We start from the raw sequence: 55,566 nt of genomic DNA on the forward strand, positions 1-55,566 counted from the left end.
TGCAGTACTTGCCTGGGCTGCACTGCCATATCGTGTTCGGCAGCGACCCACAGCGCTGCTTCGAAGAGCGCTGGCTGCTCGGTGTTCAGACAGGCAAGGCAGTGGTCGCGTGCGCTCATGGTCACCTCCTGTAGGTGACCCTGTTTTAACCGCGCGCGCGTGCGCCGTCCAGAACTGATAGCTGAGGATATGTTGCCGGCGATCTGTGCAGCGCCGGCCAGCCATCATTCTGCTTTCGGTTCGCTACTGAGCTCAGCGAGGGCATCGGGCTGATTCTTGAATGCCTTGGCGAACACATCGCGGTTTCTGGCCATGTAAATGCCCAGCTCCTCACCCTGTTCCTCGCTGAGGGACGGTACCGCCTTCTGCAGCACTTCGCTGAGCAGTTCTGCCAGCTCCAGCATCTTGTCGTGACGATCGGCTTCGGCTTTATCCATAAATAAATGCTCCGGATCGCGACTGCTGCGGTACACCACTTCGACGGCCATTCATCACCTCTACGCCTTCACGCTAATAGTTGAAAATATACTGTTCATGCATACAGTTTTAGCAAGCATAATGAACCGCACTGCGTTTGAACAGGGTAAACATGATTCTCTGTGTGCGCGGCATCTTGTCACGTGCCTCGCCTTGCCGCTTCCGTGCCTTTTCGGTGGCGGCAGGCTTCTCTGTGCCATGGCAGTCATTCTGGCCAGCTTCACTGGTCTTGTTCCTGCATGGGAATGTCACGCAGACGCGCCATGATGCTGCGTTTCGACTGCATCGATCGTTAAAGGGGAAGCATATGAAGTGGGTAGATAACAGCCGCAAGCAGATGCACAAGGGGGCGAATTCGATCGGCAACCTGTTCGTCGAGGGCTTTCACTACCTGGGTTTGTTCGTCATTGGCGGCGCTACTGCCTGGGCGTCGGTCGCGGCCTTTCTGGGCATGCTCGAGAAGGGCAGTGCCAGCGTGGACGACATTCTGCTGCTGTTCATATACCTGGAGCTGGGGGCGATGGTCGGCATTTACTTCAAGACCAATCATCTGCCGATCCGCTTTCTGCTGTACATCGCCATCACCGCGCTGACCCGCTACCTGATCGGCGATGTGTCCCATCACAAGGCACCGGATATCGGCCTGCTGTACCTGTGTGGCGGCATCTTCTTCCTGGCGCTGTCGGTGCTGGCGGTGCGCTTCGCCTCGTACAAGTTTCCGTCCAGCAAGGCCATCGACGCCACCGGCGAAGTGGTTGGCGACAACTATTCCGAGAAGTGACGGCGCTTTTCAGTCACTCAGCGGAGCGAACAGCGCCTGCAGATCGTCTTCGCTGAGCTGCCATTGCGCCTGGCTGCCGCCTTCTTCCAGCAGGCCGCGAGCCAGGCTGGCCTTGGCGTGCTGCAGCTGCTGGATCTTCTCTTCAACGCTGCCCCGGGCGATCAGCTTGTAGACGAACACCGGCTTGTCCTGGCCGATCCGGTAGGCGCGGTCGCTGGCCTGGGCTTCGGCAGCCGGGTTCCACCAGGGATCGAAGTGGATCACGGTGTCGGCGGCGGTGAGGTTGAGGCCTGAGCCACCGGCCTTGAGGCTGATCAGAAAGACCGGAAACTGTCCCGCCTGGAACTGTTGCACCGGCGTGCGCCGGTCACGGGTGCTACCGGTGAGTTTGGCATAGGCGATGCCGCGGGCCTGCAGCTCGGCCTCGATCAGCGCGAGCATCGAGGTGAACTGGGAGAATAGCAGTACCCGGCGGCCTTCACTGATCAGCGCTTCGAGCATCTCCAGCAGGCTGCCGAGTTTGCCCGAATCGCTGCTGCCCAGATCGTCAGGCGCCTCGTTCAGCAGGCGTAGGTCGCAGCACACTTGACGCAGACGCAACAGTGCCTCGAGGATCACGATCTGGCTGCGTGCCAGGCCCTGGCGGGTGATTTCTTCACGCACCTTGCGATCCATGGCCAGGCGCAGGATTTCGTAGCGGTCGCGCTGCGCCGGCGTCAGTTCCACCCATTGGGTGATCTCGGTCTTGGGCGGCAGCTCGCGCGCCACCTGTTCCTTCTTGCGCCGCAGCACGAAGGGTTTGATGCGCCCGCGCAGGTGCGCCAGGCGCTGTTCGTTGCCGTGCTTCTCGATGGGGGTGCGATAGTTGCGGGTGAAGCTCTTGCTGTCGCCAAGCCAGCCAGGCATCAGGAAGTTGAACAGCGACCACAGCTCGCCCAGGTGATTCTCCAGCGGCGTCCCGCTCAGGCACAGGCGCTGGCGGGCGATAATCTGGCCCGCGGCGAGGGCTGCCTTGCTGCGCGGGTTCTTGATGCTCTGGGCTTCGTCGAGGATCAGCAGATGAAAGCGCTGCGCGGTCAGCGCCTTGAGGTCGCGCGGCAGCAGTGCATAGGTGGTGAGCACGATGTCGTGTTCGCCGATCAGTTTGAACTGGCTGCGCCGCTTGCTGCCATGCAAGGCCAGCACCTTGAGTGTCGGCGCGAAACGGGCGGCCTCGTCCTGCCAGTTAGGGATCAGGCTGGTGGGCATGACGATCAGGGCTGGGTGCTGCAGGCGACCGAGCTGCTTCTCCAGAAGGATGTGCGCCAGGGTCTGCAGGGTTTTACCGAGACCCATGTCGTCGGCCAGTACGCCGCCGACCTCCAGCTCGGCCAAGGCCTGCATCCAGCCCAGCCCCTGCAACTGGTAGGGCCGCAGTTGTGCTGCCAGATCGTCCGGGGCGCTCACCGTTTGCTGGGTGGTGTGCTGCAGACGCTGGGCGAAGTCGCGAAGCTCGGTGCCGCCATGCCAGTTCAGCGCCGGGCCTTGCTGCAGGACATTGAGGCGCGTCGCATCGGCGCGTGGCAAGCGCACTCGGGTGCCGATGTCTTCGCCGTCACCGATGAACAGTTCACCCAGCGCCGCCAGCAAGGGCTTGAGCCGCGCGTAGGGCAGCGCCACGCGCCGCTGGCTATGGGGCAGGGTGACCAGCAGCAGTTCCTCGTCCTGGCGCTGGGCCAGGGCTTCGCCGGAGAGCAGCCAGGGCGTGCGACGAATGGCCTGGAGCAGGATGGGTAGCAGGCTGATGCGCTGCCCTTCGACCTCGATACCCAGCTCCAGGTCGAACCAGCCGTGCTCGGGAACCTCGTCGACATCGGCATACCAGTCGTCGATCTGCGCGAGGTTGTACTGAAAGTCGGGCTGGATCTCGACACGCCAGCCCTCTGCGCTCAGCACCGGTACCTGTTGCTGCATGAAGGCCAGCCAGGCCGCATCACCCTGCAGCTCGAAGTGCTCGCCGGGGTGCTGGGCCAGGGCCTCGCTCTGTCGCAGGGCCGTTCGTAAGCCGCTGTCTTCCAGGCGACGACGCAGTTCTGCTTCGCGCGCTGCATCGCGCACGATGCGTAGCTGGCGCGTGGGGCCTAGGCGAAACAGCAGATCCTTGACCGGTTTGCCCGCCGCGCTATGGCCCTGATAGTCGAAGGCCAGCGCCGCCCGGTGTTGAGTCTGCTCCAGCATGCGGCCCTTGCGCGCATCGAAGTGCACGCGCACGTGGCTGCCGAGGGTCAGCACCGGTTGTGGCTGCACATCGTCGAGGAGGATTTCCTCCATCGGTTTCTCGACGATGATCAGCGAGCCGAGATCCTCGCCGGAGCGCTGACGTGCCTCCAGGGTGAGCAGGGCCGCGGCTACGTGCTTGCAGTTGAATCCCACTGGGCAACTGCAATGACCGGTCACGCTCCAGCCCTGGCCGTAGGGATGCAGGGTGATGCGTTGCTGGTACGGCCACTCGCCGCTGCCCAGACAACTGGCGAGCAGGCTGTGATCCTTGAGGCTGACCAGGCGGCTCAGGCCGCGGGTGGCGTAATCCTGGCCACGACGCAGCGCGCCATCATCGAAATCGCCGCGCCAGTCGGCCTGCTGCAGGTGCAGGATGTTTGGCATCAGGCGAGCTCTCTGAAGTCAAAAGCAGGGTTCGGCATGGCGGGATGAATGCGATGGCAAGCCGCAGATGGTCTCACAGCCTGAGCTGGATTGGCAGCTCGGATACGGCTGATGCCCCCGCGTCAGGGGCACCGTTCATTTGTCTTCAGTCTTGATCGCGCCGCGAATATTCATGGCCGCCAGGCACAGTTGCAGCACGATCAGTGCATACGCTTGGCTGTAAAGGCCCCAGATGATCCACAGCACATTGCTGGCCATGAATACCCAGAACCCCAGATTGCGCCGCTGGCGCTGTTTGGAGGCGACCAGCCAGGCAGCGGCGACGGTGACCAGCATGGCCGGCCATTGCAGCCAATCGATGTACTCCATGAGTGCGCCCGTTTACCGAGAGTGATGTCAGGTGCGACCGGTCGAGTGAACGGGTGTTCGACCTTTCAGACGGGGTCGCTCTCGCGTTTGGCCTGTCGGCACACATCCCGGCGCTGCTGCGGTGGTGCGCATTGATCAGGTAGATGACCACCTGCATTGCCAGTAAAGCGATGCGCCGCTGGTACGGCCTGATCATGGCATGCGCTTGAAGATTCGCTCCGAAAACAGCATCTGCGCGAGCAGTGGATAACTCAGGTAATGCAGGGCGAAGATCACCACGCCCATCGGGCTGGGCGCGTCCTGCAGCGTCATCATGGTCAGCAGGCCGGCATACAGCAGCGCGAGCATGCCGCCATACAGCCACACCAGGCGACGGCGCTCACCTCGGGTTGGCGGGCGGCGCTGCTGCCAGGCGAACAACAAGGCCATCAGTGCCGCGACGCTGGCGGCTATCACCAGAGTGGCCAGCACGCCGCCGAGTTTCACGAAGCTGCGCAGCAGCAGGTTGAGCAGTATGGCGGCCACGACACCGACGCTGGCGTAGCGAGTCATGGCGACGGGCAGATGGGATGGAGGCATGGCGGCACGGCCCAGTGCGAAAGGTTGAAGGCTGAGTCTCGCCGCTGACGCGGGGTTCTACAAGGCGCGATCCAGGCCGAAGCGACGGCTCAGCACTCGATCCAGCAGTGCGCCAGGCAGCAGAGCGGCGAGCAGCGGCAGTGCGCGGCTGCCATTGCCGAGGCGCAGCACCCGCGGCCGCTTGCGGCTGGTGACGGCGGCGAACACATTGCGTGCGACATGGCTGGCCGGTGTCGGATTGTCCTGGGACGCCATGGCGCGCGCGCGGATGCCTTCACGCATGGGCCACCAGGGTGAGTGCTCGCCGATCAACTGCTCGGCCTGGCGACTGGCATGGGTACCGAAGCTCGATTCGATGGCGCCGGGTTGCACTTCCAGCACGCCGACCCCGAAGGGCGCCAGTTCGAGACGCAAGGCATCGCTGAGTGCGTGTACGGCGGCCTTGGAGGCGCAGTAGGCACCTGCGAATGGCGTGACCAGTACTGCGGAGACGCTGCCGATGTTCACCACCAGCCCTTTGCTCTGGCGCAGCAAGGGGAACAGCGCGCGGGTCACGCCGACGATGGAGAACACGTTGGTTTCGAATTGCCGGCGCAGCGCCGGAGCACCGCCATCGAGCAGTGGGCCCATGGCGCCATAGCCGGCGTTGTTGATCAGCACGTCCAGGCCGTCTATTCGTTCCTTGAGCGTCGCTGCCAGCCGCTCGACAGCGGCGGCGTCGTCCACGTCCAGCTGCACGGCGTTGAAACCGGCTTCGCTCAGGCGCGCCACGTCTTCCTCTTTGCGGGCACTGGCCCAGACCTGGTAGCCCTGCTGCAGAAAGGTATCGGCCAGCGCGCGGCCGATGCCACTGGAACAGCCGGTGATCAGAACCGTGGGATGGCTCATGGATGAATCCTTGTGCTTGTTATTGTCAGGATCATGGGGGATCAGGCTCAGCGGCTGAACGTGCCTTGCAGCTGTTCGGCACGGAATTCCAGAGTGCTGGCGCGGTAGCCGCTACGCAGAGTAGGCAGGGGCAGGCAGGTTTGCCAGTCGGCGCCTGGCAGCAATTCGCCGGGGCCGCTGTAGCGCGGGGTTTCGTAAAGCCGCTGCGCCAGGTTGACGCTGTCGCCGGGCCGGTAGGCGGTTATCTGCCAGCGCAGCTCCAGCAGTGCGGCTTCGCTGCCATTGTGCAGGTTCAGGCTCAATGGGCGATCCGCCGGGCAGCTTTCAGGCGCATGGGTCAGGCGCAGTTCGAGGTGAGCCAGGTGGCGATTTTCCCGGCTCTCCTGCCACAGCACCCAGCTCGCCACCAGGCCCAGACCGACCAGCGCGGCAAGGGAAATGGGCAGAGCTTTGGCTGGGTAGCGGATCAGCAGGATGAACCAGCTGAGCACCAGAATCGCGCCGAAAATCATCGCTAGACCTTGAACGTCGAATGTACCCCAATCCTACACAAGCCTGGCTGCCTCGGCACGCTTGCAGGGGTTGGCGAATGTTTCCGCCGGGCGATCACTGCGCAGCGTGATCGCGCAGGAACACCAGCTTGTCGGCGCTGGAGTCCTTGGCCGAGAAGCGGTAACCCTGAGCGTCGAAATCCTTGAGATCCTGCGGATCTTTCAGACGCTCCCTGATCACATGGCGGGCCATCAGGCCACGGGCCTTCTTGGCATAGAAGCTGATGATCTTGTACTGGCCGTTCTTCAGATCCTTAAATTCGGTGTCGATGATGCGCGCCTTGAGTAACTTGCGCTTGACCGCTCCGAAGTATTCGTTGGATGCCAGGTTGAGCAGCACATCGTCGCCTTGGGCTTCCAGTGCCTGGTTCAGCCACTCGCTGATGTGCTCGCCCCAGAATGCGTAGAGATCCTTGCCACGGGCGTTGGCCAGCTTGGTGCCCATCTCCAGGCGGTAGGGCATCATCAGATCCAGTGGGCGCAGCAGGCCATAGAGTCCGGAAAGCATGCGCAGGTGCTGTTGGGCGAAGTCGAAATCCGCCTCTTCGAAGCTTTGCGCATCCAGGCCGGTGTACACATCGCCCTTGAACGCCAGCAGCGCCTGCTTGGCGTTCTGCGTGTCGAAGGCTGGCGTCCAGCTGCCGAAACGCGCGGCATTGAGGCCGGCGAGCTTGTCCGACAGATGCATCAGTTCGGCAATCTGCGCCGGAGAGAATTCGCGCAGCTGGGTGATGAGCGCTTGGGAGTGGTCGAGGAACTCGGGTTGGGTGAAGCGGGACGTCACCGGCGCGGTGTCGTAATCCAGGGTCTTGGCGGGTGAAATCACCATCAGCATAGGTCGTCTCCTTCAGCGGAGCGCCGATTCTAGCCGATTGACCAGACAGAGGAGGAGGCGGAACGACTGGCGCCTGACGGCGCAGCTGGACTTGTGACTTTAGCGGCGCGCTGCGCTAGCGCCAAGAGGCATTCGTCTATCTGTAAAATAAAATTAAAAAAGCTGAAAAGATCATTTTCCTGTCACATTTTTTGGAGTATCAACGAGGTGTGGTCTACGGCGAACCGGTCATGATGATCGGTCGACGCAGGCCACGCCTTGAAAGACCGCCGAACCCTGCAGACAGGTGGCGGCCCTCGGCCCTCATCCGTGTGCAGCTCTCCGTTCAGTCGGGGAGTCGGTGGCCCTGTGTGGCGGAGCGCCGTCCTGGCATTCCGTCGCTGGATCCGACAAGAGGTGACGAGTATGGATGACCACGGACGCATCAAGCCCACCGCCCCAACCTTGTACGCCCTCGACACCAATGTCCTGATTCACGACCCCAACGCGCTACTCAATTTCCAGGAGCACCACGTCGCCATTCCCATGACGGTGCTGGAGGAGCTGGACAAGCTGAAGACCGGCAAGCAGGGTGTCGCTGCCGAGTGCCGCCAGGCCATTCGCCTGATCGACAAGATTCTCGATGGCGCCAGCCCCGAGGAAGTCGAACACGGTGTGCCGATCCAGCGCGAGAAGAGCGGCCCCAGCGGTTTTCTGTCGATCCTCATGAGCAAGAGTGCAGCGCCCGTCACCTGGCTGCCGGAAGACCTCAACGACAACAAGATCATCAACCAGCTGGTCGAGCTGAAATCACGCCGGCCGGGCACCTCCGTGGTGCTGGTGACCAAGGACATCAACATGCGCCTGAAGGCGCGTGGCTGCGGTCTGGATTCCGAGGATTACCACACCGATCAACTGGTCGACGATATCTCGCTGCTCTCCAAGGGCTACCACAATGTCAGCGGCGCCTTCTGGGATCGCGTCGCCAAGGTCGATACCCGTCAGGGCCATGGTCGTACCTGGCACCGCGTGCAGCTGAGCGAGGAGCTGCCGGGAGTGAATGTCAATGAATTCATCATCGACGAGCAGGGTTTCGTCGGCTGGGTCAAGGAGGTTGAAGGCGGCGAGCTGCTGATTCTCGATCTGCACCAGGAGCCGCTGCTGCATCAGGAGGCCTGGGGCCTCAAACCGCGAGACATCTATCAGGCGCTGGCGCTCTATGCACTGCTCGATCCGGATATCCATCTGGTCAATCTGACCGGTGCCGCCGGTTCGGGTAAAACCATTCTGGCGCTGGCTGCGGCCATCGAACAGACCATGGTCAGCAAGCGCTACCGGCGCATCATCGCCACCCGCTCGGTGCAGGGGCTGGATCAGGAAATCGGCTTCCTGCCCGGTACCGAGGCCGAGAAGATGGAACCCTGGCTGGGCGCCATCACCGACAACCTCGAAGCCCTGCACATGGATGACGAGAATACCCACGGCAGCGTGGACTACATCCTGCAAAAGGTGCCGTTGCAGTTCAAATCGCTGAACTACATTCGCGGGCGCAGCTTCCAGCAGAGCCTGATCCTGATCGACGAGTGCCAGAACCTCACGCCGCACCAGATGAAAACCATCATCACCCGCGCTGGCAGTGGCTCCAAAGTGATCTGCCTGGGCAACCTGGCGCAGATCGACACGCCCTATCTGTCGGCTCCCAGTTCAGGCTTGACCTACCTCACCGAACGCTTCAAAGGCTTCGAGCACGGCGTGCACATCACCCTGCAGGGCGTTCCGCGCTCGATACTGGCCGAGTACGCGGAAAGCCACATGTAACCCTGTGCCCGGAGCCGTCGAGCGGCTCCGGGGGCTTTCTGTGGTGCCCACGGTTTGCATGGGCCGGCGCGGGGCCTACAATCGCCAGGTTTCTACTTGGAGATTGCCTGTGCTGACCCATCTCGACTCCCAGGGGCGCGCCAATATGGTCGACGTCAGCGACAAGGCGCAGACCGTGCGCGAGGCCGTGGCCGAGGCGCGCGTACGCATGCGTACCGAGACCCTGCAGATGATCGTCGACGGCGAACATCCCAAGGGCGACGTATTCGCCGTGGCGCGCATCGCCGGCATCCAGGCTGCGAAGAAAACCTCGGATCTGATCCCGCTGTGCCACCCGCTGATGCTGACCAGCGTCAGGGTCGAGCTGCAGGCCGACGGTGGCGACGCGGTGCTGATTCGTGCGCGCTGCAAGCTCACCGGCCAGACCGGCGTGGAAATGGAAGCGCTGACCGCTGCCAGTGTCGCGGCGCTGACCATTTACGACATGTGCAAGGCCGTGGATCGTGGCATGGTTATCGAGCAGGTGCGCCTGCTGGAGAAGGTCGGTGGCATGAGTGGCCATTTTCTGGTGGGAGAGGGCGAACGATGATCCGCGTGCAGTACTTCGCTCGTTACCGCGAAACCCTGGGGCTGGATGCCGAAGAGTTGCAGCCGGACTTTGCCAACCTCGACGAACTGCGCCAGCATTTGCTGGCGCGAGGCGGCACCTGGGAGGTGCTGGCCGAGCGTGGGCTGATGTGTGCGCGTAACGAAGAACTCTGCGCGCTGACCGAGCCGCTGGTCGATGGCGATGCGGTGGCGTTCTTCCCCACGGTCACCGGAGGCTGAGATGAGCATTCGCGTGCAGCAGGCCGCTTTCGATCCCGGGCTGGAAACCAATGCCGTGCATGCGGCCAATACCGGTGTCGGGGCGGTGGCCTGTTTCGTCGGCTATGTGCGTGATTTCAACGACGGTCGGGACGTGGCGGGGATGTTTCTCGAGCATTTCCCCGGTATGACGGAAAAGGCCCTGGCAGGTATCGAGGCCCAGGCACGTGAGCGCTGGCCGCTGCTGGGCGTCGAGGTGATTCACCGCGTCGGGCGCCTGGAACCGGGCGAGCCGATCGTCTTCGTCGGCGTGGCCAGCGCCCATCGGCAGGCGGCGTTCCAGGCCTGTGAGTTCATCATGGACTACCTGAAAACCCAGGCACCGTTCTGGAAGAAAGAAGACACCGCCGACGGCTCGCGCTGGGTCGAAGGGCGGGATAGCGATCAGGCGTCCTTGCAGCGCTGGCAAGCCGGCAGCTAGCGACCTGCCAAGGCTCAGCCGAACTCGATGAATACCTTGAAGAGCAGCGGCGCGAACATCGACAACACGCCCAGGCCGGTCAGCCAGATGCCCCATTCCTGATCGCGGTTGTTGAAGCCGATTCCCAGCAGCAGAAAGCCACTGACCAAAAGCACGATCATGATGTGGAAAGCGTCCATGGCGATGCCTCCTCGGAAAGTGTACGTGCCAGGAGCCACGCCGCTGCCTTTGTCGATGATGCAGCGACGGCATCCACTTTGAGCATAGACGAGGCCTGACCTGGTCACACTGATCCAGGACAATTCGCGGGATCAATAAAGAGCCGTGAGCTCCATCGATTGGAGGAAGCGCTGCGCCGCCGCCTAGGGTCTGTTGACGTTTCACGCACGGCCGCGCCGGAGCCCGTTTTGCCGCGAGGCAAGGCACGAGCCGCGAAGTTTAGCTGGCTAAATGAGCCGGCGAGAAACGCAGCATCGCGGCAAAACAGGCCCGGCCCTTCGGGTTGCGCGGGAAATCTCGCCATGCGTTGTTGGAGGACTTGGCAAGGGAACAACCATTCCCTGCGTCCTCCGCCTAGCCTGGCGAGATTTCTCGCAGCAACGCGGCTCGCGCTGAAACGTCAACAGACCCTAGAGCCTTGCGTTGGCCGGGCGATTGACGGCTCAGCGATTTTGTTCGCGGTCTACGCCTCCCATGATTAAAATCGTCGTCTGAATTCTCCTGCTACCCAAGGATCCTGTTATGCCCCGTATCGGAACCCCTCTGTCGCCCAGCGCGACCCGTGTGTTGCTGTGTGGCTCGGGCGAGCTCGGCAAGGAAGTGGTGATCGAGCTGCAGCGCCTCGGCGTCGAAGTGATCGCCGTCGATCGTTATGCCAACGCACCGGCCATGCAGGTGGCGCACCGCAGTCACGTGATCAGCATGCTCGATGGTGCGGCGTTGCGCGCGGTGATCGAGCTGGAGAAGCCGCATTACATCGTGCCGGAGATCGAAGCGATTGCCACCGCCACGCTGGTCGAGCTGGAGAACGAAGGCTATACGGTGATCCCCAGCGCCCGTGCCGCGCAACTGACCATGAACCGTGAGGGCATCCGTCGCCTGGCCGCCGAAGAACTGGGCGTGCCGACGTCGCCATATCAGTTCGCCGACTCCCTCGAAGAGTTTCAGGCTGCCGTCAGCGCCATCGGTTTCCCCTGCGTGGTCAAACCGATCATGAGTTCGTCGGGCAAGGGCCAGTCGGTGCTCAAAGGTGCCGATGACGTGCAGAAGGCCTGGGATTACGCCCAGGCCGGCGGCCGTGCCGGCAAGGGCCGGGTGATCGTCGAGGGCTTTATCGACTTCGATTACGAAATCACCCTGCTGACCGTGCGCCACGTTGGCGGTACCACTTTCTGTGCGCCGGTTGGTCACCGCCAGGAGAAGGGCGACTATCAGGAATCCTGGCAGCCCCAGGCGATGAGCCCGGCCGCGCGTGCCGAGGCCGAACGTATCGCCCTGGCCGTCACCGGCTCCCTTGGTGGTCGCGGTCTGTTCGGCGTCGAGCTGTTCGTCAAGGGCGACCAGGTGTGGTTCTGCGAAATCTCCCCGCGTCCTCATGACACCGGCCTGGTGACCCTGATCTCTCAGGATCTGTCCGAGTTCGCCCTGCATGCACGGGCCATCCTCGGTCTGCCGATTCCGGCGATCCGCCAGTTCGGCCCATCGGCATCGGCGGTGATCCTGGTGGAAGGCGAGTCGACACAGGTCAGCTTCGGCAACCTGGGGGCGGCACTCACCGAGCCGGATACCGCACTGCGCCTGTTCGGCAAACCGGAAGTCAGTGGCCAGCGTCGCATGGGCGTGGCCCTGGCACGTGACGAGTCGCTGGAAGCCGCACGCGCCAAGGCGCTGCGTTCGGCGCAGGCGGTCAAGGTCGAACTGTAAGAACCTCTCCCGGATCTGCAGGTACGATCGTAAAAGGGGAGAGCGGCCTGTCGTAGGGTGGATGACGCTCTTTTCATCCACCAATGCGATTGCAGAGTGGTGGACGGATCGGGCCGCGCAGGTGAAGCGTCGTCCACCCTACGCCCGCCCTCGCCTTGTTGCGTCTAATCGCTTAAGGGAAGGGTCTGACCACTGGTTTCACTGCGGCTGGCATTCCCAGGCCCGCACCTCGAGCACCCGGCTGTCGGTGGCTTTGAGGATTTCCAGACGGTAATGGCCAACTTGCAGGCATACGGCGCTGGCCGGGATGTTCTCCAGTACCTCGGTCACCAGGCCGTTGACGGTTTTCGGCCCGTCGACTGGCAGGTTCCAGCCCAATGCCCGGTTCACTTCGCGTAGATAAGCGCTGCCCTTGATCGCCCAGGTACCATCTCCCAGTGGGTGAAATTCACTCGGGTGAGCGGTTTCTACCGTGCTCAGGTCGCCGACGATCTCTTCCAGAATATCTTCCAGGGTGACGATACCCATGGCCTCGCCGTACTCGTCGACGACGATGCCGGTGCGGTACTTGTGCTGCTGGAAATTCACCAACTGGGTTGCCAGCGTCGTGACTTCCGGGACGAAGTAGGGCGCATCGCAGGCCTGCAGCAGGGTCGTTTCGTCCAGTTCACTGTGGCCCGCCAGGCGGCGCATATGCAGGATGCCTTCGATCTGGTTGAGGCTGTTGCGATATACCGGCAGGCGCGTGTGCGAGGCGTTGCGGATCTGTTCGATCAGCGGCACGCTGCCTTGCAGGTCGATGCCGACGACTTCGTGGCGGGGAATCATGATGTCGTTCACGTTGACCCGATCCAGTTCGAGCACGCCCAGCAACATGGTGCGTCTTTCTCTGGGGAGCGGCAGGTCATCGGCCTGTAGTGCACTGCGCAGCTCTTCCAGGCTGAGATTGTCGTTTTGCGCACCCTCCACGGGTTTGCCGATTCGGCTGCGCAGTGCCTGGCTGATGATCAGCAGCAGGCTGGTCAGGGGAGACAGCGCGACACTGACGAGCAGCAGTGGCCGGCTCGCCGGGTAGGCAAACAGGTGTGTCGGCAGGATCGCCAGCACGCGCCCGAGCGGATGCGCCAGTATCAGCACGGCCAGGGTGAGCACGAACGGTGAAATGACCTGGATGGCATTACCGCTTTGGCTCAGCGCCAGCAGCGTGGCGGCTACCGAAGCGGCCATGGTGCTGCAGATCGTGCCGATGCGCAGGGTGGCGGAGAGGCGTTGCGGTTGATCCATCAACTTGATCAGGCGTGCGGCGGCGCGATGGCCCTGGCGGGCGCGGTGGCGCAGCCGATAGCGATTGAGGCTGAACAGCACGGTGCGCGCGCAGATGAAGAATGCCGCGCAGCCCAGCAGCAGAAGCAGCAGGGCCAACTGAGGAATGAGGGAGGGCGTGTCCACGGTCAGATGTGGAGGATGAATTCGCGAACCAGCTTGCTGCCGAAGAATGCCAGCATCAGCAGGCAGAACCCCGCCAGCGTCCAGCGAATCGCCTTGTGCCCACGCCAGCCGAGCTGGTGGCGGCCCCACAGCAGCACGGCGAATACCACCCAGGCGAAGCAGGACAGGATGGTCTTGTGCACCAGGTGCTGGGTAAACAGGTTGTCGATGAAGATCGCCCCGGACAGCAGCGATAGCGACAGCAGCGCCCAGCCGCACCACAGGAAGCCGAACAGCAGGCTCTCCATGGTTTGCAGAGGCGGGAAGTTGCGAATCAGCCCGGATGGGTGCTTGTGCTTGAGCTGATGATCCTGCACCAGTAGCAGCAGCGACTGGAACATGGCGATGGTCAGCATGCCGTAAGCCATGATCGACAGCAGGATGTGGGCGAGGATGCCGGGCCCTTCTTCCAGCGGTTGGGTGGTGCCGCTGGGCATGAACTGGGCGAACAGTACCGTCAGGCCGCCGAGGGGAAAGAGGAACAGCAGCAGGTTCTCTACCGGCATACGCTGGCTGGCCAGCAGAATGAGCACGATTACGGTGTAGGCGATCAGGCTGGCGGTGTTGAAGAAGTCCAGAGTCAGGCCGACGCTGTTGTGCATCTGCATGAACAGACTGCCGCCGTGGAAGAACAGGGCGATGACGCCAAGAAGCGCCAGCAGGCGTTTGCTGGGTGTGCTGCGGCGGGTCAGGTGCAGGCCTTGATAGCTGGCGGCGCCAAAGTAGAAAATGGCCGCGGCGAGGCTGGGCAACAGAGGGTGCATAGATCCTGAATGACAAGGCCTGAAAGGCGCTGAGTGTGGCACACAACGGTTGCCGCCAAAAGACCGTAAACGGTATCCGCTCTCATATGTCGCAGGGGCTCCGATAAAGAAGCCTCAACAGCAGGGCAGTCTTGGTTATAATCCGCCGTTTGCTGCCAGCCCATCCCGGCCCGACGGCCTGAAAGGAACGCGCATGTTCGAAAATCTAACAGATCGCCTCTCGCAGACTCTGCGCAGCGTCACTGGCAAGGCCAAGCTGACCGAGGACAATATCAAGGACACCCTGCGTGAAGTGCGCATGGCGCTGCTCGAGGCCGACGTGGCGCTGCCCGTGGTCAAGGACTTCGTCGCCCGGGTCAGGGATCGTGCGGTCGGCACCGAAGTATCGAAGAGCCTGACGCCCGGCCAGGCATTCGTGAAAATCGTGCGCCTGGAGCTGGAAAGCCTCATGGGCGCGGCCAACGAAGACCTCGACCTGAGTACCACGCCGCCAGCGGTCGTGCTGATGGCCGGTCTGCAGGGCGCGGGCAAGACCACCACCGTGGGCAAGTTGGCGCGCTTCCTCAAGGAGCGCAAGAAGAAGAGCGTGATGGTGGTGTCGGCGGACGTCTATCGTCCGGCGGCGATCAAACAGCTGGAAACCCTGGCCAGCGACATCGGCGTGACCTTCTTTCCGTCCGATATCACCCAGAAGCCGGTAGCCATCGCCGAAGCGGCGATCCGCGAAGCCAAGCTCAAATACATCGATGTGGTGCTGGTGGATACCGCCGGTCGTCTGGCTATCGATGCCGAGATGATGGCCGAGATCCAGGCGCTGCACGCGGCGGTCAAGCCGGTGGAGACCCTGTTCGTGGTCGATGCCATGACCGGTCAGGACGCCGCCAACACTGCCAAGGCCTTCAATGACGCCCTGCCGCTCACCGGGGTGGTGCTGACCAAGGTCGACGGTGATGCCCGTGGCGGTGCCGCACTGTCGGTTCGCGCGATCACCGGCAAGCCGATCAAGTTCATCGGTATGGGCGAGAAGAGCGAAGCGCTCGAGCCGTTCCATCCCGAGCGGATCGCCTCGCGCATCCTCGGCATGGGCGATGTGCTCAGCCTGATCGAGCAGGCCGAGCAGACCCTCGACCGGGACAAGGCCGAGAAGCTCACCAAGAAGCTGAAGAAGGGCAAGGGCTTCGATCTCGAAGACTTCCGTGACCAGCTCGTGCAAATGAAGAGCATGGGCGGCCTCGGCGGCCTGATGGACAAGCTGCCGCAGATGGGCGGCGTCAACCTGTCGCAGATGGGCGGCGCCCAGGGCGCAGCGGAGAAGCAGTTCAAGCAGATGGAGGCGATCATCAACTCCATGACGCCTGGCGAGCGCCGCGACCCCGAAATCATCAGCGGTTCGCGCAAGCGCCGCATCGCCATGGGTTCCGGCACCCAGGTGCAGGACATCGGCCGACTGATCAAGCAGCACAAACAGATGCAGAAGATGATGAAGAAATTCACCGCCAAGGGTGGCATGGCCAAGATGATGCGCGGCATGGGCAGCATGATGCCGGGCGGCGGCATGCCGAAGTTCTAGAAAAGCAGTTGCAAGCCTCAAGCTTCAAGCCGCAAGAGAGCTGGGTCTCCGGGATTTTGCTTTTACTTGCAGCTTGTGGCTTGAAGCTTGCCGCTTTTGCTCTTAGAATACGCGGCCTTTCGGGCCTAGGCCCATTTTTGATGTGTGCCTCAAGTTAGCACCGACTACAGGAACGATGTTCACATGGTAACTATTCGTCTCGCTCGTGGCGGCTCCAAAAAGCGCCCCTTCTACCACCTGACCGTGACCAACAGCCGCAATGCGCGCGACGGTCGCTTCGTAGAGCGTATCGGCTTCTTCAATCCGATCGCTTCGGGTGCTGAAGTCAAGCTGTCCGTGAATCAAGAGCGCGCTACCTACTGGCTCGGCCAGGGCGCACAGCCGTCTGAGCGCGTTGCTCAGCTGCTGAAAGAAGCTGCCAAGGCTGCTGCCTAAGCACTTTATGAGCACGACGCCGGCTCCCGCCGAGGATCTGATGGTTCTTGGCAAGATTGTCTCGGTGCATGGCGTCAAGGGTGAGGTGAAGGTGTTTTCCTTTACCGATCCACTGGATAACGTGCTCGATTACCCTCGCTGGACGCTGCGGCGCGATGGCGAGGTGAAACAGGTTGAACTGGCTGGTGGACGCTTGCAGGGCAAGGTTCTGGTCGCCAGGCTGAAAGGGCTCGATGATCGTGAAGTGGCGCGTACCTACGCCGGCTTCGAGATCTGCGTTCCCCGCAGCCTGTTGCCCGAACTGGAAGACGGCGAGTTCTACTGGTATCAGCTGATAGGTCTCAAGGTCATCGATCAGGCGGGGCAATTGCTCGGCAAGATCGATCATCTGTTCGAGACCGGTGCCAACGATGTGATGGTGGTCAAGCCGTGCATCGACAGCCTCGATGATCGCGAGCGTCTGTTGCCTTATACGCAACAGTGCGTGTTGTCGATCAGCCTCGAGGCTGGCGAGATGCGGGTCGACTGGGATGCGGACTTCTGACGCCATGCCGAGCTTGCGCGTCGATGTCATTACGCTGTTCCCGGAAATGTTCGCCGCCATCGGCGATTACGGCATTACCAGCCGTGCGGTAAGGCAGGAGCTGTTGCAGCTGACCTGCTGGAACCCACGCAGTTACACCACGGATCGTCATCACACCGTTGACGACCGCCCCTTCGGTGGCGGTCCTGGCATGGTGATGAAGATCAAGCCGCTCGAAGATGCTCTGGCTGATGCCAGGCAGGCCAGCGGCGGTCAGGCGAAGGTGATCTACCTTTCGCCACAAGGCCGCCCGCTGACGCAGGCGGCGGTACGCGAGCTGGCGAAGGAGGAGCGTTTGATCCTCATCGCCGGCCGCTACGAAGGCGTCGACGAGCGTTTCATCGAAACGCACGTCGACGAGGAATGGTCGATTGGCGACTACGTCCTGTCCGGCGGTGAGCTGCCGGCCATGGTGCTGATCGATGCGGTAACGCGCCTTTTGCCTGGTGCATTGGGTCATGCAGATTCGGCCGAGGAAGACTCCTTCACGGATGGCTTGCTCGACTGCCCGCATTACACCCGTCCGGAGGTGTATGTGGATAAACGTGTTCCTGAGGTGCTGCTTGGCGGCAACCACGAACACATCCGGCGCTGGCGTTTGCAGCAGTCCCTGGGACGCACCTGGGAACGCCGTGTCGATCTTCTGGATAGCCGCTCGCTTTCTGGAGAAGAGAAAAAGCTGCTGGAGGAATATATCCGCCAGCGGGACGATAACTAAATATCGATGGCCGGCCTGACGGCCCGTCTTAGGAGCGCAGCATGACCAACAAAATCATTCAGCAGATCGAAGCTGAGCAGATGAGCAAAGAGATCCCGACCTTTGCCCCGGGCGACACCGTAATCGTCCAGGTAAAAGTAAAGGAAGGTGACCGTCAGCGTCTGCAGGCGTTCGAAGGTGTGGTAATCGCCAAGCGTAACCGCGGTCTGAACAGTGCCTTCACCGTGCGCAAGATCTCCAGCGGCGTAGGCGTAGAACGTACTTTCCAGACTTACAGCCCTCTGGTCGACAGCCTGTCCGTCAAGCGTCGTGGTGACGTTCGCAAGGCCAAGCTGTACTACCTGCGCGACCTGTCCGGCAAGGCAGCACGCATCAAGGAGAAGCTGGCTTAAGCCACGCTTCCCTCTCGAAAAAAGCAGCCCAGGGCTGCTTTTTTCGTTTCTGGCGTTTGTTGAAACGGCAGCAAGGTGGCGCAAGCAGCCGTAGGGTGGATCGGGGCGCGTAGCTGACGCTCTTTTCATCCACCATTGCGATCGCAAGGTTGGTGGACGGATCGGGCCGCGCAGGTGAAGCGCCGTCCACCGTCATGAAACCCACCAAATCGACCGTCCGCTCCCGCCTTGTCGAGGCCATTCATACGGGTGCGGTTTTCGTATCCATTGCGCACACCAAAATCGTGAACAGGTTCTGAGTGATGACCCCCAGAGAGCAGGAAATTCAGCGGCGTACCGAGCTTTCGGAGACCCGCGTGGCCAAGGCGGTGTTTCCGCCGACCACCAACCACCACAACACCCTGTTTGGCGGGACGGCCATGGCCTGGATGGACGAGGTATCGTTCATCACCGCCACGCGTTTCTGTCGCTTGCCGCTGGTGACCGTGTCGTCCGATCGTATCGATTTCAATCATCCGATTCCGGCTGGTTCTATCGTCGAGCTGGTCGGGCGCGTGAGTGCGGTCGGCAACACCAGCATGAAGGTGCAGGTCGACGTATTCGTTGAGGAGATGTACGGCGCTCGTCGCGAACTTGCCATCCATGGGGCCTTCAGCTTCGTGGCGATGGGTGAGGACGGCAAGCCGGTGCTGGTGCTGCCTGGTTTCTGATCGTGCGCGTGCCTCTGGCGCCGCCAAGCCTTTGCTGTTTCGGGGGTAACCGATGTCCGCAGTCGAGCATCCGCTGATCGAGCGTTTCATCGAGGCGCTGTGGCTGGAGAAAGGCCTTTCCGTGCACACCCGGGCGGCGTATCGCAGTGACCTGGCGTTGCTCAATGGCTGGCTGCAGGGCCGTAGTGTCGAGTTGCAGTCGGCTGGTCGCGAGGTGCTGCTCGATCACCTGGCCTGGCGCATGAACGAAGGCTACAAGGCGCGCTCCACGGCGCGGCTGATTTCCGGTATGCGCGGTTTCTACCGATTTCTGCTGCGCGAGGGGCTGATCGACACCGACCCCACCCTGCAGGTGGACATGCCGCAGCTTGGCCGACCATTGCCCAAATCACTGTCCGAAGCGGATGTCGAGGCGCTGCTGGCGGCCCCCGATCTGGATGATCCCATCGGGCTGCGTGATCGCGCCATGCTCGAGGTGCTGTATGCCTGCGGGCTGCGGGTCAGTGAGCTGATCGGTCTTACCCTTGAGCAGGTCAATCTGCGTCAGGGCGTGCTGCGGGTATTCGGCAAGGGCAGCAAGGAGCGTCTGGTGCCCATGGGCGAGGAGGCGATCGGCTGGGTCGAGCGCTATTGCCGCGAGGCTCGGCCGGTTCTGCTTGGGGGGCGGCCAGGCGATGTGCTGTTTCCCAGCCTGCGTGGCGAACAGATGACCCGGCAAACCTTTTGGCACCGCATCAAACATCAGGCCAGGGTGGCCGGCATCGCCAAATCGCTGTCGCCGCACACCCTGCGCCATGCGTTCGCGACCCATCTGCTCAACCATGGCGCGGATCTGCGCGTGGTGCAGATGCTCCTGGGGCATAGCGATCTGTCCACCACGCAGATCTATACCCACGTGGCGCGGGCTCGCTTGCAGGCGCTGCATGCGCAGCATCATCCCCGCGGATGAATCGCCTGTGGCAGTTCGCGCTTTGCGTCCTGGGCCTGAGGCCCGCGGCTGCGGTTATGATAGTCTTCGCTCTTCCCTTGTCACCCCGTCGCTCGATAGGAGTATTCATGCGTGTGACCCGCATTTTCGCGGCCATGGCCCTTGGTCTGGTCAGCACCCTTGGCCACGCTGCCGATCCGGATCAGACGATCCGCCAGAACCTGTTGTCGATCCAGCCTGATCTGCCGATCGAAGCCATCGCCGAAAGTCCGATGCCCGGCGTCTATCAGGTGCAGCTCAAGGGCGGTCGTCAGCTGTATGCCAGCGCTGACGGGCAATTCGTCATGCAGGGCTATCTGTTTCAGTTCAAGGACGGCCAGGCGGTGAACCTCACCGAGGTCGAGGAAAGCCGCGCCGTGGCCAAGCAGATCAACGCCATTCCTGCCAAGGACATGGTGGTGTTCGCGCCCAAGGAGGCGAAAGCGCATATCACCGTGTTCACCGATACCGACTGCGGTTACTGCCAGAAACTGCACAGCGAAGTGGCCGAGCTCAACAAGCAGGGCGTCGAAGTGCGTTATCTGGCCTTCCCGCGCCAGGGGTTGGGCAGCAAAGGCGCGAAGGATCTGGCCAGCGTCTGGTGCGCCAAGGATCGCCAGGCGGCGATGAACCAGGCCAAGTCGCGCCAGTCGGTGGCTGCAGCCACCTGCGACAACCCGGTGGCCGAGCAATATCAGCTGGGGCAGATGATCGGGGTCAACGGCACACCGGCGATCATTCTGGAGAACGGCAAGATGATTCCGGGCTATCAGCCAGCGGCGCAGCTCGCTCGCCTGGCCCTGGACGCCAAGTGATCCGGCTTGATTGACTATCGAGCAGCCGCTTCGTAATGTGCGGCTCTTTTTCCACGGCCGGAGCCTGCTCCGGCCGTTTTATGCAGTGCAGATGGGGAGTCTAGTGTGAAACCGGTCAAAGTAGGCATCTGTGGGCTGGGTACCGTCGGTGGCGGTACCGTCAATGTGCTCAAGCGCAACGCCGAGGAAATCGCGCGTCGTGCCGGGCGCGGCATCGAGGTAGCGCAGATCGCTACCCGTACACCGAAGCCTCAGTACCAGACGACCGGCGTGACCATTACCGACGATGTCTTCGCGGTAGCCAGCAACCCCGAGATCGACATCGTCGTAGAGCTGATCGGTGGCTACAGCATCGCCCGTGATCTGGTGCTCAAGGCCATCGACAACGGCAAGCACGTGGTGACCGCCAACAAGGCGCTGATCGCCGTGCACGGCAACGAGATTTTCGCCCGCGCCCGCGAGAAGGGCGTGATCGTCGCCTTCGAAGCGGCGGTGGCCGGTGGCATTCCGGTGATCAAGGCGATTCGCGAAGGTCTGGCGGCCAACCGTATCAACTGGCTGGCCGGGATCATCAACGGCACCGGTAACTTCATCCTCAGTGAAATGCGTGAGAAGGGCCGTACCTTCGAAGACGTGCTGGCCGAGGCGCAGGCACTGGGTTATGCCGAGGCCGATCCGACCTTCGATGTGGAAGGTATCGACGCTGCCCACAAGCTGACCATTCTGGCGTCCATCGCCTTCGGTATCCCGCTGCAGTTCGACAAGGCCTACACCGAAGGCATTACCAAGCTGACCACTGCTGACGTCAACTACGCCGAGGCGCTGGGCTACCGCATCAAGCACCTGGGCGTGGCGCGCCGTACCGAAGCCGGTATCGAGTTGCGCGTGCACCCGACGCTGATTCCGGCCGACCGCCTGATCGCCAACGTCAACGGCGTGATGAATGCGGTGATGGTCAATGGTGACGCCGCTGGCAGCACGCTGTTCTACGGCGCTGGCGCTGGCATGGAAGCGACCGCTTCGGCGGTGGTGGCGGATCTCGTCGACGTGGTGCGTGCCCTGACCACCGACCCGACCAACCGCGTACCGCACCTGGCCTTCCAGCCGGACTCGCTGTCCGACCATCCGATCCTGTCGATCGCTGACTGCGAAAGCGCCTATTACCTGCGCATTCAGGCCAAGGATCGCCCTGGCGTGCTGGCCCAGGTGGCGAGCATCCTGTCGGAGCGCGGCATCAACATCGAATCGATCATGCAGAAAGAAGTCGAAGAACAGGACGGCCTGGTGCCGATGATCCTGGTCACTCATCGCGTTGCCGAGCAGCGCATGAACGGCGCCATTGCAGCACTGGAAGCGCTGACCGACGTGGTCGGTAACGTCGTGCGCATCCGCGTCGAACAACTGAACTGAGGGCAGCTACAGGCTGCAAGCTTCAAGCTGCAAGAGGGGCCTTTGGGTTCACTGCTCGCTTGATGAACTGAACTTGAACACCGCAGCAGGGGAGAAGCGATAAGCCGCGAGCGAAGGCACTTGTGCTTTCGCTTGAAGCTTGAAGCTTGAAGCTTGCCGCTCAAACCGAAGGTTTGCAGAAAATGCGCTATATCAGCACTCGCGGCCAGGCACCGGCCCTGAATTTCGAAGATGTTCTGCTGGCCGGCCTGGCCAGTGATGGCGGCCTCTACGTGCCGGAAAACCTGCCGCGCTTTACCCAGGAGGAAATCGCTTCCTGGGCTGGCTTGCCGTATCACGAGCTGGCGTTCCGAGTGATGCGCCCGTTCGTCGATGGCAGCATTCCGGATGCGGATTTCAAGAAGATTCTCGAAGACACCTACGGCGTGTTCGATCATGCCGCGGTGGCGCCGTTGCGCCAGCTGAACGGCAACGAGTGGGTGCTCGAGCTGTTCCATGGTCCGACCCTGGCGTTCAAGGATTTCGCCCTGCAGCTGCTCGGCCGCCTGCTCGATTACGTGCTGGCCAAGCGCAACGAGCGTGTGGTGATCATGGGCGCCACTTCCGGTGATACCGGTTCGGCGGCCATCGAAGGTTGCAAGGCCTGCGACAACGTCGATATCTTCATCATGCACCCGCACAACCGCGTGTCCGAAGTGCAGCGTCGGCAGATGACCACCATCCTGGGCGATAACATCCACAACATCGCCATCGAGGGTAACTTCGACGACTGCCAGGAGATGGTCAAGGCCAGCTTCGCCGACCAGGGTTTCCTCAAGGGCACTCGCCTGGTGGCGGTCAACTCGATCAACTGGGCGCGGATCATGGCCCAGATCGTTTACTACTTCCATGCCGCGTTGCAGCTCGGTGGGCCGGCGCGTTCGGTGGCCTTCTCCGTGCCGACCGGCAACTTCGGCGACATCTTCGCCGGTTACCTGGCGCGCAACATGGGCCTGCCGATCAGCCAACTGATCGTCGCCACCAACCGCAACGACATCCTGCACCGCTTCATGAGCGGCAACCAGTACGCCAAGGGCGATCTGTATCCGACCTTGTCGCCGTCGATGGACATCATGGTGTCGTCGAACTTCGAGCGCCTGCTGTTCGACCTGCACGGTCGCAATGGCCCGTCGATCGCTGCGCTGATGAGCGAGTTCCGTCAGACCGGCGGTTTCACCGTCGAGGACGATCGCTGGACGGAGGCTCGCAAACTGTTCGACTCCCTGGCGGTGAGCGACGAGCAGACCTGCGAGACCATCGCCGAGGTGTATGCCGCTACCGGTGAGCTGCTCGACCCGCATACCGCCATTGGCGTGCGTGCCGGTCGCGAGTGCCGCCGTAGTCTGTCGGTGCCGATGGTGGTGCTGGGTACTGCGCACCCGGTCAAGTTTCCCGAGGCGGTGGAGAAAGCGGCAGTCGACCAGTCGCCCACGCTGCCGCCACACCTGGCCGACTTGTTCGAGCGTGAAGAGCGCTGCACGGTGCTGGCTAACGAGCTGACGGTCGTGCAGGAATTCTTGGCTGCCCACGGTAATCGCGGCAAGCCGCTCTGATGCGCTGAGTGCTGTCAGTATCCGCAAGGCCGGTAACCGCAAGGTGCCGGCCTTTTTTTGTCTGGGAGGCTTCGACGTATTTGCGCCCTAGCTCCGACTCTTCACGGCAACAGGAGCCAGCGCGCAAAGGCCCTTGTCGAGCGGCCCGACGTAGGGGTTGGCCCAGCCCATCACGCAGCCCATCAGTTGGTTGCGCTGGCGCTCCCAGGGTTGTGCCGGGTAGGTCTTGTTCCAGGCGCTGAACAACTGGCGATTCTGCTTCGACAGTCTCAACTGGTAGCGGTCGCTCATGTACAGGTAGGTACGCGCGATCATGCCGCGCACTTCCTTGCGGGGCATGACTTTGCGCGCCTTGAAGTCGACCACTGTTGGGCAGGCGCCATATTGGTTGGGTTGCTGGGGTAACCAGCCAAAATCGTAGTTGCTGCGATCACCATTCACCTCGCCAATCGCGGGCACCAGGTTGTGCAAGTCGGCTTCGGCGCGGCGAAATACCTTGTCGTTCTTGCTGCAATTCTTGCGCCCGCCGTGCTGCCAGCATTGGCGCTGATGGCCGATCTGCCAGGCCGATACGATGTGTTCCCATTCGATGCGTGCCGCGCGGTTGGCATTCTTGCGCGGGGTGTAGCCGCAGCTTTTCAGGTCGACGCGGTTGCCGCTGAAACTGCAGCCGCAGTAGAACTCCACCGACTGGCGCTCATAGAGTTTCCAGCCGATCTTCTTGGCTTCGCTGAAGGTTTGCGGTGGTGCGGCGGAGAGGGAGGTGGAGAGGGTGATGCAGAGCAAGGCGAGGAGGCTGCGGGACGACATGCGGCTTTCCGGAAAAGTGGCGCATCATACCGGTTCGCTGCCGGATGCCAAGGCTAGCCAATTGATGGCGCGTCCGTTGCCTTCAGCCTTTTGCTCAACTGCGAAAGAGTCGGCGGATTTTTCTTCAGGGAGCCGATTTAATTGGCAAGATTTTTCCCCGTTGCATCATTCCCTTCGTATGATTCCAGGCTTGTTTCGCGAGATCGAAATTAATTACATGTGATGAATTGAAATATCACATGTGATGTTCTAGTCTGCGTTTCATGGAAAACAAATCGTCAGCTCATTATCAGCGTCTTTTTCGCCAGCGTCTGCGCGAACAGGGGTTGGTGAAAAAGGAAGTCTGGATACTGCCCGAGCACGCCCAGCGGCTATCGGCAGTTGAACGAAAACTGCGCCAGCCCCAGTCGGAGCTGGCCTCAATGGAGGAGGGGGTGAGCATGCCTCAGGTTTGGACTGCACAAACGTTGTTCGATGCGCTGTCGGGGACAGAGCCGTTTGCCGATGGCCGCGCCGCCATCGAGCTGATCCAGGGTGCCGACGCCAGTCTGCACGTGACCATGAAGGAATACGGTGATCTGCCGCTGTTCATCGCGGTATTCGGTGATCAGATCATCGTCGAGGCGCTGCTCTGGCCGGCCAGTGATGTGCGTGATACGGCCGCGTTCAACGAGGAAGTGCTGCGCAGCCACAAGCTGTTCCCGCTTTCCTGCGTCGGCCTGGAAACCCTGCCCGACGGGCAGGCCTGCTACACCATGTTCGGTGCCCTGAGCGCTTCGTCGATCCTGCCCAATGTGGTGCTGGAGATCGAAATGCTGGCGGACAACGTGATCAAGGCTACCGAAGCCTATGAAGATTTCCTCAAGGCCAGTGTGTAAGGAGAAACGCTGATGAACGTCTGGAGCAAATTGCTGACGGCACTGCGTGGCGGTGCCAATGAAGTGGGTGAAGCGCTGGTCGATGGGCAGGCTCTGCGCATCCTCGATCAGGAAATCCGCGACGCCGATATCGAGCTGCGCAAATCCAAGGAGGCCCTGGCCGAAATCATGGCCAAGCAGAAGCTGGCCGCCGAGCGTGCAGGTAAATCCGCCACCAAGGTCGCCGAGTACGAGCAATACGCGCTCAAGGCCCTTGAGGCGGGTAATGAAGAGCTGGCCACCGAAGTGGCTGGCAAGATCGCCAACCTGGAAATCGAGCTGGCCAGCGAGCGTGAACAGGCCGATGGTTATGCCGCCAGCGTGGCGCAACTGCGTAAGGCAGTGAGCCAGGCCGAGACCAATATCAAGCGCCTGAAACAGCAGGTGGATACGGTCAAGGCTACCGAAAGCGTGCAGAAGGCGCAGATGGCTGTGGCCCAGCGTTACGGCGGTTCCCAGGCCAAGCTGCACACGGCGGTCGAGTCGCTGGAGCGCATCAAGCAGCAGCAGGCCGAGCGTGCGGCGAAGATGGAGGCCGCCGCCGAACTGGCCGAAGCGTCCAACCTGGATGATTCGCTGGATGCCAAGTTGCGTGCGGCGGGTATCGTCGCTGACAAGACCAGTGCCAACAGCGTGCTGGCGCGCCTCAAGGACAAGGCCAAGCCCTGAGTCTTTCGGGCTCCAGGCAAGTGGTTGCGATGCGTCATGAATGGTGGGGCCACCAGGCTCCGCCATGTTTTTCAGGGATAGGAAATCATGGAAATCTTCCTGCAGGTCTCGCTGGCTTTTCCCACGGTCATCTTCAGTTTCCTGCTGTGCCTGGCGGTGATCTATTGGGTCATCGTCGCCTTTGGCCTGATCGAGATCGATATGCTCGACATCGAGGCCGACTCCGCACTGGAAGGCCCGGCCGCGGCACTCCTGTCCAAACTCAAACTGCGTGATGTACCGCTCACCCTGGTACTGACCCTGCTGTTCTTCTTCGCCTGGTTCATCAGCTACTTCGTCGATCTCTGGCTGCTCAGCCTGTTGCCGCTGGAGTGGCTGCGCTATCCGCTGGGTGCGGTGGTGGCTGTGGCCGCGCTGTTTCTTGCCATACCCCCCTGCCGCTTGCTCTGCGCACCATTGCGTCCGCTGTTTCTCAAGCTGGAAGTGACCAGCAGCAAGAGCGTAATCGGCCAGACCGCGGTGGTGCGCAGCGGGCGAGTGACCGCCAGCCATGGCGAGGCGGTGCTGGAGGACGGTGGCGCGGGTCTGATCCTGCGGGTTCGGGCTGACGAGCAGCAAGATTTCAAGCGTGGCGACCGTGTCGTTTTACTGGAGTACCTGGAGGCGCAGCACGCTTACCGGGTCATAACTGAAGAGGAGTTCCGGGGGCTCTAAGGCTCTGTCCGGTTCCACCTGTCTCAAAGGAGATTGAGCGCAATGTATAACCTTCCACCGTCGCTGATACCCGTGCTGGTCGGGATCGGTCTGGCCGTCCTGCTGATCGTTGGGCTGCTGGCCTTGTTCAAGGCCTTCTACATCAAGGTTCCCCAGGGTACGGCACTGATAGTCAACGACATGTCGTCGACGCCCAAGGTGCATTTCACCGGTGCGCTGGTGTACCCGGTGATCCATCTCAAGGAGTTCATGAAGATCTCCCTGATCACCCTGGAAGTCGACCGCCGCGCCAAGGACGGGCTGATCTGCCGCGACAACATGCGCGCCGACATCACCGTGGCGTTCTACATGCGCGTCAACGAAACCCAGGAAGACGTGCTCAAGGTAGCCAAGGCCATCGGTGTGGAGCGTGCCTCCGATCGTGCGGCGGTGAACGAACTGTTCAACGCCAAGTTCTCCGAAGCCCTGAAGACCGTCGGCAAGCAGTTCGACTTCGTCCAGCTGTTCGAGAATCGCCAGGAGTTCCGTGATCGCATCGTCGAGGTGATCGGCAATGACCTCAACGGTTATGTGCTCGAAGACGTGGCCATCGATTACCTGGAACAGACCGCCAAGAATTCGCTGGATCCGAGCAACATCCTCGATGCCGAAGGTATCCGCAAGATTACCCAACTGACCGCCGCACAGAACGTCATCACCAACGAGCTGGAGCGCAACGAAGAGCTGGCGATCAAGAAGAAGAACGTCGAAACCCGCGAGGCCACGCTTTCGCTCGAGCGTCAGCAGGCCGATGCCGAGGCCCGGCAGAAGCGCGAGATCGAGACCATCCGCGCCCGTGAGGAAGCGGAAACCCTGAAGGTTCGCGAAGAGGAACGCCTCAAGGCCGAGCAGGCGCGCATCCAGACCCAGCAGGAGCTGGATATTCGTGCCGAGAACCATCAGCGCGAAGTTGAAGTGGCGCAGCAGAACCGCCAGCGTGCCGTGGTCATCGAGGTGGAGAAAGTCACCCGGGCCAAGGATCTGGAGGTGGTCGCCCGCGAGCGCGAAGTCGAGTTGCAGCGCATCGAGAAGGAAAAGGCGCTGGAAGAAGAGCGCAAGAACATCGCCAGCGTGGTGCGCGAGCGCGTCGCGGTCGAGAAGACCGTGGCTCAGGAAGAAGAGCGCATCAAGGAAGTCCGCGAGGTGTCCGAAGCCGAGCGCCTGAAGCAGGTCGTCGTGCTCAATGCCCAGGCCGAAGCCGAGCAGGAGCTGGTGCGTCAGGTCAAACAGGCGGAAGCCGACGAGACCCGCTCCAAGCACAAGGCGGTGGAAATCAACAACCTCGCCCAGGCCGAGCTGGAGGCTGCGGCCAAGAGCGCCGAGGCGAAGAAGAAGCTGGCCGAAGGTATCGAGGCCGAGCGCGCAGCGCCTGGCCTGGCCGATGCGCGCGTGCGTGAAGTCACCGCCGCGGCCAAGGAGAAGGAAGGTCTGGCCGAAGCACGCGTGCAGGCCGAACGCCTGATCGCCGAAGCCAAGGGCGAGCAGGAGAAGGGCCTGGCCCAGGCGCGCGTGACCGAAGCGCAGGCGGCGGCCAAGGAGAAGGACGGCCTGGCCGACGCCAAGGTGCTGGAAGAGAAGCTCGGCGCTCAGGCGCGCGGCGAAGAGCAGCTCGGTGTGGCCAAGGCCAAGGCAACCCAGGATCTGGGCATGGCCGAGGCGCAGGTACTGCTCGAGCGTCTGAACGCAGAAGCGGAAGGCCTGGGCAAGAAGTTCGGTGCCCTCGACGCGCTCAGCGACAATGCGCGTCAGCACGAAGAGTTCCGCATGCAGTTGGAAAAGAGCTTCGAGGAGGCCATGGCCGCCATCGCGGCGAACAAGGAGATCGCCAAGGATCAGGCCGAGGTGCTGGCCACGGCGCTGGCCAAGGCGAAGATCGAAATCGTCGGCGGCGAAGGCGACTTCTTCAACTCGTTCGCCAAGTCGCTGTCGGTGGGCAAGGCCATCGAGGGTGTGGTCGGCAAGAGCCCGGTGGTGCAGGACGTGCTGGCACGTCTGCTACAGGGCCGCGTGGCGGAAACCAAACCCACGCAGCCGGACGCCGAGCAGGCATGACGCAAGATCCATGCGGCGTCGCTGACGCCGCATGAAAATATCAGCTTCACAGGTAGGAGCCGGCTTGCCGGCGATGGGGTTTTAACCGCGCCGCCGTTGGGGATATCGCTATCGCCGGCAAGCCGGCTCCTGCAACGCGTTGCAGATATAGCGCCGCAGTCAATCAACCTACAAGGAATGTTTCATGTCGGAATCAAGAGATTACCTGGAGATGTCTTTCCGTTCGATCCAGTGCTTCGCCGATGACGGCCGCCTGGACGTCCAGGAACTGGGCTCGCTACTGGATATCGCCGAGCGCGATGGCGTGATCGACGACAACGAGATCCGTGTGCTGACGCGGATCATCGCCCGGATCAAGCCGGAAGAGCTCGACCAGCCGATGCGCGACAAGCTCGCCGAGATCGCCAGGAAGATCGGTGCCTGAGCACCGCTAGAAATCGCTTTTCGCGCCTTATCCTCGCGGTAGGCGCGCTTTTGCTTGCAGACAGCGCAGATTCAGGAAGACCACGATGTCGGACGCCCAAGCCGAAAACACCCAGCAGGACATTCTCGACAAAGCCGTTGCCGAAGGCGGTGCCTATGAGGTACTGCACAAGCGCCTGCAGGAGCAGGGCCTGCGCCTGCGGCAGAATACCGAGGCGCTGAACGAGCAACGTCTGCAGGAGTTCGGCAGCAGCCAGATGGAAGTGACCGGTCGGGTTCGCATCCGTACCGAGAACAACTGCATCGCCCGCGATATCGTCCAGGTCGGCGACTGGCTGCTGTTCGGCTACAACGTGTTTCTCGGGCTGAAGAAGGAAACCTCGGTCGCCGACGTGTTTTCTCTCTATCGCCTGGTGGAGGGGCCTGAAGGTTACGAGGCCGAGCCGATCCCGCTCGATGGCACCTTCCTGGCGCAAAGCGGCTTCGTCAACGACTTCAACGAGCTCTACACCTACTACAAGAATACCCGCCTGCTGCAGCTGGCGATCCGCGACGGCAAGTTGCTGGCCAGCTTCCAGATTGGCGAGCGCATCACCGATATCCGTGTGTTCCGCTGGTCGTTGTCGCTCGACGGCAAGGACGTGCGCTATATCGACAACCGCGGCGAGCGCGATATCGCGCTGCCGGCGCCGTTCGACTTCGAGTGGCAGAAAACCACCCGCGACATGACCGTCAACGGGCGCTTCCCGCACCTGAACATCCTCGACACGGTATTCGTCGAGACGGTCGGCGGTGACCTGACGATCAAGATCGAGAACAACACCGAAAGCGGCCAGGGCATCTATCGCGAAGAGGTGATGGACAAGACCCAATCGCTGGATGACGCCCAGGTCGAGTTCGCCGCGCTGGGCAGCCTGATCCTGCTGAAGATCCTGCCGTACCGCGAGGAGCAGTGGCGCTACCTGGTGTTCAATCGCCTGACCCGGAAGGTCGAGCGCATCGACGCCATCGGTCTGGCCTGCGTGCAGTTGCCCGAAGACCACGGCATCATCTTTCCCGGCGGTTACTACCTGCAGAACGGCGAACACAAGACCTTCGAGCAGTCCATGGCCGGCATGCGCTTCAAGCGCTCGGTGCGTTCGCCCAACGGCGAGGACGTGCAGTACATCTTTTACCACCCCGGCGAAGGCCGGGCGGTATTGCTGACCTACAACCTGGTCACCCGCCAGTTGCAGAATCCGATCTTCGGTCATGGTTACGCGCGCCTGGAAGACGGGCGCATGGTGATCTTCTCCGCCGAAGGCATTGATCCGACCCGCATCCACCCCATGCAAGTCTGGCAGACGCCGTTCTGCAGCGAGGAATACGCTGCCCGCCAGCCGGCGCGCAGCGGTTTCTTCGGGCGGATCGGCAACGCCGAGCTGGTGCGCGGCGTTTCCGATCTGTTCAACCTCAGCCGCGAGATCGACAGCCGCGAAGTGTCGGTGCCGCGTTATACCCTGCTGTGTCAGAACACCCGTCGGCTGTTCGATATCTATCACTGGCTCGGCGATCCGCAATGCGCGGGCATGGCGCCGCTGCTGCGCGAGATCGCCGCGACCGGCGAGCTGGTGCTCGACGAGTTCGAGAAGGTCGAGAGCATCCGCCAGCAGTCGGCCACCGCCATGGCCAGTGCCGAGAGCCGGCAGAAGGCGTTGCTCGAGAGCCTGCGTTCGGACAGCTGGGACAAGGTCGAAGAGTATGTCGAGGCGCTCAACGCTATCACCGCCCAGCGCGGCCAGTTGCTGACCATTCGCGACTACCGCTATATCGACGTGTCGCGCATCGACGCCATGGAGGCGGCGCTGCTCGAGGCCCGCGAGCAGACCGCGGCGGCGACCTCGCGCTACCTCGCCGGCGATGCCGCGCTGCAGCCCTATCACGACAACCTGCAGGCGCTCGATGCCCAGGCGCAGAAAGCCGAGACCGTGGCGCAGCTGGCCGAACCCCTGGAGGGGTTGGGCGAAATGGCCGCCAACCTGGACATGCTTTCCGGGCTGATGGCCTCGCTGCAGATCGACGACGCCACCGAGCGCACCCGTATCGTCGATGCCATCTCCGAGGTATACGCCAAGCTTAACCAGGCCAAGGCGCGGGCCGAGCAGCGGCGCAAGGGGTTGGGCTCGACGGAAACCGTGGCGCAGTTCGGCGCCCAGTTCAAACTGTTCAGCCAGAGCATCACCAATGCCCTGGCACTGGCCCAGGATCCCGAGCGCTGCGATGAGCAGCTGTCGCGCCTGCTGGTGCAACTTGAAGAGCTGGAAAGCCAGTTCGGTGACCACGAGCAGTTTCTCGGCGACATCCTGGCCAAGCGCGAGGAGCTGCTGGAAACCTTCGAGGCGCACAAGCAGACCCTGCTCGACGAGCGCCAGCGCAAGGCCCAGGCCTTGCTCGATGCCGCCCGGCGCATCCTCGACAGCCTGGGCCGACGTACCGCGCGTTTCGACCAGGCCGAGGAACTCAATGCCTTCTTCGCCGCCGACCCGCTGATTCTCAAGCTGCGTGAGCTGGCCGAGCGCCTGCGCGAGCTCAAGGACAGCGTCAAGGCCGACGATGTCGAGGCACGCCTGAAAGGCGCCCGCGATCAGGCCGTGCGCGCCCTGCGCGACAAGAGCGAGCTGTTCGAAGAGGGCGGCGATGTCATCAAGCTGGGGCCACGCCACCGCTTCGCCGTCAACACCCAGGAACTGGATCTGACCCTGTTGCCTCGGGGCGACCAGCTGTACCTGCACCTGACCGGCACCGATTTCCTCGAACCCCTGCACGACGGCGAGCTGGAATCGCTGCGCGACTACTGGCAGGTGGCGCTGGAGTCCGAGTCGGCGGCGCTGTATCGCGGCGAATTCCTGGCCGGTCTGGTACTCGACGCCGCCGTACGCAACACCGAAGGGCTCAGCCTGGATATGCTCAAGGCGCACATGAGCCAGCCCGAAGAGCTGATCAAGCGCATCCGCGAGTTCGCCGCGCCGCGCTACAAGGAGGGCTACCAGAAAGGCATCCACGATCAGGACGCCATGGTCATCCTGCTCAAGCTGCTGGCCCTGCGCGAAGGTGCCGGCCTGCTGACCTACACGCCCCTGGCCCGTGGTTTCGCGCTGTTCTTCTGGAACCGCTGGCGCGAGGACATGGACGCCGCCCACTGGGCCGAGCGAGCCCACACCTGCGGCAACATCCGCAAGCTGTTCGGCCGCGACGACGGCCTCGTGCAGTTGCGCGCTGAAGTGCTGGCGGCGATGCAAAGCTTCCTGGCACGCCATCCGATGCAGCTTGAGGCGGCGCTGCTGCGTGAGGCTGCCGAGTATCTGGTCGAGGAGCTGGCTGCCGAGCGCGTCGAATTCGTGGTCAGCAAATACGCCCGTGATCTGCTCGACGGCCTGCGTCAGCACCTGCAGACCGCGCACATGTGGGACGGCTACCTGCAGGCTCAGGAGCGCCTGCGTGGACGGCCCGACCAGCGCTGGGCGCTGGCCGAGAACTGGCTGCGTGCCTATTGCGCCGAACATGGCGCCGCCTCTCTGGCCTATGTGCCCGAGGCCGTGGCCCTGAGCCTGATCGATGCCGAGCTGCCGGTACGTGTCACCGAGGCGGATCTGCAGGTGCGGGTCGACGGCCTGCTCGGCGATCACCCACGTATCGAGCAGGGCGCCCTGGCGTTCGCGCTGGACGATTTCTTCCAGCGTCTGCGTCACCACCGCGAGACTTTCCTGCCGGCTCTGCAGCGTTATCAGGCGTTGCGCCAGGAGGTGGTCAACCGCGAGCGCGAGGCGCTGCGCCTGAACGAGTTCAAGCCGCGGCCGCTGTCCTCCTTCGTGCGCAACAAGCTGATCAACGACGTCTACCTCGGTGTCATCGGCGACAACCTGGCCAAGCAGATGGGCACCGCCGGCGAAAGCAAGCGCACCGACCTGATGGGCCTGCTGATGCTCATTTCGCCGCCCGGCTATGGCAAGACCACGCTGATGGAGTACGTGGCGCATCGCCTCGGCCTGATCTTCATGAAGATCAACGGCCCGGCCCTCGGCCACGAGGTGCGCTCCATCGATCCGGCCCAGGCGCCGGACGCCACCTCCCGCCAGGAGCTGGAAAAGCTCAACCTGGCGCTGGAAATGGGCAACAACGTGATGCTCTACGTCGACGACATCCAGCACACCCACCCGGAATTCCTGCAGAAATTCATCTCGCTGTGCGACGGTACCCGACGCATCGAGGGCGTGTGGAAGGGCCGTACCAAGACCTATGACATGCGCGGCAAGAAGTTCTGCGTGGTGATGTCGGGCAACCCCTATACCGAGTCCGGCGACGTGTTCAAGATCCCTGACATGCTGGCCAACCGGGCCGATATCTACAACCTGGGCGATACCCTGGGCGGCATGGAAGAGGCCTTCGCGCTCAGCTACATCGAGAACGGCCTGACCTCCAATCCGGTGCTGGCACCGCTGGCCACCCGGGATATGGCCGATGTCTATCGCTTCGTCGCCAAGGCCGAAGGCAAGCCGTTCTCCAGCAACGAGCTGAGCCACGGCTACAGCGGTGCCGAGGTCAACGAGATCGTCTCCACCCTGCAGCGCCTGATGCAGGTGCGCGACGTGGTGCTCAAGGTCAATCAGCAGTACATCGCCAGTGCTGCCCAGGCCAACGAGTACCGTACCGAGCCCTCGTTCAAGCTGCAGGGCAGCTACCGCAACATGAACAAGATGGCCGAGAAGATCTCCTCGGTGATGAACGACGCCGAGCTCTTGCAACTGATCGCCGACCATTATCAGGGCGAATCGCAACTGCTGACCACCGGCGCCGAGGAAAACCTGCTCAAGCTCGCCGAGCTGCGTGGCAACCAGGCGCCCGAGCAGCTCGAGCGCTGGACGCAGATCAAGCGCGACTTCATGCGCAACAAGGCCATGGGCGGCAGCGATTCGGACATCGGCGGGCGAGTGGTGGCGCAGCTCAACGACCTGGTCGAGGGCGTGCGTGGCCTGAGCCGGATGGGCGAGGGCAAACCGGCGGCGGCCGAGTTGCCCTGGCAGGAATTGCTGGCTGGCCTGGAACGCCTGCGTGAAGTGCAGCCGAAGGTCGAGGTGGCCTTGCAGGCACCGGTTCAGCCCGGTCTGCAGCCGTTGCTCGAACGCCTCGCCGAAAGCCTGCAGAACGGTGTGCTGCCGCTGATCAATGCCATGGACAAGAAGATCGACATCGACCTGGGTACCCACAAGCGTATGGGCGAGATGACCACTCAGCTACGCGATATCGGGCGTCTGCTGGGGCGCAGCGACGACACGCCGTGACCCTCTGGTTGCTGCCGCGTCTCAAGCTGCTGCTCGGCATCGCCGCGCTGATGATCGTGTTGCAACTGGTCAACAGCCTGGATGGCTACGGCCTGAACCGCTGGGGGCTGATCCCGCGGGTGCCTGAAGCCCTGCCGGGCGTGCTGCTGGCGCCCTGGCTGCATGGCAGTTGGCTGCACCTGTTCGGCAACCTCAGCGGCTTCATGGTACTGGGGGCGCTGGCGCTGCTGGAGTCGCGCAGCGAGTTCATCCGCGCCAGCCTGTTCATCATCGTCGCCAGTGGCCTGCTGGTCTGGCTGTTTGGCCGTCAGGGCATCCATGTCGGCTCCAGTGGCTGGCTATTCGGGCTCTGGGGATTGTTGCTGGGGCGCGCCTGGTTTCGCCGCAGTTTCGCGGATCTGCTGCTGGCGGCTCTGGCGCTGCTGCTCTACAGCGGTTTTTTCTTCGGTCTGCCGCCGCAGCAGGGCGTGTCGTTCGAATATCACCTGGCCGGCGCCTTGTGCGGCGGCCTCTATGCCTCATGGCAGCGCGGTGGGCACAAACGCCGCGCACGTCGTACTCGATAAAGGGCATCTCTAAAAACGTAGGCGAGGCAGTCAGCACAAGGCAAAAACAGGCGAAAAAGCGCAGTTTACGAGCTGTAAATGAGCATTTTTAGCCTGTTTTTAACGCAGTGATGACAACGCAGGTAGTTTTTAGAGGTGCCCTAAAGGGGAGCAGAATGGACTTCAATTACCTCGATCAACACCTGCGCGAAAGCCTCGCCGACCTCCGGCTGAGCAACGAGGAACGCGACGAACTGCGTGAGCTTGGCAACGACCTGACGACCGATCAGGTGCGTTACCTGCGTAACCGCGCTTTCGCGCTGGTGCGTGAATTGATCCACAACCCCGAGGATGCCCTGCCGGCGTTGAAGTGGCTGGAGCAGGTGATCAAGACCCTGGAGGTGCGCTGTTCACCGATCCGTGGCCAGGGCAGTGCACATTTCAGTCCTGGCGAAAGTTGCCGCCAGCGCATCCGCGATCTGTGCCGCCAGGCCCGCGAGTCGGTGGACGTGTGCGTCTATACCATCTCCGACGACCAGCTCAGCGATGAACTGATCGCCGTGCACCGCCGTGGTGTGGCGGTACGCATCATCAGCGATAGCGAAAAACGCTTCGACGTGGGCAGTGATATCCAGCACCTGATCGACCAGGGCGTGCCCCTGCGCATCGACAACAGCCCCTTCCACATGCACCACAAGTTCGCTCTGTTCGACGGTCGCCTGCTGCTCAATGGCAGTTTCAACTGGACGCGCAGCGCCAGCACCAGCAACGAGGAAAACCTGCTGGTGACCGACGATCCGCATCTGGTGACCGAGTACGCGCGAGAATTCGACAAGCTGTGGGCACGCTATCGACCCTAGTGCCACATCACAGATCAAATGTCGTATCCGAGCGAACAGGCTGAGTGATTACTCAAAGGCGGAAGCAGACGTAGGGTGGATGACGCTCTTTTCATCCACCATTGCGATCGCAGAGTGGTGGACGGGTCGGGCCGCGTAGGTGAAGCGTCGTCCACCCTACGTCATGAAGCCCACCAAATCGAATGTCCGCTCCCGCCTTATGGCTGCCATCCCCCATTACGATTGCCCCGTTCGCCGCCTCGGGCACATCTACCACCCTGGCCGACACATGACCGTAGCAGTCATTACCAGCGATAGGTCAGCGTCGCCAGTGCGGTGCGGCCCTGGCCGTAGTAGCACTGCAGCTCGCCCTGGCAATAGCTGACGTAGCGCTTGTCCAGCAGGTTGCTCGCGGTCACCCGCAGGTCGAGTCCGTCGAGGCTGGCGCTGGCTCGGCCCAGGTCGTAGTGCACGGCGGCATCGACCAGGGTGCGGCCCGGCATCTCCAGGGTGTTCTCGGCATCGCCATAGGATTTGCTTTGGTAGCGCACCCCCACGCCTGCCCCGGCGCCGGCCAGCGGGCCGTCGGCCAGGGTGTAGTCGAGCCAGGCGGAAGCCTGGTGCGCCGGCACCTGGATGCGCTCGTTGCCTTCGAGCGTGGCGCCGCTGGCCGAGGGATTGGCCCTGGTGACCTCGGAATCCATGTAGGCATAGGAGGCGATCAGATCCAGCTGCCGGCCAAGGCTGGTCTTGCCTTCCAGTTCGATGCCGCGTACGCGGATCTCGCCGGTCTGTTCGTTGAAACCGTTGTTGATCGGGTCGGGGGTGAGCACGTTCTCCTGGGTCAGCTGGAAGGCCGAGACGGTGATCAGGCTGTCGCTGCCCGGCGGCTGGTATTTGACGCCCAGTTCGTATTGCTCGCCGGTGGTCGGCTTGAATGCCTGGCCGGAAAAATCGGTGCCGGCGGTGGGGTCGAAGGAGGTGGCGTAGCTCAGGTAGGGCGTCATTCCATTGTCGAAAACGTAGGCCAGGCCGATGCGACCGGTGACCTTGCTGTCGTCTTGGCGCGCCTTGCTGATACCCGGCAACTGGTTGCGGGTGCGGCTGGAGGCATCGTCGTAGCGCAGGCCCAGGGTCAGTATCCAGTTGTCGTACTTGAGCTGATCCTGCGCGTAGACACCCACCTGTTCGGTGCGCTGGCGATAGTCGATGCGCGGAATCAGATCGGGCACCGGCTGGCCGTACACCGGATCGTAGATGTCGATGGGCGTGTCGTAGAGGTTGGAGGCGAACTCGTAGCGATCATCCAGGTGCAGGTAGTCTACGCCGACCAGGGCGGTATGGCGCAGCGCGCCGGTGGCGAATTCGGCCTGGGCATTGCTGTCCACGGTGAGGCTGGTGGCTTCGCCTTCGCCGTGGGTGGCGACGCGGGAGAGCTGGCGGCCGCTGGCGTCGAGCATGAAGCTGGGGCTGGCCTTGGTATCCACCTTGACATGATTGGATTGCAGGTTCTGGCGCAGCGTCCAGGTGTCGTTCAGGCGATGGCTGAAGTTGTAGCCCAGCGCGTACTGCTCACGTTCATAGCCGTCGAAACCCGGTTCGCCGGTATAGCGCGTAACGGGCAGGCGGCCGTTGGGGTTGCTCCTCAGGGTGCCCCTGGCGGGCAAGGGGTGGTAGTCGGACAGCGTATCGTCCTTCTGGTAGTGGCTGAACAGGGTCAGCTGGGTGTCTTCGCTGGGCTGCCAGGTCAGGGCCGGGGCGATGAAGCGGCGTTCGTCGTAGCCATGGTCGATCCTGCCGTCGGCGTTGCGCGCCAGGCCGGTCAGGCGATAGGCCAGAGTCTCGGCTTCATCCAGCGGGCCGGATACATCGAAAGCGCCCTGGGCGCGGTCGTGGCTGCCGGTCTGCAGCTGGACTTCGTGTAGCGGCTCGAAGCTGGGGCGCTTGCTGAGCATGTTGACTAGGCCGCCAGGCAGGCCCTGGCCGTACATGACCGAGGCCGGCCCCTTGAGTATTTCCACGCGCTCCAGGCCATAGGTTTCGATGCGCGCCAGGGCGGCGCTGTAGGCACCGAATGGCAGCTGTGAGCCGTTGAGGTTGTAACGGGTGTAGAAACCACGGCTCTGCAGCACGTCGTTGCGGCTGTCGCTGTCGCCGAAGCTGGCGATCACCCCGGGCGTGTAGCGCACCGCTTCGGTCAGGTTCTGCGCGCCCTGGGCCTGGATCTGTTCGCGGGTCACCACATTGACGGTTTGCGGGATCTCGCTCAGCGGCGTATCGGTCTTGCTCGCGCTGGCGCTGCGCTTGGCCACGTAGCCGTCTACCGGATCCCAGGCGCTTTCCTGGTAGGCACCGGCGTCGATCCTGGTTTCCGGCAACAGGCTGGGGCCGGCCGGAGCGACCTCCAGCACATAGCCATCGGCGCTGCGCCGGGCGCTCAGGCCGCTGCCCTGGAGGAGGCGAGCGAAGCCGTCGTCCAGGCTGTAGCTGCCCTGCAAGCCCTGACTGTCGCGGCCACGCACCTGCGCGGCATCGTAGGACAGGGCCACGCCGGCCTGGCGGGCATAGCGACCGAGGGCCTGATCCAGCGGCCCGGCCGGAATCTCGAAGCGAAGCACTTCGCTCTGCGCCTGCAACGCGGCAATGGGCAGGCACAGTACGCCGCTCAGGCCGAGCCGAAGGGCCAGGGCTAGCGGCGGGAAGCGGCGCTGGATGTTGGGTTGGCGGCGTTGGTCGGCGTGCATGATGATCCCGTTTTCATTGGCTTATGCCTGTCAGGACGGGCGAGGAATGAAAACTGGAACCACAGGGAACATTTACCCGGTAGTTTCTCAACGGCCAGTTAGTTGCCTTGAGTCAGCCTGACCTGTACCAGCCAGGGGCTGAAGTGGCGGATCTGCAAGGGGAAGCTGCGGGCCAGCAGGCGCAATGCCTGATCGGGATTGTCCAGGGGCAGTACGGCGGATACCCGCAGATGCGCCAGGGCATCGCCGTCGAAGAGCAGGTAACCGGGACGCTGTCGTGCCAGGGCGGCGAGCACCTCCGGCAGCGGACGGTCTTCGACCAGCAGTTGATGCTGGTGCCAGGCCTGCTCCTGCTCATGGGCGTCGAAGCCGCTCAGTGGGCCTATCCCCCTCTCGTCGAGGCGCAGGCGCTGGCCGGCGCCGACCTGCACGGTGTCGCCTCCGGAGCGGACTTCGACTCTGGATTCCAGCATGTCCAGCTGGGTTGCGTGGTCGTGGCTGGCGACCACGAAGCGGGTGCCCAGCGCACGGATACTGCCATGGGCGGTTTCCACGACGAATGGCCGTGCGGCATCGCTGGCGACTTCGACCAGGATTTCGCCTTGCAGCAGATGCAGGGTACGACGTTCGCGGTCGAATGCCAGGTTCACGGCCGAGTGGCCGTTGAGGGTCAATTGCGTGCCGTCCTCCAGTACCTGTCCATGCCACTGTCCGCTGCCGGTACGGATATCGGCCAGCAAGTAGCCGGGCGGGTTGGCCTGCAGGAACAGCGCGGCCGGCAGCAGTAGCGCCGCGCACAGCAACAGGGCGCTGGCGGAGCGTTTCAAGCCCCGCCGTCTATCCACCTGCCGCGTCGCCCGCAGGGCGGCCTGGGCGGGTGCGGCGGGCAGGGCACCGATCTGCTCGATCATGCGTTCGAGGTTGCGGGCCGCGGCCTCGTGCTGAGGGGCCGCGGCGCGCCAGGCGGCGAAATCGGCTTGGCTAGCCGGTTCGGCATCCACCTGTACCAGCCACTCGGCGGCCTGTGCCAGGATCGTGTCGGGGATCGCGCTCATGGCGCACCGTCCAGGCGACGATGGCAGTGCAGCAGGGCCTGCACCAGGTATTTCTGCACCATCTTGGTGGAAACGCCCAGGCGTGCGGCGATCTCGGCATGGCCGAGGCCGTCCAGATGGCGCAGCAGGAACGCCTGCTGCGCCTTGTCGCTGAGCCCCCGCAGGGCCAGGGCTATCTGCTCCAGTGCCTGCACGGCCTGCATGATCTGTTCGGGGGAGGGAAAGCCCTCGAGATCCTCGGCAGCCTGATACAGGGCCTCGAGATAGGCCTGCTCGATCTTGCTGCGGCGCGCACGGTCGATCAGCAGGCGGCGCGCGGTGGTGGCGAGAAAGGCGCGCGGTTCGCGCAGGTTCAATTGGGCACGAGAGGCGAGGATGCGGGCGAAGGTGTCATGCGCGACATCCGCGGCGTTCTGCGGGCAGCCCAGGCGTTTACGCAGCCAGCCGAACAGCCAGCCGTGATGGTCGCTGTACAGCGCACCGATGGCTTGGCGGTCGGGAACGTCGGGAGTGGCCTCGGGCATGGGCGTGGCATTGCGACTCTATGAGAATGAGTCGCAATTTAATCGAGTCTTTTCCGAAGAGCAACGGCGTGTCGTCGACTGGCGTGGTGCCTTGCGCCATGCTCGGCTCATCGTCATATGGACATCAGCCTGGGCTCAGCGGCGCAACGCTGGCAGGAACGTCTGCCAACTGGCCGGCAGATGTCGGCGCAGGGCACCGGTCATCGCTTCACGGCGTTTCTGGTAAAGCAGGCCAAGGCCGATGACGCCCAGGCCGATCAGGCTGACCACCACCGGGAACAGCAGCGAGTCCTCGAATACGTCATGGGCCAGGTAGCCGAGATAGCCGGCCACGCCCAGAGCGCCAAACACCATGAACAGCGGGCGCCGCAGTAACACGGCGAGGCCGATCAGGCCCAGGTTGATCAGGCAGTAGAGGGCCTTGCCCAGATCGCTGCCGCTGTCCATCAGGCTCAGGCCACCCCAGAAGGCGGTGAGGCCGGCCAGATAACCCCAGAAGGCGAAGTCCCGCTTGCTGCGTCCGTCCACCAGTAGGCTGACGAGCAGAATCACCAGGCCGAGCCAGAGGGAGACCCAGCGCCGTTGTTCCCAGCTGAAATACTCGCCGTAGAGCAATTCGCTGAGATCCATCGACATGAACCAGAGCGCCACGGCAATCGGCATGACGATGAACGGAAAGGGCATCAGGCGCAGCACCAGCAGGCCGACCAGGATCGTGGCCACCTCCATGGCCAGCCAGCCACCCTGCACATAGCGGTAGTAATCGACGTAATCGGTTTGCGTGTCGCCCAGCGGCCAGAGGCCGAATACCCGCTGCGCGGCGAATACCACCAGCGGCGTGAGGCTGACCGCCACCGCCGCCAGCAGGCCGCCGGGAATCGGTTGGCCGCGTTGCCACAGGCTGCGGCCGCCAAGTAAGAACAGCAACAGATAGGCACTGCTGATCAGCAGCAGGGCCGTGTCGCCGATGCTCATCCAGGCTTCGGTGAGCAGCCAGCCCATGGCGCCGATGATCAGCAGTGCACCGAAGTAATAGGCCGCATGGGACAGTTGAAAGCTGGGGCGGCTTTGCGGGTCGTGCCGGAGAAAGTCCAGCAGGGCCTGATCCTGGCCGGGCTGAAGGACGCCGGCCTGGACGGCGCGGGTCAGGTCGCTGCTGTCGATCTTGAGTGTCATGAACGAGTCCCTGTACTGGCGTGACGTCCTGTCGACCCGTGCAGGCGCAGGGTGCTACGCAATGACGCTGTAGGTGTGCCCTGGCCGCTGGCTGCCGCACAGCGCAGCCAGGCGACTGCTGTCAGTGTTTACGCGGTACCGGTTTGAGCAGTTCTTCCGGCGGCATTTCGCACTGGATCTTGCGACCGATCAGTTGCTCGATCGGGGGCAGGGCGAAAGCGTCGTCCTCACTGGCGAAACTGATCGAGGTGCCGCTGGTGCCGGCGCGGCCGGTACGACCGATGCGGTGCACGTAGTCGTCCGGGTCTTCCGGCAGGGTGAAGTTGATCACGTGGCTGATGGCGTCGACGTGGATGCCGCGGCCGGCCACGTCGGTGGCCACCAGCACGCGAATGCTGCCTTCGCGGAAACCTTCCAGCACCTTGATGCGCTTGTGCTGCGGCACATCGCCGGACATCTGCGCGGCACTGATACCGTCGCGGGTCAGGCGCTCCTCGATGCGGCGTACTTCGTCCTTGCGGTTGGCGAAAACCATCACGCGGATCCAGTCGTTCTGGGCGATCAGGTTGTAGAGCAGTTTGTACTTGTCTGCCGAGGCGACGGCGTAGACGTGTTGTTCGACGGTATCGCTGGCGACGTTTTCCGGCTCGATCTCGACGATGGCCGGATCGGTAGTCCACTGCTTGGCCAGGTTCATCACGTCTTCGGTGAAGGTGGCCGAGAACAGCAGGGTCTGGCGCTCACCCTTCATCGGGGTCTGGCGGATGATCTGGCGCACCTGGGGAATGAAGCCCATGTCGAGCATGCGGTCGGCTTCGTCGAGCACCATCACCTCGACCATGTCCAGATGCACTTCACCACGCTGGTTGAAGTCCAGCAAACGGCCCGGGGTGGCCACCAGAATGTCGCAGAAGCGTGATTCGAGCAGCTTGAGCTGTTTGTCGAAGTCCATGCCGCCGACGAAGCTCATGACGTTCAGGTTGCTGTACTTGGTCAGCTCGGCAGCGTCCTTGGCGATCTGCACCACCAGCTCGCGGGTCGGCGCGATGATCAGTGCCCGTGGCTCGCCCATGTAGCGGTCTTTCGGCGGCGGGGTCTGCTGCAACTGGGTGATGATCGAGATCAGGAAGGCGGCTGTCTTGCCGGTGCCGGTCTGGGCGCGGCCAATGGCGTCCCGGCCCTTGAGGGTATAGCCCAATACGCCTGCCTGGATCGGCGTGCAGTAGGGGAAGCCGAGGTCATGGATGGCGTGCATCAGATCCGGCGACAGTTTGAAGTCGTGGAAGCGGGTCTTGCCGGGGGCCGGATCGACCTTGAAATCTTCGAGTTTCCAGGTGTCGACGGGCTTGGGGGCGCGTTCTCGGCGAGGTTTCGCTGGCTTGCTCTGGGGCTTCTGCGCAACGGGGGCCGACTCTTTCGGTGGCCGCGGCTGGCGTTCCTCGCGAGCGGGGCTGGCGGGTGGGGAAGAGGGCTCGAGGGTCGGGGAGACTGAGCTGTGTGGCTCATTTTCGGCTTTGCCGAATATTTTTTTGAGTGCGTTGAGCACGGTCATCTCGTCGGTTGATTAAGGAATGAACGACAGTCAGTGTAAAGCAAGACGCGCGCATGGCGAAGTACCCTGCGGATGCCGTCATTACGGGGTTTCAGATCAGCCTGGTGGCAGGCTGGCGAGCAGCAGGCGCTGGACGTTGCCACCCATGATCGCGGCGATCTCCTCTCGACTGAAACCGGCGTCGAGCAGACCTTCGGTCAACTGGGCGAGGCCAGTGACATCGAAAGGCGCATGGATGGTGCCGTTGAAGTCGGAGCCGAGGGCCACATGGCGCACGCCCACCAGGTCGGCGGTGTAGCGAATCGCCTCGACGATGGCCGCTACCGAGGTCGCGCAAACGGCGGTGTCCCAATAGCCGATGCCAATCACGCCACCTGTGGCGGCAATCGCGCGCAGGTGCCTGTCACTCAGGTTGCGGGTACCGGGACAGGTGCCTTCGACGCCGCCGTGGGAGACCAGCAGCGGGCGCGTGGCGATGGCCAGCACGTCGTCCATCAAGGAGCGCGAGGCATGAGCCAGGTCGATCAGCATGGATTTTTCTTCGAGACGAGCGATGACCTGTCGGCCCAGGGGCGTCAGACCGCCCTTTGCCAGGCCATGGGCCGAGCCACCGATCTCGTTGTCGAAGAAGTGGGTCAGGCCTGCCATGCGAAAGCCTGCGTCGTAGAGACGGTCGAGGTTATCCAGTTGCCCTTCGAGGGGATGCAGGCCCTCGGTGGCCAGCACGGTGGCGACGCGGTGCGGATCCTGATTCCAGGCCTGAAGAAAGGCTGCCAGATCAGCCCGCGTCCTGATCGGCACCATGCGGCCATCGCTGCCCACCGCTGCCTCATGCAGCTTTTCGGCTTGATACAGGGCGCGCTGCAGCAGGCTGTTCCAGGTCGCTCGTGGCCAGCGCTGGGCCATGGCGAGCAGGGTGATGGTGTCGCTGTCGGCGCCGTTGCTTTCGTAGTTCAACCCGCGGGGAGACTTGGTGACGGTGGAGAACACCTGCAGGCCGACGCGCCCCTCCAGCATGCGCGGCAGATCCGAGTGACCGTAGCCGTAGCGCTTGAGCAGGTCGCGCTCCCAGAGCAGAGCGTCGTCGTGCAGGTCGGCGATGAACAGGGTGTCGTGCAGGCGGGTGGCTGCCTGGCCGGCCGGGTAGGGCGCGGGGGATTCGACGCTGTTCATGCGCCGGTCGAGCACACTGGGCAAGGTGAAGAACACGCTTGCGGCAACGATCAGGGCAACCGGAACGATCAGCAGGCGTTTACGCATTGGGAGTATCCACGGAAGGGCATGGGGCCTCGCAGCATGCCACGCGGTGACGGCATTTCAGTGACAGAGGCGGTTGCGGCCTTCGTTTTTCGCCCGGTACAGGGCCTGATCCGCGCGGGCGATCAGGCTGGTCAGGCTGTCCTTCGGCACCATCTGGGTCAGCCCGAGAGAAATGGTCACGCCGGGCTGGGCGCCCAGCGGCGAGTAGAAGGCCCCGATCTGCTCCAGGCTCTCGCGCAAACGCTCGGCGATGTCGGCGGCCTGTTGCAGGGGCAGTTCCGGCAACAGAATGACGAACTCCTCACCGCCGAAGCGAACCAGGCTGTCGCGGGTACGCAACTGCCTGCGCAGGGTATGGGCAACCAGGCACAGGGCATAGTCGCCGGCCAGGTGTCCGTGCCGATCGTTGTAATCCTTGAAGTGATCGACATCGAGCATCAGCAGGCTCAGGGGCTGGCAACTGAACAGGCAACGGGTACGTTCGCGCTCGAATACATGCTCCAGCCAGCGCCGGTTGAAGGCGCCGGTGAGCTTGTCGACATTGGCGTTCTGCTCGCTGTCGATCAACTGGCGGTTACCCTGGCGCACGCGGCTGCAGAGTACCTCCAGCAGGTTCTGCATCATTTGCGGCGACTGCTGGAACAGTGTGTTCAAGTCATCGCGGTGCAGGCGCAGCACGCTGCTCGGCTCGGTGGCCACTACATAAGCGCTGGGATGTTCGTTGTCGATAAAGCTGATTTCCCCGGCGCAGTCGCCTGGCCGCAGGGTGGTGACCGGCTGGTTATCCAGGGAGCCCAGGTAAACCTTGAGGCTGCCGTTGACCACTATATAAAGATACTGGTTGCGATCGAACGGCGAGAGCACGACTTCGCCAGTATCCAGGTCGCAGGGGCGAAAGGAGTCGAGCAGCCGTGTCAGGCTGCCGAGTGCAACGTTGTTGAACAGTCGCAGATGGCGGATCTGCTGGAGGTCGGTCTGCCAGTGGGCTGCCTTCATGGCATCAGCATCCTTGCTCGAAACGATTAACGATCGGCACCGCTAACGCTCCCTTGGTCGATGACCCCATTCATGGCGAATGCGAGGGCCTCATTCCCGCGACAGTATCCGTCGGCCCGGAGGCTGGCAATGCTCTCGCGTCATGATGACGACAGGCGGCATGCCGTTATAGACGGGCTGCCAGCCAGGCACCGATGTCGCGTATTTCTTCTGCCAATACTTCGTGGCCCATGGGGTATTCCTGCCATGTCACGCTGACGTCACGTGCGCGTAGCCAGTCATGGGCGGCGCGGCCCATGCCAGGAAGCACCACGCCATCCTGATTGCCGTGCAGGCAGTACACCGGTACAGCGCGTTGCAGATCGCTCAATTGCGCCTGCTCGGAAAAGGTCGGTGCATAGGTGGACAACGCCAATACACCACCCAGCGGGCCCTGCCAGCGCAGAAACCCGGTATGCAGTACCACCGCGCCGCCCTGGGAAAAACCGGCGAGGAAGATGCGCGCCGGATCAATGCCACCGTCGCGCTGTGCCTCGATGAGGTCGATGACCTGTTGCGCGGACTGTTCGAGCTGTTCGCGATTGATCGCCCTGGCGGGACTCATGGCGATGATGTCGTACCAGCTCGGCATCTCATAGCCACCATTGACGGTCACAGGGCGTGTAGGCGCCTGAGGCAGAACGAAGCGCGTACTGCGCAGCGATTTCTGCAGAGCCTCGGCTACGGGTTGGAAATCGAAGCGGTCTGCACCCAGGCCGTGCAGCCAGATGACACAGGCGTCGGCAGTAAGTGGGGGCTGCAGTACCAAAGTGGTATCCATATGTTGCTCCATTGTGGGGCTGTTGCTCTGTTTTGGTGCGATGTGTTTTTGGGCGCTACGCTAATCCGTGAACAAGATGTCGCAAGATTACAAGTTTCGCCCTTGACCTGCCCAGGCCACGGGAAAAATCAAGGGATGGTATGGGCTTTGCTATAAAGCTGAAGACTGATGTCGTTGGCCTTGGGCGGTAACACCGCCTAAGGTTACGGAGCAGACGGGGAAGCCGATTTGATGGGGTTTCCAAAAGGTTCGTAGGGCGCTGCATGCCCTGCGATTTGCAAATTCGCTATCCGTCTCAGGCCCGTTCACCAACGGGCTGGTGCGAGAGTTGATGACTCACACTCGAACAGGTCGCTACACTCGCGCCGAGGTCTGGTCACCGGTCGACACCGTTGCTGCCAACAGTGCCGACATGCCCCAAAAGGGTACGGCGATCCGGCTGAGACTCCAACACAACAAAAGCAACCGGAGAATATTCAATGAAGATGGTTAAAACCACCCTGGCGATGTTGACCGCCGCCGCCGTTCTGGGCGCTGCAGGCATGGCCCACGCCGGTGCCACCCTGGATGCGGTGACGAAGAAAGGTTTCGTACAGTGCGGCGTCAGCGATGGCCTGCCGGGCTTCTCGGTACCGGATGAGAAGGGCAACTATCAGGGTATCGACGTCGACATCTGCCGCGGTGTAGCCGCAGCGGTATTCGGTGACGCGACCAAGGTCAAGTACAGCCCGCTGACCGCCAAAGAGCGTTTCACCGCGATCCAGTCCGGTGAAGTCGACATGCTCTCGCGCAACACCACCTGGACCAGCTCCCGCGACGGCGGCATGGGCCTGGTTTTCACCGGCGTGACTTACTACGACGGTATCGGCTTCCTGGTTAACAAGAAGCTGGGCGTTGCCAGTGCCAAGGAACTGGATGGCGCGACCATCTGTATCCAGGCAGGCACCACCACCGAGCTGAACGTCTCCGACTACTTCCGCTCGAACGGCCTGAAATACACTCCCATCACTTTCGACACTTCCGACGAGAGCGCCAAGTCCCTGGAAGCTGGCCGTTGCGACGTGCTGACCTCCGACCAGTCGCAACTGTACGCACAGCGTATCAAACTGGGCGCGCCGGATGACTGGGTGGTACTGCCGGAAGTGATCTCCAAGGAGCCGCTCGGCCCGTTGGTTCGTCGTGGCGACGAAGACTGGATGGCTATCGTCAAGTGGACACTGTTCGCCATGCTCAACGCCGAAGAGCTGGAGGTCGACTCGAGCAACGTCGAAGCCCTGGCCAAGGAAACCAAGAACCCTGACGTAGCCCGTATGCTGGGTGCCGATGGTGAATACGGTAAAGATCTGAAGCTGCCGAAGGACTGGGTCGTCCAGATCGTCAAGCAGGTCGGTAACTACGGCGAAGTCTTCGACCGTAACATCGGCAAAGGCAGCGAGCTGAAAATCGAGCGTGGTCTCAACGCTCTGTGGAACAAAGGCGGTCTGCACTACGCTCCTCCAGTGCGTTGATTGACCTGTCGCCCGGTAGCTTGTTGCTGCCGGGCGATTTTCGTTCCGTTATACCTGGGGCATTCCCATGCAGAAAAACATCGGCGCACCGCAAGGGTTTTCCCTGAGCGATCCACGTGTGCGTGCCTGGCTATTCCAGATCATCACCATCGTAGGGGTGGTCGCGCTAGGCTGGTTCCTGTTTCACAACACGCAAACCAACCTGCAACACCGGGGTATCACCTCCGGCTTCGACTTCCTCGAGCGCAGTGCCGGCTTCGGCATCGCCCAACACCTGATCAGTTACACCGAAGCGGACAGCTATGCCCGCGTCTTCGTCATCGGCCTGCTCAACACCCTGCTGGTTTCCATCATCGGCATCGTGCTGGCCACCTTCCTGGGCTTCATCATCGGTATCGCGCGGCTTTCGCCGAACTGGATGATCAGCCGGTTGGCGACCGTCTACATCGAGGTCTTCCGCAACATTCCGCCGTTGCTGCAGATTCTCTTCTGGTACTTCGCCGTGCTGCTGCCGCTGCCGGGGCCGCGCGCCAGCATCAACGTGGGCGACAGCTTCTTCCTCAGCAACCGTGGCCTGAACATGCCGGCGGCCGAGCCGACCGGCGCGTTCTGGCCGTTCGCGGTCGGTGTGCTGGTCACCATCGTCGCCATCGTGCTGATGACCCGTTGGGCCAACAAGCGTTTCGAAGCCACCGGCGTGCCGTTCCACAAGTTCTGGGCCGGCCTGGGTCTGGCGATCGTCATCCCGACGCTGTTCGCGCTGATCTTCGGTAGTCCGCTGCACTGGTCGGTACCCGAGCTCAAGGGTTTCAACTTCGTTGGCGGCTGGGTGATGATCCCGGAACTGCTGGCGCTGACCATCGCACTGACCGTCTACACCGCAGCCTTCATCGCCGAAAACGTGCGCTCCGGGATCAACGCGGTCAGTCACGGACAGACCGAGGCGGCTCGCTCCCTGGGCCTGCGCACTGGCCCGACCCTGCGCAAGGTGATCATTCCCCAGGCCATGCGGGTGATCATTCCGCCGTTGACCAGCCAATACCTGAACCTGGCGAAGAACTCTTCCCTGGCGGCCGGTATCGGCTATCCAGACATGGTGTCGCTGTTCGCCGGCACGGTACTCAACCAGACCGGCCAGGCCATCGAGGTGATTGCCATCACCATGAGTGTGTACCTGGCGATCAGTATCAGCATTTCCCTGCTGATGAACTGGTACAACAAGCGCATCGCGCTGATCGAGCGGTGAGGACCTAGCGCAATGAGCACAATCCATATTTTCAAACCCGATCAGCCACCACCCAGCTCCAGTGTTGGTGTGGTCGCCTGGATGCGTAGCAATCTGTTCTCCAGCTGGTTGAATACGCTGCTGACCTTCTTCGCCATCTACCTCGTCTGGCTGATGGTGCCGCCTTTGCTCAAATGGGCGTTCATCGACGCCAACTGGGTGGGCAGCACTCGTGCCGACTGCACCAAGGAAGGCGCTTGCTGGGTGTTCATCCAGGCACGCTTCAGCCAGTTCATGTACGGCTTCTACCCCAGTGAATTGCGCTGGCGCGTGGATCTGACCGCCGTGCTGGCGATCGTTGGTGCAGCACCGCTGTTCATTTCCCGCTTCCCGCGCAAGGCCATCTACGGCATCGCGTTCCTGGTGATCTACCCGGTCGTTGCCTGGAGCTTGCTGCATGGCGGTGTGTTCGGCCTGGAAACCGTGCCGACCAGCCGTTGGGGCGGTTTGATGCTGACCCTGGTGATCGCGGCCGTAGGTATCGCCGGCGCGTTGCCACTGGGCATTCTGCTGGCGCTGGGACGACGTTCCAACCTGCCTGCGGTGAAGGTGGTCTGCGTGACCTTCATCGAGTTCTGGCGTGGCGTTCCGCTGATCACCGTGCTGTTCATGTCCTCGGTGATGCTGCCGCTGTTCCTGCCCGAGGGCATGAGCTTCGACAAGCTGATGCGTGCGCTGATCGGGGTGATCCTGTTCCAGTCGGCTTACATCGCCGAAGTGGTACGTGGTGGCCTGCAGGCTATTCCCAAAGGGCAATACGAAGCGGCCGGTGCCATGGGCCTGGGCTACTGGCGGATGATGGGTCTGGTGATCCTGCCGCAAGCACTCAAGCTGGTGATTCCGGGCATCGTCAACACCTTCATCGCCCTGTTCAAGGATACCAGCCTGGTGATCATCATCGGCCTGTTCGATCTACTCAACAGCGTCAAGCAGGCGGCTGCCGACCCGGCGTGGCTGGGCATGGCGACCGAGGGCTACGTATTCGCCGCCCTGATTTTCTGGATTTTCTGTTTCGGCATGTCCCGCTATTCCCTCCATCTGGAGAGGAAGCTGGATACCGGTCACAAACGTTAGGAGCTGTTCAGTATTCGCTGCGCGTCGGCCAGGCGGCGTTGAAAACACTCTCGAAATGCTCATGTACAACAGTACATTCCGCTTTCTCGACTGTTTTCGCCTTGCCTGGCTCTAGCTCGCCAAATCCTGAATCAGCCCCAAGGAGTCACTTAGATGAGCGAAGCAAACAAGCAACCCAGCGCCGAGCCGATCATTCAGTTGCAGGGCGTGAACAAGTGGTACGGGCAGTTCCACGTACTCAAGGACATCAATCTGGATGTACGTCAGGGCGAGCGTATCGTGCTCTGCGGACCCTCGGGTTCGGGCAAGTCCACCACCATCCGTTGCATCAACCGTCTGGAAGAACACCAGGCCGGTCGAATCATGGTCGATGGCACTGAACTGACCCGCGATCTCAAGGACATCGAGACCGTGCGTCGCGAAGTGGGCATGGTGTTCCAACACTTCAACCTGTTCCCGCACCTGACCGTGCTGCAGAACTGCACCCTGGCGCCGATGTGGGTTCGCAAGATGCCCAAGCGCAAGGCCGAGGAAATCGCCATGCACTTCCTCGAGCGCGTGCGTATTCCGGAGCAGGCCCACAAGTTCCCGGGGCAACTGTCCGGCGGCCAGCAACAGCGTGTGGCCATCGCCCGCGCCCTGTGCATGAAGCCGAAGATCATGCTGTTCGATGAGCCGACCTCGGCACTCGATCCGGAAATGGTCAAGGAAGTACTCGATACCATGATCGGCCTGGCCCAGGACGGCATGACCATGCTCTGCGTGACCCACGAAATGGGCTTTGCCCGTACCGTGGCGGATCGAGTGATCTTCATGGACAAGGGTGAGATCGTCGAGCAGGCCGAGCCCAACGCCTTCTTCGACAATCCGCAGAACGAGCGTACCAAGCTGTTCCTCGGCCAGATCCTGCATTGAAAGGCGACACCGCAATTGAGCCAGGCCACTGGCTCACGGGCCGAGCAGGCATTTCGCCGAAGAAGTTCGAGGTACAACAAGTAGCCGTATAAAACACGGCTGGAAACCGAGGCGAAAGAGCGCGCGCGAGCTGTCTGTTATTCAGCCTTCGGCGCGCTCTTCGGCTCCGTGAAGTCTGCTACCGCCCTCCTGTTGATCGGCCACGCCGAGGGCGGACTGCTTCCTGGTCTGGCTATCAAGGCCTTTCAGGATCGTCGCGCTCCTGTTTTCGCAGATAGCGTCTGATGATCGCCGAGAAATCCAGTCCGCCATGTCCCTCGCAACTGAAACTCTGGTAGAGCTGCTGGGCCAGAGCGCCGAGTATCACCGGCTGCCTGATCTGCCGTGCGGCCTCGGTCGCCAGGCCGAGATCCTTGAGCATCAAATCGGTGCCGAACCCGCCGCTGTAACCGCGCGATGCCGGCACGTTGTCGAGCACGCCGGGGTAGGGGTTGTTGGTGTCTGAGCTCCAGCAACGTCCGCTCGACGTGTTGATGATGTTGGCCAGGATCTTGGCATCGATACCCAGTGATACACCGAGAGCCATGGCTTCGGCGACACCGATCATGGAGATGCCGAGCAGCATGTTGTTGGACACCTTGGCGACCTGGCCATTGCCGCTGCCGCCACAGTGAACGATGTTCCTGCCCATCGCCGCGAGAATCGGCTGTGCCTTGGCGAAATCCTCTTCGGCGCCACCGACCATGAACGTCAGGGTGCCATTCGCCGCACCGCCCGTGCCACCCGAGACCGGGGCGTCGAGCATCGGGTTGCCATGCTCGGCTGCGGCCCTGGCGACCTCGCGGGCGCTGATCGGGTCAATGGTGGATGAGTCGATCAATAGCACGCCGGGCGCGACCTTCGCCAGCAGGCCATCCTCGCCCAGATAGACCGCCTTCACATGCGCCGAAGCCGGCAGCATGGTGATGACGACCTGGGCATCCGCCAGCACGTCACAGGCCGTATCGGCGCCTTTCGCCCCGGCCTCCACCAGCGCCGCGACCGCGCTGGTGGAAAGGTCGAAGACGCTCAGCCGATGGCCGGCCTTGAGCAGGTTGAGGGCCATCGGCCCACCCATGTTGCCTAGCCCGATGAATCCGATGTTCATGGTCGTTGCCTCACTTCAGGGTGATGGTGGTATTCACCGCGCCGCCGACATCGTTTTCGTCGAACCAGCGTTGGGTGACGGTCTTGGTCTGGGTGTAGAACTGCACCACCTGTTTGCCATAGGGGCCGAGGTCGCCGAGCTTGGAGCCGCGCGAGCCGGTGAAGGAGAACATCGGCACCGGCACGGGAATCGGCACGTTGATACCGACCTGGCCGACGTCGATCTCTTCCTGAAAATGCCGTGCGGCGGCACCGGAGCGGGTGAAGATCGCCGTGCCGTTGCCATTGGGGTTGGCGTTGATCAGCGCGATGGCGTCGTCGAGGGTGGCGGCGTGCACCACGCAGAGCACCGGTCCGAAGATTTCCTCGCGGTAGATGCTCATGCCCGGCGTGACCTTGTCGAAGATGGTCGGGCCGACGAAGTTGCCTTTGTCGTAGCCGGCAACCGCCGGGTTGCGCCCATCCAGGGCCAGGCTGGCGCCTTCGTCGACGCCCCGTTCGATCAGGCCGCTGACGCGATCCAGGGCCGCGCAGGAAATCAGCGGGCCGACATCGGTGCCGGCCTCCACACCGGCGCTGACCTTGAGCGTCTTCGCCCTGGTTACCAGATCCGGCAGCCAGTTCTGGGCCTCGCCCACCAGAATCACCACCGACAGCGCCATGCAGCGCTGGCCGGCAGCGCCGAACGCGGCGCCGGCGAGGTTGTTGAGTGTCTGTTCCTTGTGCGCATCGGGCAGGACGATGGCGTGGTTCTTCGCGCCCATCATGCACTGCACGCGTTTGCCAGCCTGGCTGGCGCGGTTGTAGACGTGGGTGCCGATACGAGTCGAGCCGACGAAGGACACGGCCTTGATGTCCGGGTGATCGCAGATCGCATTGACCGCTGCTTCGCCGCCGTGCACCACGTTGAGCACCCCAGGCGGCACGCCGGCCTCCAGCGCAAGCTCGCACAGGCGCATGGTGACCATCGGATCCTGCTCGGAGGGTTTCAGAACGAAGGTGTTGCCGGTGGCGATGGCCATGGGGAACATCCATAGCGGGATCATCGCAGGGAAATTGAACGGCGTGATGCCGGCACAGACGCCCAGCGGTTGGAGCAGTGTGTAGGTGTCGACGCCGCCCGCGACGTTGTTGGCCAGCTCGCCCAGTTGCAGGTTGCCGATGCCGGCCGCGTGCTCGACCACTTCCAGGCCGCGGAATACATCGCCTTCGGCGTCGGCGAGGGTCTTGCCCTGTTCAGCGGTGAGGATGGCGGCGAGTTCCTTCATGTGCTCGCGGATCAGTTGCTGGTACTTGAGGAATATCCGTGCACGGGCGCCGATGGGCGTCTTGCGCCAGCTCTTGAAGGCATGGCTGGCGCTGGCCACGGCTGCTTCGATTTCCTCGCTGGTGGCGAAGGGCACGCGTGCCAGTACATCCTGGGTCGCCGGGTTGACGATATCGCGCCACTGCTGGGTGCGTGACTCGACGAATTCGCCGTTGATGAGCAGTTTGACTGTAGCGGTCATGGTTCGATCCTTGTCTGGGAAGGCGAAAGGGGGTCAGCGGGCGCGCAGCGGTGAGCGGCTCGGCTCGTCGAGCTCTTCGGTCACGCGGGGCAGGCGGGCCGGGTCGCCGCGCATCAAGGCGGTGCAGAACAGCGCGACTACGCCCATGCCGATCAGGTAGGCAATGACGTAGCGCGGGCTGCCATCAGCGGCGCTGAGCAGGCTGGTGGCGATCATCGGGGCGAAACCACCGCCGAGCACACCGGCCAGTTGCACCGAGAGCGAGATGCCGCTGTAACGAATTTCCGCCGGGAACTGGCGGGCAAACAACAGGGACTCCGGGGCGTAGAGGATCGGGAAGACCACACCTACCGCCAGTACCATCGCCCACCAGACCAGCAGCGGCTCGCGAGTGCCGAGCATGGCGAAGAAGGGATAGACGAAGGCGCAGAGCAGAAGCAGGCCGGCGAAGTACAGACGCTTCTGGCCAACGCGATCGGACAGCCAGCCGCAGAACGGCATGGTCGCCAGCGACAGCGCGGCTCCGGCGGTGATGGCATGCAGGACATCGCCACGGGGAATCTGCAACTGATTGGCGGCGTAGGCGAGGGCGAAGGTTACCGCCATGTAGAACCAGGCATTTTCGGCCGTGCGCGCACCGATGATGGTCAGCGTTGCGCGCGGATGTTTTCGCACCACCTCCATCAGCGGCAGGCGTACGCGGCGGTTCTGTTGCTTGAGTTTCTCGAAGTCGGGTGACTCGGCGACCTTGACCCGGATCAGCCAGCCCACGGCCAGCAGTACCACGCTGGCCAGGAAGGGCAGGCGCCAGCCCCAACTGAGCATCTGCTCTTCGGGCAGGGTGGCGACCGCACCCATGGCCAGCGTGGACAACACCAGACCCGCACCGACGCCGGTCTGCGGCAGGCTGCCGTAGAAGCCTTTCTTGCCTTCGGGAGCGTGTTCGACGGCCATCAGTACCGCGCCACCCCATTCGCCGCCCACCGCCATGCCCTGCAGGAAACGCATGATTACCAGTAGCACCGCGGCCCAGTAGCCGATCTGCTCATAAGTGGGGATCAGGCCGATGGCGATGGTCGGGATGCCCATCATCATCAGGGTGAGCATCAGCATCGATTTGCGTCCGATGCGATCGCCGAAGTGGCCGAAGACGATGCCGCCCAGCGGCCGGCCGATAAAACCGACCGCGTACGTAGCGAATGCAGCCAGCACACCGGTTATGGGATCGAGGGTGGGGAAGAACAGCTTGTTGAAGACCAGCGCGGCCGCAGTGCCATAGAGGAAGAAGTCGTACCACTCGATGGTGGTACCCGCCATGCTAGCCAGGCCAGCGATGCGATAGTGCTTGCGACCGGAAGCCGCCCCTTGAGGACTTGATTCGTTCATGAGCTGCCTGCTTTTGTTTTTGTTGTAGAAACGTGGAGCTGTCGGCAGCTGGCAAGCGCTGCTTGTCTGGAGTATAGGTATGCAAATTTTTTCCTTGTAACCTTAAAAAAACAGGTTTGTTATGCAAAAAAGCATAATGTCCGCTAGTCAGATGAACTGGGATGACCTCAAGTTCTTCCTCGAAGTGGCGCGAACCCGCACCGCCAGTAGTGCCGCCAAACGGCTGGGGGTCGACTACACCACGGTGTTGCGGCGCATTGGTGCATTGGAAAGGGCTCTCGGCACGTTGCTGTTCGAGCGCTCTCGTGCCAGTGGTTTTTTATTGACGGCGGAGGGACAGCATCTGTTGGGTTACGCGGAAGCGCTGGAAAGCACTCTGCAAACGGCTTGCGAGCAGGTTTCGGGGGCCAGCCTGGCGCTGTCAGGCCATGTTCGCATCGGCTCGACCGAGGGCTTCGGCAGCTATTTCGTCGCGCCGCAACTGGGAGGCTTTCAGGATATTTACCCGAATATAGCCATCGATTTACTGCCGGTGCCGCACTTCATAAGTCTGTCACGGCGAGAAGCGGACATTGCCATCACCCTGGAGCGCCCCGAGCGCGGCCCCTACGTGTGCTCGAAGCTGTGCGATTACGCCCTCAAACTCTATGCGACGCCTGCCTATCTGGATGCCCATCCGCTGATCCACGGCGTGGATGACCTGAACCGGCACCCGT

53 protein-coding genes (2 of these 53 only partly in view) are annotated in these 55,566 nt (G+C 62.5%); 30 read left to right on the forward strand and 23 right to left on the reverse strand.

Annotated elements, in window-relative coordinates:
- Together DNK06_RS09540 and DNK06_RS09545 are read right to left on the reverse strand one after the other, a co-directional pair.
- Nucleotides 1-119: the start of a SirB1 family protein gene (locus DNK06_RS09540; protein WP_131179793.1), read on the reverse strand. 685 nt of this gene lie to the left of the window's left edge; only the first 119 of its 804 coding nucleotides appear in the window; the start codon lies at nucleotides 117-119; its stop codon lies off the left edge, out of view.
- Nucleotides 120-224: 105 nt separating this feature from the next.
- A complete protein-coding gene (locus DNK06_RS09545) occupies nucleotides 225-488 on the reverse strand; it encodes a YebG family protein (protein ID WP_131179794.1) in 264 nt (87 codons plus the stop codon).
- A 296-nt stretch (nucleotides 489-784) separates the two neighbouring features.
- On the opposite strand from DNK06_RS09545, the gene DNK06_RS09550 reads away from it, so the two are divergent.
- Nucleotides 785-1,258: a phosphate-starvation-inducible protein PsiE gene (locus DNK06_RS09550; protein ID WP_131179795.1), complete on the forward strand. Its 474-nt coding sequence runs from the start codon at nucleotides 785-787 to the stop codon at nucleotides 1,256-1,258.
- Between the two features lie 9 nt (nucleotides 1,259-1,267).
- On the opposite strand, the gene DNK06_RS09555 is transcribed toward DNK06_RS09550, so the two are convergent.
- The 6 genes from DNK06_RS09555 to yaaA all read right to left on the reverse strand — a co-directional run bounded on the left by DNK06_RS09555 (nucleotide 1,268) and on the right by yaaA (nucleotide 7,123).
- On the reverse strand, nucleotides 1,268-3,901 hold the full coding sequence (locus tag DNK06_RS09555) for a DEAD/DEAH box helicase (protein WP_131179796.1): 2,634 nt from the start codon (nucleotides 3,899-3,901) through the stop codon (nucleotides 1,268-1,270).
- 135 nt (nucleotides 3,902-4,036) lie between these two features.
- A complete protein-coding gene (locus DNK06_RS09560) occupies nucleotides 4,037-4,270 on the reverse strand; it encodes a YgjV family protein (protein ID WP_131179797.1) in 234 nt (77 codons plus the stop codon).
- 192 nt (nucleotides 4,271-4,462) lie between these two features.
- Nucleotides 4,463-4,849 carry a hypothetical protein gene (locus DNK06_RS09565; protein WP_131179798.1) on the reverse strand — a complete coding sequence of 129 codons (387 nt, stop codon included), beginning with the start codon at nucleotides 4,847-4,849 and terminating at the stop codon, nucleotides 4,463-4,465.
- Nucleotides 4,850-4,906: 57 nt separating this feature from the next.
- A complete protein-coding gene (locus DNK06_RS09570; RefSeq protein ID WP_131179799.1) occupies nucleotides 4,907-5,737 on the reverse strand; it encodes an SDR family oxidoreductase in 831 nt (276 codons plus the stop codon).
- Nucleotides 5,738-5,784: 47 nt separating this feature from the next.
- The gene (locus DNK06_RS09575) at nucleotides 5,785-6,249 is read right to left on the reverse strand and encodes a multidrug transporter (RefSeq protein ID WP_131179800.1); all 465 of its coding nucleotides are present in this window, start codon (nucleotides 6,247-6,249) and stop codon (nucleotides 5,785-5,787) included.
- A gap of 94 nt (nucleotides 6,250-6,343) precedes the next feature.
- A complete protein-coding gene (gene yaaA, locus DNK06_RS09580) occupies nucleotides 6,344-7,123 on the reverse strand; it encodes a peroxide stress protein YaaA (protein WP_131179801.1) in 780 nt (259 codons plus the stop codon).
- A 405-nt stretch (nucleotides 7,124-7,528) separates the two neighbouring features.
- Here yaaA and DNK06_RS09585 point away from each other — a divergent pair, with 405 nt between their 5' ends.
- The 4 genes from DNK06_RS09585 (at nucleotide 7,529) to moaE (ending at nucleotide 10,208) form a co-directional block, all read left to right on the forward strand.
- A complete protein-coding gene (locus DNK06_RS09585) occupies nucleotides 7,529-8,920 on the forward strand; it encodes a PhoH family protein (RefSeq protein ID WP_131179802.1) in 1,392 nt (463 codons plus the stop codon).
- 109 nt (nucleotides 8,921-9,029) lie between these two features.
- Nucleotides 9,030-9,509: a cyclic pyranopterin monophosphate synthase MoaC gene (moaC, locus tag DNK06_RS09590; RefSeq protein WP_131179803.1), complete on the forward strand. Its 480-nt coding sequence runs from the start codon at nucleotides 9,030-9,032 to the stop codon at nucleotides 9,507-9,509.
- Nucleotides 9,506-9,748 (forward strand): MoaD/ThiS family protein, encoded by a 243-nt coding sequence (locus tag DNK06_RS09595; protein WP_131179804.1) that lies wholly within the window; start codon nucleotides 9,506-9,508, stop codon nucleotides 9,746-9,748. The genes moaC and DNK06_RS09595 overlap by 4 nt, the downstream gene beginning before the upstream one ends.
- Nucleotide 9,749: 1 nt before the next feature.
- A complete protein-coding gene (moaE, locus tag DNK06_RS09600) occupies nucleotides 9,750-10,208 on the forward strand; it encodes a molybdopterin synthase catalytic subunit MoaE (protein ID WP_131179805.1) in 459 nt (152 codons plus the stop codon).
- Between the two features lie 14 nt (nucleotides 10,209-10,222).
- On the opposite strand, the gene DNK06_RS25090 is transcribed toward moaE, so the two are convergent.
- Nucleotides 10,223-10,387: a hypothetical protein gene (locus tag DNK06_RS25090; RefSeq protein ID WP_165493640.1), complete on the reverse strand. Its 165-nt coding sequence runs from the start codon at nucleotides 10,385-10,387 to the stop codon at nucleotides 10,223-10,225.
- A gap of 562 nt (nucleotides 10,388-10,949) precedes the next feature.
- Here DNK06_RS25090 and purT point away from each other — a divergent pair.
- Entirely contained in the window at nucleotides 10,950-12,131 is a 1,182-nt protein-coding gene (gene purT, locus DNK06_RS09610; RefSeq protein ID WP_131179807.1) for a formate-dependent phosphoribosylglycinamide formyltransferase, read from the forward strand.
- Nucleotides 12,132-12,329: 198 nt separating this feature from the next.
- Here the strand turns inward: purT and DNK06_RS09615 are convergent, their stop codons facing one another.
- Nucleotides 12,330-13,580, reverse strand: a complete 1,251-nt coding sequence (locus tag DNK06_RS09615) for an HlyC/CorC family transporter (RefSeq protein WP_131179808.1) — start codon at nucleotides 13,578-13,580, stop codon at nucleotides 12,330-12,332.
- Nucleotides 13,581-13,582: 2 nt separating this feature from the next.
- The gene (locus DNK06_RS09620; RefSeq protein WP_131179809.1) at nucleotides 13,583-14,383 is read right to left on the reverse strand and encodes a cytochrome C assembly family protein; all 801 of its coding nucleotides are present in this window, start codon (nucleotides 14,381-14,383) and stop codon (nucleotides 13,583-13,585) included.
- Between the two features lie 193 nt (nucleotides 14,384-14,576).
- Between DNK06_RS09620 and ffh the strand changes: the two genes are divergently transcribed.
- From ffh to thrC, 10 genes are all read left to right on the forward strand, one after another.
- Nucleotides 14,577-15,953, forward strand: a complete 1,377-nt coding sequence (gene ffh / locus DNK06_RS09625) for a signal recognition particle protein (RefSeq protein ID WP_131179810.1) — start codon at nucleotides 14,577-14,579, stop codon at nucleotides 15,951-15,953.
- Nucleotides 15,954-16,136: 183 nt separating this feature from the next.
- Entirely contained in the window at nucleotides 16,137-16,388 is a 252-nt protein-coding gene (gene rpsP, locus DNK06_RS09630; RefSeq protein WP_084306325.1) for a 30S ribosomal protein S16, read from the forward strand.
- A 7-nt stretch (nucleotides 16,389-16,395) separates the two neighbouring features.
- A complete protein-coding gene (gene rimM, locus DNK06_RS09635) occupies nucleotides 16,396-16,932 on the forward strand; it encodes a ribosome maturation factor RimM (RefSeq protein ID WP_042555420.1) in 537 nt (178 codons plus the stop codon).
- A gap of 4 nt (nucleotides 16,933-16,936) precedes the next feature.
- Entirely contained in the window at nucleotides 16,937-17,689 is a 753-nt protein-coding gene (gene trmD / locus DNK06_RS09640; RefSeq protein ID WP_131179811.1) for a tRNA (guanosine(37)-N1)-methyltransferase TrmD, read from the forward strand.
- Nucleotides 17,690-17,730: 41 nt separating this feature from the next.
- Nucleotides 17,731-18,081 carry a 50S ribosomal protein L19 gene (rplS, locus tag DNK06_RS09645; RefSeq protein WP_131179812.1) on the forward strand — a complete coding sequence of 117 codons (351 nt, stop codon included), beginning with the start codon at nucleotides 17,731-17,733 and terminating at the stop codon, nucleotides 18,079-18,081.
- Nucleotides 18,082-18,383: 302 nt separating this feature from the next.
- Nucleotides 18,384-18,791 carry an acyl-CoA thioesterase gene (locus DNK06_RS09650; protein ID WP_131179813.1) on the forward strand — a complete coding sequence of 136 codons (408 nt, stop codon included), beginning with the start codon at nucleotides 18,384-18,386 and terminating at the stop codon, nucleotides 18,789-18,791.
- A gap of 52 nt (nucleotides 18,792-18,843) precedes the next feature.
- Nucleotides 18,844-19,740 (forward strand): site-specific tyrosine recombinase XerD, encoded by an 897-nt coding sequence (gene xerD / locus DNK06_RS09655; protein WP_131179814.1) that lies wholly within the window; start codon nucleotides 18,844-18,846, stop codon nucleotides 19,738-19,740.
- Between the two features lie 107 nt (nucleotides 19,741-19,847).
- Nucleotides 19,848-20,573 carry a DsbC family protein gene (locus DNK06_RS09660; protein WP_131179815.1) on the forward strand — a complete coding sequence of 242 codons (726 nt, stop codon included), beginning with the start codon at nucleotides 19,848-19,850 and terminating at the stop codon, nucleotides 20,571-20,573.
- 105 nt (nucleotides 20,574-20,678) lie between these two features.
- Nucleotides 20,679-21,983 carry a homoserine dehydrogenase gene (locus tag DNK06_RS09665; RefSeq protein WP_131179816.1) on the forward strand — a complete coding sequence of 435 codons (1,305 nt, stop codon included), beginning with the start codon at nucleotides 20,679-20,681 and terminating at the stop codon, nucleotides 21,981-21,983.
- Between the two features lie 182 nt (nucleotides 21,984-22,165).
- Nucleotides 22,166-23,575 (forward strand): threonine synthase, encoded by a 1,410-nt coding sequence (thrC, locus tag DNK06_RS09670; RefSeq protein ID WP_131179817.1) that lies wholly within the window; start codon nucleotides 22,166-22,168, stop codon nucleotides 23,573-23,575.
- A gap of 87 nt (nucleotides 23,576-23,662) precedes the next feature.
- Here the strand turns inward: thrC and DNK06_RS09675 are convergent, their stop codons facing one another.
- On the reverse strand, nucleotides 23,663-24,385 hold the full coding sequence (locus DNK06_RS09675; protein ID WP_131179818.1) for an endonuclease: 723 nt from the start codon (nucleotides 24,383-24,385) through the stop codon (nucleotides 23,663-23,665).
- Here DNK06_RS09675 and DNK06_RS09680 point away from each other — a divergent pair.
- The 9 genes from DNK06_RS09680 (at nucleotide 24,384) to DNK06_RS09720 (ending at nucleotide 35,922) form a co-directional block, all read left to right on the forward strand.
- Nucleotides 24,384-24,608, forward strand: a complete 225-nt coding sequence (locus DNK06_RS09680) for a hypothetical protein (RefSeq protein ID WP_131179819.1) — start codon at nucleotides 24,384-24,386, stop codon at nucleotides 24,606-24,608. The two genes, DNK06_RS09675 and DNK06_RS09680, sit on opposite strands and share 2 nt — an antisense overlap.
- 40 nt (nucleotides 24,609-24,648) lie before the next feature.
- Entirely contained in the window at nucleotides 24,649-25,263 is a 615-nt protein-coding gene (bacA, locus tag DNK06_RS09685; RefSeq protein WP_131179820.1) for a biofilm formation regulator BacA, read from the forward strand.
- A 12-nt stretch (nucleotides 25,264-25,275) separates the two neighbouring features.
- Entirely contained in the window at nucleotides 25,276-25,971 is a 696-nt protein-coding gene (locus DNK06_RS09690; protein ID WP_131179821.1) for a PspA/IM30 family protein, read from the forward strand.
- Between the two features lie 87 nt (nucleotides 25,972-26,058).
- On the forward strand, nucleotides 26,059-26,685 hold the full coding sequence (locus DNK06_RS09695; RefSeq protein WP_131179822.1) for an OB-fold-containig protein: 627 nt from the start codon (nucleotides 26,059-26,061) through the stop codon (nucleotides 26,683-26,685).
- 42 nt (nucleotides 26,686-26,727) lie between these two features.
- Complete coding sequence (locus tag DNK06_RS09700; RefSeq protein WP_131179823.1) at nucleotides 26,728-28,776, forward strand: flotillin family protein; 2,049 nt, start codon at nucleotides 26,728-26,730, stop codon at nucleotides 28,774-28,776.
- Between the two features lie 184 nt (nucleotides 28,777-28,960).
- Nucleotides 28,961-29,200, forward strand: a complete 240-nt coding sequence (locus tag DNK06_RS09705) for a hypothetical protein (protein ID WP_131179824.1) — start codon at nucleotides 28,961-28,963, stop codon at nucleotides 29,198-29,200.
- Nucleotides 29,201-29,285: 85 nt separating this feature from the next.
- Entirely contained in the window at nucleotides 29,286-34,517 is a 5,232-nt protein-coding gene (locus DNK06_RS09710; RefSeq protein WP_131179825.1) for a DNA repair ATPase, read from the forward strand.
- Nucleotides 34,514-35,083: a rhomboid family intramembrane serine protease gene (locus DNK06_RS09715; protein ID WP_242674677.1), complete on the forward strand. Its 570-nt coding sequence runs from the start codon at nucleotides 34,514-34,516 to the stop codon at nucleotides 35,081-35,083. The genes DNK06_RS09710 and DNK06_RS09715 overlap by 4 nt, the downstream gene beginning before the upstream one ends.
- 155 nt (nucleotides 35,084-35,238) lie before the next feature.
- On the forward strand, nucleotides 35,239-35,922 hold the full coding sequence (locus tag DNK06_RS09720) for a phospholipase D-like domain-containing protein (RefSeq protein WP_131179826.1): 684 nt from the start codon (nucleotides 35,239-35,241) through the stop codon (nucleotides 35,920-35,922).
- A gap of 284 nt (nucleotides 35,923-36,206) precedes the next feature.
- On the opposite strand, the gene DNK06_RS09725 is transcribed toward DNK06_RS09720, so the two are convergent.
- The 8 genes from DNK06_RS09725 to DNK06_RS09760 all read right to left on the reverse strand — a co-directional run bounded on the left by DNK06_RS09725 (nucleotide 36,207) and on the right by DNK06_RS09760 (nucleotide 46,028).
- Entirely contained in the window at nucleotides 36,207-38,645 is a 2,439-nt protein-coding gene (locus tag DNK06_RS09725) for a TonB-dependent siderophore receptor (protein ID WP_131179827.1), read from the reverse strand.
- Nucleotides 38,646-38,743: 98 nt separating this feature from the next.
- Entirely contained in the window at nucleotides 38,744-39,700 is a 957-nt protein-coding gene (locus tag DNK06_RS09730; RefSeq protein WP_131179828.1) for a FecR family protein, read from the reverse strand.
- Nucleotides 39,697-40,224 (reverse strand): sigma-70 family RNA polymerase sigma factor, encoded by a 528-nt coding sequence (locus tag DNK06_RS09735; RefSeq protein WP_131179829.1) that lies wholly within the window; start codon nucleotides 40,222-40,224, stop codon nucleotides 39,697-39,699. Before DNK06_RS09735 ends, DNK06_RS09730 begins: the two co-directional genes overlap by 4 nt.
- Before the next feature lie 135 nt (nucleotides 40,225-40,359).
- A complete protein-coding gene (locus DNK06_RS09740; RefSeq protein ID WP_131179830.1) occupies nucleotides 40,360-41,400 on the reverse strand; it encodes a DUF2157 domain-containing protein in 1,041 nt (346 codons plus the stop codon).
- 121 nt (nucleotides 41,401-41,521) lie between these two features.
- Complete coding sequence (gene rhlB, locus DNK06_RS09745; protein WP_131179831.1) at nucleotides 41,522-42,946, reverse strand: ATP-dependent RNA helicase RhlB; 1,425 nt, start codon at nucleotides 42,944-42,946, stop codon at nucleotides 41,522-41,524.
- A 102-nt stretch (nucleotides 42,947-43,048) separates the two neighbouring features.
- Nucleotides 43,049-44,212 carry a dipeptidase gene (locus tag DNK06_RS09750; RefSeq protein ID WP_131179832.1) on the reverse strand — a complete coding sequence of 388 codons (1,164 nt, stop codon included), beginning with the start codon at nucleotides 44,210-44,212 and terminating at the stop codon, nucleotides 43,049-43,051.
- Nucleotides 44,213-44,269: 57 nt separating this feature from the next.
- Nucleotides 44,270-45,208 (reverse strand): GGDEF domain-containing protein, encoded by a 939-nt coding sequence (locus DNK06_RS09755; RefSeq protein ID WP_131179833.1) that lies wholly within the window; start codon nucleotides 45,206-45,208, stop codon nucleotides 44,270-44,272.
- A 166-nt stretch (nucleotides 45,209-45,374) separates the two neighbouring features.
- A complete protein-coding gene (locus tag DNK06_RS09760) occupies nucleotides 45,375-46,028 on the reverse strand; it encodes an alpha/beta hydrolase (RefSeq protein ID WP_131179834.1) in 654 nt (217 codons plus the stop codon).
- A gap of 479 nt (nucleotides 46,029-46,507) precedes the next feature.
- Between DNK06_RS09760 and DNK06_RS09765 the strand changes: the two genes are divergently transcribed.
- The 4 genes from DNK06_RS09765 (at nucleotide 46,508) to DNK06_RS09780 (ending at nucleotide 50,810) form a co-directional block, all read left to right on the forward strand.
- Entirely contained in the window at nucleotides 46,508-47,536 is a 1,029-nt protein-coding gene (locus DNK06_RS09765) for an amino acid ABC transporter substrate-binding protein (protein WP_131179835.1), read from the forward strand.
- A 67-nt stretch (nucleotides 47,537-47,603) separates the two neighbouring features.
- Complete coding sequence (locus tag DNK06_RS09770) at nucleotides 47,604-48,782, forward strand: amino acid ABC transporter permease (RefSeq protein WP_131179836.1); 1,179 nt, start codon at nucleotides 47,604-47,606, stop codon at nucleotides 48,780-48,782.
- Between the two features lie 12 nt (nucleotides 48,783-48,794).
- On the forward strand, nucleotides 48,795-49,895 hold the full coding sequence (locus DNK06_RS09775; protein ID WP_131179837.1) for an amino acid ABC transporter permease: 1,101 nt from the start codon (nucleotides 48,795-48,797) through the stop codon (nucleotides 49,893-49,895).
- Between the two features lie 153 nt (nucleotides 49,896-50,048).
- Nucleotides 50,049-50,810 (forward strand): amino acid ABC transporter ATP-binding protein, encoded by a 762-nt coding sequence (locus DNK06_RS09780; protein WP_131179838.1) that lies wholly within the window; start codon nucleotides 50,049-50,051, stop codon nucleotides 50,808-50,810.
- Between the two features lie 235 nt (nucleotides 50,811-51,045).
- Here the strand turns inward: DNK06_RS09780 and mmsB are convergent, their stop codons facing one another.
- Genes mmsB through DNK06_RS09795 form a run of 3 tightly spaced genes read right to left on the reverse strand, consistent with a single transcriptional unit; the run spans nucleotide 51,046 to nucleotide 54,850 of the window.
- Nucleotides 51,046-51,957, reverse strand: a complete 912-nt coding sequence (gene mmsB / locus DNK06_RS09785) for a 3-hydroxyisobutyrate dehydrogenase (protein WP_131179839.1) — start codon at nucleotides 51,955-51,957, stop codon at nucleotides 51,046-51,048.
- A 10-nt stretch (nucleotides 51,958-51,967) separates the two neighbouring features.
- Nucleotides 51,968-53,464 carry a CoA-acylating methylmalonate-semialdehyde dehydrogenase gene (locus DNK06_RS09790; RefSeq protein WP_131179840.1) on the reverse strand — a complete coding sequence of 499 codons (1,497 nt, stop codon included), beginning with the start codon at nucleotides 53,462-53,464 and terminating at the stop codon, nucleotides 51,968-51,970.
- Nucleotides 53,465-53,497: 33 nt separating this feature from the next.
- The gene (locus tag DNK06_RS09795) at nucleotides 53,498-54,850 is read right to left on the reverse strand and encodes an MFS transporter (protein WP_131179841.1); all 1,353 of its coding nucleotides are present in this window, start codon (nucleotides 54,848-54,850) and stop codon (nucleotides 53,498-53,500) included.
- 121 nt (nucleotides 54,851-54,971) lie between these two features.
- Between DNK06_RS09795 and DNK06_RS09800 the strand changes: the two genes are divergently transcribed.
- Nucleotides 54,972-55,566, forward strand: partial view of a LysR family transcriptional regulator gene (locus DNK06_RS09800; RefSeq protein ID WP_131179842.1) — the 5' portion only. Its footprint extends 350 nt past the window's final position; 595 of the gene's 945 nt are visible here — the first part of the coding sequence; its start codon is at nucleotides 54,972-54,974; the stop codon falls past the right edge of the window.

The organism is Phytopseudomonas daroniae (assembly GCF_004327285.1).
Taxonomy (GTDB): Bacteria; Pseudomonadota; Gammaproteobacteria; order Pseudomonadales; family Pseudomonadaceae; genus Aquipseudomonas; species Aquipseudomonas daroniae.

Excerpts from the sequence above, each read along its gene's own strand:
- DNK06_RS09545 (WP_131179794.1), bottom strand. The coding sequence starts at position 488 with ATGGCCGTCGAAGTGGTGTACCGCAGCAGTCGCGATCCGGAGCATTTA.
- DNK06_RS09550 (WP_131179795.1), top strand. The coding sequence starts at position 785 with ATGAAGTGGGTAGATAACAGCCGCAAGCAGATGCACAAGGGGGCGAAT.
- DNK06_RS09555 (WP_131179796.1), bottom strand. The coding sequence starts at position 3,901 with ATGCCAAACATCCTGCACCTGCAGCAGGCCGACTGGCGCGGCGATTTC.
- DNK06_RS09560 (WP_131179797.1), bottom strand. The coding sequence starts at position 4,270 with ATGGAGTACATCGATTGGCTGCAATGGCCGGCCATGCTGGTCACCGTC.
- DNK06_RS09565 (WP_131179798.1), bottom strand. The coding sequence starts at position 4,849 with ATGCCTCCATCCCATCTGCCCGTCGCCATGACTCGCTACGCCAGCGTC.
- DNK06_RS09570 (WP_131179799.1), bottom strand. The coding sequence starts at position 5,737 with ATGAGCCATCCCACGGTTCTGATCACCGGCTGTTCCAGTGGCATCGGC.
- DNK06_RS09575 (WP_131179800.1), bottom strand. The coding sequence starts at position 6,249 with ATGATTTTCGGCGCGATTCTGGTGCTCAGCTGGTTCATCCTGCTGATC.
- yaaA (WP_131179801.1), bottom strand. The coding sequence starts at position 7,123 with ATGCTGATGGTGATTTCACCCGCCAAGACCCTGGATTACGACACCGCG.
- DNK06_RS09585 (WP_131179802.1), top strand. The coding sequence starts at position 7,529 with ATGGATGACCACGGACGCATCAAGCCCACCGCCCCAACCTTGTACGCC.
- DNK06_RS09595 (WP_131179804.1), top strand. The coding sequence starts at position 9,506 with ATGATCCGCGTGCAGTACTTCGCTCGTTACCGCGAAACCCTGGGGCTG.
- moaE (WP_131179805.1), top strand. The coding sequence starts at position 9,750 with ATGAGCATTCGCGTGCAGCAGGCCGCTTTCGATCCCGGGCTGGAAACC.
- DNK06_RS25090 (WP_165493640.1), bottom strand. The coding sequence starts at position 10,387 with ATGGACGCTTTCCACATCATGATCGTGCTTTTGGTCAGTGGCTTTCTG.
- purT (WP_131179807.1), top strand. The coding sequence starts at position 10,950 with ATGCCCCGTATCGGAACCCCTCTGTCGCCCAGCGCGACCCGTGTGTTG.
- DNK06_RS09620 (WP_131179809.1), bottom strand. The coding sequence starts at position 14,383 with ATGCACCCTCTGTTGCCCAGCCTCGCCGCGGCCATTTTCTACTTTGGC.
- ffh (WP_131179810.1), top strand. The coding sequence starts at position 14,577 with ATGTTCGAAAATCTAACAGATCGCCTCTCGCAGACTCTGCGCAGCGTC.
- rpsP (WP_084306325.1), top strand. The coding sequence starts at position 16,137 with ATGGTAACTATTCGTCTCGCTCGTGGCGGCTCCAAAAAGCGCCCCTTC.
- rimM (WP_042555420.1), top strand. The coding sequence starts at position 16,396 with ATGAGCACGACGCCGGCTCCCGCCGAGGATCTGATGGTTCTTGGCAAG.
- trmD (WP_131179811.1), top strand. The coding sequence starts at position 16,937 with ATGCCGAGCTTGCGCGTCGATGTCATTACGCTGTTCCCGGAAATGTTC.
- rplS (WP_131179812.1), top strand. The coding sequence starts at position 17,731 with ATGACCAACAAAATCATTCAGCAGATCGAAGCTGAGCAGATGAGCAAA.
- DNK06_RS09650 (WP_131179813.1), top strand. The coding sequence starts at position 18,384 with ATGACCCCCAGAGAGCAGGAAATTCAGCGGCGTACCGAGCTTTCGGAG.
- xerD (WP_131179814.1), top strand. The coding sequence starts at position 18,844 with ATGTCCGCAGTCGAGCATCCGCTGATCGAGCGTTTCATCGAGGCGCTG.
- DNK06_RS09660 (WP_131179815.1), top strand. The coding sequence starts at position 19,848 with ATGCGTGTGACCCGCATTTTCGCGGCCATGGCCCTTGGTCTGGTCAGC.
- thrC (WP_131179817.1), top strand. The coding sequence starts at position 22,166 with ATGCGCTATATCAGCACTCGCGGCCAGGCACCGGCCCTGAATTTCGAA.
- DNK06_RS09680 (WP_131179819.1), top strand. The coding sequence starts at position 24,384 with ATGCGGCTTTCCGGAAAAGTGGCGCATCATACCGGTTCGCTGCCGGAT.
- DNK06_RS09675 (WP_131179818.1), bottom strand. The coding sequence starts at position 24,385 with ATGTCGTCCCGCAGCCTCCTCGCCTTGCTCTGCATCACCCTCTCCACC.
- bacA (WP_131179820.1), top strand. The coding sequence starts at position 24,649 with ATGGAAAACAAATCGTCAGCTCATTATCAGCGTCTTTTTCGCCAGCGT.
- DNK06_RS09690 (WP_131179821.1), top strand. The coding sequence starts at position 25,276 with ATGAACGTCTGGAGCAAATTGCTGACGGCACTGCGTGGCGGTGCCAAT.
- DNK06_RS09695 (WP_131179822.1), top strand. The coding sequence starts at position 26,059 with ATGGAAATCTTCCTGCAGGTCTCGCTGGCTTTTCCCACGGTCATCTTC.
- DNK06_RS09700 (WP_131179823.1), top strand. The coding sequence starts at position 26,728 with ATGTATAACCTTCCACCGTCGCTGATACCCGTGCTGGTCGGGATCGGT.
- DNK06_RS09705 (WP_131179824.1), top strand. The coding sequence starts at position 28,961 with ATGTCGGAATCAAGAGATTACCTGGAGATGTCTTTCCGTTCGATCCAG.
- DNK06_RS09710 (WP_131179825.1), top strand. The coding sequence starts at position 29,286 with ATGTCGGACGCCCAAGCCGAAAACACCCAGCAGGACATTCTCGACAAA.
- DNK06_RS09720 (WP_131179826.1), top strand. The coding sequence starts at position 35,239 with ATGGACTTCAATTACCTCGATCAACACCTGCGCGAAAGCCTCGCCGAC.
- DNK06_RS09725 (WP_131179827.1), bottom strand. The coding sequence starts at position 38,645 with ATGCACGCCGACCAACGCCGCCAACCCAACATCCAGCGCCGCTTCCCG.
- DNK06_RS09730 (WP_131179828.1), bottom strand. The coding sequence starts at position 39,700 with ATGAGCGCGATCCCCGACACGATCCTGGCACAGGCCGCCGAGTGGCTG.
- DNK06_RS09735 (WP_131179829.1), bottom strand. The coding sequence starts at position 40,224 with ATGCCCGAGGCCACTCCCGACGTTCCCGACCGCCAAGCCATCGGTGCG.
- DNK06_RS09740 (WP_131179830.1), bottom strand. The coding sequence starts at position 41,400 with ATGACACTCAAGATCGACAGCAGCGACCTGACCCGCGCCGTCCAGGCC.
- DNK06_RS09750 (WP_131179832.1), bottom strand. The coding sequence starts at position 44,212 with ATGCGTAAACGCCTGCTGATCGTTCCGGTTGCCCTGATCGTTGCCGCA.
- DNK06_RS09755 (WP_131179833.1), bottom strand. The coding sequence starts at position 45,208 with ATGAAGGCAGCCCACTGGCAGACCGACCTCCAGCAGATCCGCCATCTG.
- DNK06_RS09760 (WP_131179834.1), bottom strand. The coding sequence starts at position 46,028 with ATGGATACCACTTTGGTACTGCAGCCCCCACTTACTGCCGACGCCTGT.
- DNK06_RS09765 (WP_131179835.1), top strand. The coding sequence starts at position 46,508 with ATGAAGATGGTTAAAACCACCCTGGCGATGTTGACCGCCGCCGCCGTT.
- DNK06_RS09770 (WP_131179836.1), top strand. The coding sequence starts at position 47,604 with ATGCAGAAAAACATCGGCGCACCGCAAGGGTTTTCCCTGAGCGATCCA.
- DNK06_RS09775 (WP_131179837.1), top strand. The coding sequence starts at position 48,795 with ATGAGCACAATCCATATTTTCAAACCCGATCAGCCACCACCCAGCTCC.
- DNK06_RS09780 (WP_131179838.1), top strand. The coding sequence starts at position 50,049 with ATGAGCGAAGCAAACAAGCAACCCAGCGCCGAGCCGATCATTCAGTTG.
- mmsB (WP_131179839.1), bottom strand. The coding sequence starts at position 51,957 with ATGAACATCGGATTCATCGGGCTAGGCAACATGGGTGGGCCGATGGCC.
- DNK06_RS09790 (WP_131179840.1), bottom strand. The coding sequence starts at position 53,464 with ATGACCGCTACAGTCAAACTGCTCATCAACGGCGAATTCGTCGAGTCA.
- DNK06_RS09795 (WP_131179841.1), bottom strand. The coding sequence starts at position 54,850 with ATGAACGAATCAAGTCCTCAAGGGGCGGCTTCCGGTCGCAAGCACTAT.